This window comes from Gloeothece verrucosa PCC 7822 (assembly GCF_000147335.1).
Taxonomy (GTDB): domain Bacteria; phylum Cyanobacteriota; class Cyanobacteriia; order Cyanobacteriales; family Microcystaceae; genus Gloeothece; species Gloeothece verrucosa.
The window spans coordinates 4,642,501-4,700,171 of the sequence record NC_014501.1 but is presented as its reverse complement, the minus strand read 5'-3'; the positions used below and the strand labels follow the sequence as shown (position 1 = coordinate 4,700,171).

The window sequence follows — 57,671 nt, the reverse complement described above, 5'->3', positions numbered from 1 at the left end:
CAGTTATCAGCAGCAAAATCTCTGGGGCAAAAACCAAAATATCGGTGGAGAAATTCAAGTCGGGGAAAGAGAATTACTGTTTGATGTCAATTTTACCGATCCCTGGATTGCGGGTGACCCTTTCCGCACTTCTTACACGGCTAACCTTTTTCGTCGTCAGTCGATTTCTTTGGTTTATGACGGGAATGATTCTACCATTAGAACGGCTGATGGAAATGATTCTCCTCGGGTAGTGCGAACGGGTAGCGGCGTGACTTTTGTCCGTCCTCTGGCTAAAGATGTGTTCTCCAAACCGGATTGGACCTTGTCGGCGGGGGTACTTTATCAGAACGTTAGAATTGAAAATGCCGATGGAGATTTGTCCCCAAGGTCGGCGGCTCGATTTGGTTCTCAAAAATTGGCTTACAATGCAAGTGGTGTAGATGACCTTTTTAGTTTAACGTTTTCGGCTTCTCAAGATTTTCGCAATAACCCCCTACAACCTACCAGTGGTTATGTGGCTCGTATCGCTGCTGAACAGACGATTCCCACCAGTAATGAAGGGATTACTTTTAATCGTTGGCGAGGCAGTTATAGCTATTATCTCCCGATTAAATTGCTGAGATTTGACTTTATGAATAATGGACCCCAAGCTTTAGCCTTTAACGTGCAGGCGGGAACGATTTTTGGAGATTTACCCCCTTATGAGGCTTTTGTTTTGGGAGGGAGTAACTCGGTTAGAGGTTATGCAGAAGGCGAAGTGGGGAGTGGACGTAGCTATTTTCAGGCAACCGCCGAGTATCGTTTCCCGATTTTTGCTGTGGTGGGTGGGGCTTTATTTCTTGATTATGGGACAACCTTGGGTTCTCAAGGGGCTGTTCCGGGCAAACCGGGTGAGGTTCGAGATTTACCCGGTAGCGGCTTCGCCTATGGCGTGGGTGTACGTATTCAGTCTCCTGTGGGCCCGATTCGGGTAGACTACGGTTTTAATGATCAAGGAGATTCTCGCCTCAATTTTGGTATTGGGGAAAGATTTTAAAAGTTATATGAACACGATTAAAGAACCTTTTGAACGCTCAGGCGTTGGGCTACATTCTGGAGTGACGACGACAGTTAAGGTCTTACCGGCTTCATGGGGTGAAGGGCGCTATTTTGTTAGAGTGGATTTACCAGAAAAACCCGTCATTCCGGCTAGAATCGATTTTGTTCATCAAACCACGCTATCGACAGAATTGGCTAATAATAGTCATGCTGTGCGTACTGTTGAGCATCTCTTAGCCGCTTTAGGCGGGAGTGGTATTGATGATGTTCGTATCGAAATTGATGGACCTGAAGTGCCTTTATTAGATGGTTCGGCCAAAGAATGGGTAAGCGCGATCGCTTCTGTGGGAATTACTGGGTCAAAAAATGAAGCGAACCTACCAAGTAGCCTTACCGCGATAGTAACTTCTGTCATCTCGGTACAGGAAGGAGAGGCTTTTGTGGCGGCTTTTCCCTCCTCGGAAACGCGCTTTACTTATGGGATAGATTTTGCTTATAGTGCCATCGGAAACCAATGGTTTAGTTGGAGTCCGTTAACAGAAACTTTTGCTGAGGCGATCGCCCCTGCGCGGACATTTGGCTTGGCTGATCAGATTGAATTTCTACAGAAGGCTGGTTTAATTAAAGGAGGTAATTTAGAAAATGCCTTAGTTTGTGATCATCAAGGCTGGCTTAATCCTCCTTTGAGGTTTTCAAATGAGCCAGTTCGTCATAAACTGTTAGATTTAGTGGGAGATTTAAGTTTACTGGGAAAAATTCCTCAAGCTCATTTTCTTGCTTATAAGGCGAGTCATAAACTTCATCTTCAATTAGCTAAGGCGATCGATGGCATTTTCTCAAAGACCCCTACCCACTGACCTTTAAAATTATTTCTAGAGAACGTATATGTTAACTATGACTGATGCCCAGATTAACCAGGAACCAGAACAAACAGAACAATCAGAACAACCAGAACTTGACCTATCTACTCTAACGACTTTTAAGGTGGAAGAGATTCGAGAATTATTGCCTCATCGCTATCCTTTTGCTTTAGTTGATCGCATTATTGATTATGTTCCTGGTCAAAAGGTGGTGGGGATCAAAAATGTTACGATTAATGAACCTTTTTTTGCTGGGCATATTCCTGTACGTCCCATTATGCCTGGGGTACTGATTGTAGAATCTATGGCTCAAGTGGGCGGTGTTCTGTTATGTTTGCTGCCGGGTATGAGAGGAAAGTTTTTTGCTTTTGCTGGAATTGATAAGGTGCGTTTTCGTCGTCCTGTTATTCCTGGGGATCAATTGATTATGACAGTGGAATTGTTATCGTTTAAGCAAAAGCGCATTGCTAAAATGCAAGGCCAAGGAACGGTAGATGGCCAATTGGTTGTACAGGGAGAAATGCTTTTTTCTCGCCTCGATTAAATAGCTAATCGACCATAAAATAGGGAACAGAAATTCATTTTATTGACCTCTGTTCCCTGTGTAGGACTGTTCTCTATGGTTTGATTCAAGTTAGCGCACGGTTCCTCGTAGTGCTTCGGCATCAATGGGTTTGATAAGATATAGTCTCAGCAAATTCCCAAAAATACTGATGTGATAAGGCAGTTTACGCAAGAATTTGAGCCATTTCGGCTGATTAGTGTTTTCGATTTCTGAGATCTTGAGATTATAGTCGGAGCAACGCTCTAGACGAGTGAAAAATTCCGGATGATCGGTATTTAATATTTCTGGAAAAGCTCTTGCTGAGGTTTCGTTGGTATTACGAATAACGATGCGATCAAATTCCTTGGCATCTAGTCCAATGGTGTCATAAAAATCGCTTCGTTCATGGACGGTTAAGGTATGAGTGGCAAATACGGTTAATAGGAAGAAACGCCCCCACAGTCTGCCTTTCCAAGTATTCCACATCGACTTCTGAGAGCGTAATAAGGCGTTAAAAATATCCCCATGTCGATTTTCATCCTGACACCAACTCTCGAACATCCGAAATAGCGGGTAATATTGATACTCGGGATGTTTTTCTAAGTGACGATAAATAGTGATGTAACGCCAATAGCCGATTTTTTCAGACAAATATACGGCATAAATGATCCATTCGGGTTTAAAAAAGGTGTATGTTCTATTCTTGGTTAGATACCCTAGGTCTAGAGAGATCTGAAAATCACTCATGGCTTTGTTGAGAAATCCGGCATGACGGGCTTCATCCCGAGCCATTAGTTCAAAGATCTCCGCTAAAATGGGATTACGGTTTTTAATGCGGCGAGATAATTCTTTAAACAGGAGAAAACCCGAAAATTCTGACGTGCAAGAACGTTCTAAAAAATCAATAAAGACTCGACGCTTGTTTTCTTCAATATGGTCCCATGACTGTTTAAATTCGTCATCGCGCACGAAATGGCGGCGGTTATAGTCGTTACGCATCTCCGTTAACATCGCCTGCAATTCTTCGTCTTGGAGGCTGATGTCCATATTCGCCACTGCATCGAAGTCTGTAATATAAAACCTAGGCGTAAGTAAGGTTTCTTTGGCTGGGGCTTTAATTCCTGGCTTGAGTTCTTCGATCTCTACTTTAGGCAAGGTCTTAACCATTGAATCTCTTTTAATCACTTTATCGCTTTATAGTTATATTAACGGATAAGCAAGCTGTTGGCTAGTCCTAGGGACGAGAAAAAATGTAAAGATTTGCAAAATATGTTCGAGATGATCATTTCATCGCTATATAGTTATGAAAGCACTAAAAAAAGAGGATTCCACCATGAGTAGCAACTTAGCCACACAGTTACGGGAAGGAACAGCCCACTCTCACACAACCGCAGAAAACACAGCCTTTATGAAATGCTTTCTCAAAGGGATAGTTGAAAGAGAACCTTTCCGTAAACTAATTGCTAACTTGTACTTAGTTTATAGTGCCTTAGAAGAAGAACTACAACGTTATCAGGGTGATGCTGTAGTGAGATTGATGTATTTTCCTGAACTCAACCGCAAGGAAAACCTAGAAGAAGACCTCAAATTTTATTACGGGGACAACTGGCGCGAACAAATCACCGCTTTAGAGGCCGGAAAAACTTATGTAGCGCGTATTCGTGAAATAGCCCACACTGAACCCGCTCTTTTAATCGCCCATGCTTATGTTCGTTACATGGGGGACTTATCCGGAGGTCAAGGATTAAAAAATATTGTTCGTTCTGCTTTAAAATTACCCGACGACCAAGGAACTCGTTTTTATGAATTTGACGCTTTACCCGGTGGAGAAGCCAAACGAGACTTTAAATTTAAATATCGGGATAGTCTCAATAGTTTACCGGTTGATGAAGCGTTAGCACAAAAAATAGTAGAGGAAGCTAACTTAGCTTTTGGACTAAACCGGGATGTTGTTCACGAATTAGAAGACGATGTAAAAGCCGCCGTCGGAGAGCATGTTTTTGATTTGCTGACTCGTCAAGACCGACCCGGTAGCACAGAACGTCATCATCACGAACATCAGTTAACAGTTAACACTTAATCGTTATCAGGTTCTTTCGGACTCGTGGGGAAAAATGTTCATAGAGATACAAAATTGTCTCTGGTGGGTTACGGCGCGGCTCAAAAGTTATCCTTTTTTCATCAAAATCATTACCGCACCTAACCCACCCTACGAATTATAAATTTTTCTTATCCCCACAAGTGCGCGAGATCCCTACTGACTAATGACTAATGACTATTGACTACTGAGTAATGACTACTGACTAATGACTACTGACTACAATATGAAATTTCAACCGCAAACAGCACAATTCAACTCCACATTATTGCAAAAATACGATTGTCCTACGCCTCGCTATACCAGTTATCCACCCGCCACTGAATTAACCACTGAGTTTAATCATAATGAATTTCTTGAGGCGATCAACCGGGGAAATAAGGCTAAGTCTCCCTTATCTCTTTATTTTCACATTCCTTTTTGTCAGAGTGCTTGTTATTTTTGTGGTTGCAATGTAATTGTCACACAACAGCAAGCACGAGCAGTAGATCCTTATTTGAATTATCTGTCTAAAAATATTGAGAGTGTTTCATCATTTATTGATTCAGACCGTCCGGTAGTTCAGTTACACTGGGGTGGCGGCACACCGAATTATTTAAACCTCGAGCATATTGAAATTTTATGGAATAAAATCAATCAACATTATCGCTTTGATGAAGATGCTGAGATTTCCATTGAAATTAACCCGCGTTATGTAGATAGAAATTATATTTTATTCTTGCGGCATATAGGATTTAATCGGATTAGTTTTGGAATTCAAGACTTTAATCCCCGAGTACAAGAAGCGATTAATCGAGTCCAGCCGGAAGAAATGTTATTTAATGTGATGAGTTGGATGAGGGAGGCGGGTTTTGAAAGTGTTAATGTGGACTTAATTTATGGATTGCCCTATCAAAATCGGGACACTTTTAAGGAAACCATTCAGAAAACGATAAAACTCAATCCAGATCGAATAGCGGTTTTTAACTTTGCTTATGTTCCTTGGATGAAGCCTGTACAAAAGAATTTACCGCTAGAAGAACTGCCTGACGCGACAGAAAAACTAGCGATGTTGCAGATGACGATAGAGGAATTACAAGCCGCCAATTATGTCTTTATTGGCATGGATCATTTTGCCAAGCCGAATGATGAATTAACCTTGGCTCAACAAGCGGGTAAATTACATCGAAATTTCCAGGGATATACCACTAAACCCGAATCAGAATTGTTTGGCTTTGGCTTAACATCTATTAGTATGCTGCATGATGTTTATGTGCAGAATCATAAACGCTTGAAGGATTATTACCGAGCGATTGAAGCGGGACAATTACCCATTGAAAGAGGGGTATATTTAGCGCAATCTGATAATATTCTACGCCGACAAGTGATTATGGAATTAATGTGTCATTTTCGCTTGGATAAAAGAGCAATTGAGACTAAATATAATATTCATTTCGATGAGTATTTTTCTTGGGAAGAACAGGCACTGAAAGCTTTAGAAAATGATGGACTAATTGACCTATTTTCTGATAGAATAGAAGTGACTCCTATCGGACGCTTGTTAATTAGAAATATTGCCTATACTTTTGATGCTTATAGTCGTGTGAGACAACATCATGGCTTTTCTAAGGCAATTTAAAGGTTGATGAAATGGTTAGATAAGCACTGCCTATTTTCTCTGTTTTCGGTCAGAGCAAAAGTTAAATACTCACCTTGATTCAGTGTTACTAGGGTAGCCTAGTAACTTTTTTTTCGGCTAAATGAAATTGTTAAAATTTAACTAAAAAACCGTTTCTTCCATTTATTAAGATGAAATTCTGCAATTTTAGATAAACGTTCTTGTTCTGTAATTTGTTGTTGTAGACGAGTAATAATTTCAAGTTGTTGTTCGGCTAACTGTTGCCACTTTTTTTCGCGTTGAAGAGTTTGCATTAATGATAAATTTGGCGCAAAAGTAGAGGCATTTTCTGGCTCACTGGTGGTCGAATGGTTAAAATTTCCCTTATTGAGTAAATTAGAGCCAATAGAAGCGGTAGCGAGTAACCAAGCTAACTGCTGTTGTAATTGTTGAATCATTTTCGCTTGTTGTTGACACTGGTGCAACCAAGGATCAAAATTGCCTTGGGCTGCCTCTTGCTCAAGGGGAGGTAAATCAAAGGTTTCAGCCGTCGGAGGAGCGGCTAATTCCTCAGTAGGTTGTAAAGGGGGTTGAGCGGCTAATTCCTCAGTGGGTTGTAAAGGGGGTTGAGCGGCTTGCTCAGTAGGTTGTAAAGGGGGTTGAGCGGCTTGCTCAGTGGGTTGTAAAGGGGGTTGAGCGGCTTGCTCAGTGGGTTGTAAAGGGGGTTGAGCGGCTTGCTCAGTGGGTTGTAAAGGGGGTTGAGAGGGAGTGGTGGGTTGGACGTTTACTGCTTTTGAAAGTGTAGGAGGTGGAGATGCAATAGATATTTGTTGTTCAATTGCTTGAGCGAGTTGATTCTCTAGTTGGGCAGAGGATATTTGATTTTGATTAAAATTAACAATAATTGACTCTGCCATCGGGTTGAGGCGAACTTGGGTAACCCCTTTAACAGACTCAATAAATTTTTTCAGGTTCTCTCTTAAAGCCAAATTAGCAGACAAACTAGGAATACGTAGGCGTATACGTCCAGGAATGGAACTCATCACTTGATAAACGATGGTTTTGGCCTTATGGTCGGAAGAATGGGTTGACATAATTGTTAGGTTTTTTAAACGTTTTATTGCTCTCAGAAATTTTTCTCCACTTTTATTAATTTTTGATGCCTCGGTTTTTTCTATTATTTGAATATATTGCCTTTTTAAATGACTTGTTATCTCTAAGCGTCAAGCCATTTGTGTTGCTGACTCAAGGGCAAAAAAGGTTCTTTTGTATTTGTTCTGGCACAAATCTATTATAGCTGTTATAGCAACCGCCAAGACCGTAATTTACAGTCTTAAAAGCTAAAATCGAGTGACAGCAATGATTTTCTTCTTGCCAGAGCGCATGAGTATCTTTTACTATAACTCCCTTGGAGGTTGCTATAGTAGCCACCCAGGACAGGTATTTTGGCACTCGCCGCCGCCCAGAGACTCGCCGTAAATGCTAAAGTGATGGGAGTTCTGGAATGCTTAGTCAAGCCTGGCATAAAATAGAAGTAGCAGGAATAGATAACCTTATTTCTCGTAACCGATCATAAATAAAAAGGAAAAACACATCCATGAGTCAAGTCACCCAAATTTCAGGACGAGGTATCCCTTTAGTGGGCGATGATATCGATACTGATCGTATTATTCCTGCGCGGTTTCTACGTTGCGTCACCTTTGAAGGCTTAGGAGAACAAGTTTTTATTGATGATCGCCAACAGATGCAAGGAAAACATCCCTTTGATCTGCCGCAATATCAGGGAGCTAATCTCTTGGTAGTTAACGCTAATTTTGGCTGTGGATCTTCAAGAGAACACGCCCCACAAGCCATTATTCGTTGGGGAATTAAAGCAATTATCGGTGAAAGTTTTGCTGAAATTTTCTTTGGCAATTGTATTGCTAACGGGGTTCCCTGTGTGACAGCTTCTCCTGAAACCGTAGAAAAAATACAATCTCTCCTGCAAGAAAATCCTGCCTTGTCCCTCAGTTTAGATTTAGCCGCTATGAAAGTGCAATGTGGCGAATTTGTTGCTGATGTTAGCATGGGAGAAGGGTCTAGACAAATGTTAATTGAAGGCTCTTGGGATAGCTGCGGACAACTCATTCAAAACCTTTCTGAAATTCAAGAAACTGCTAAAAAATTACCTTATTTAAATTGGAAAAATGCCGTAGAGGTATAAAAATTAGGAGCGTTAGATTCAATTTTTAAAGTGAACTAATCTAACGTTCTTTTCCATGCAAAAATTGCTAAGACGGTAATAATTAGGAACAAAAAAATGAGGTCATGAACAGCAATTTTAATCTCCAATCTGATGCAAGAGAAGACATGGATGTTGAGGAACTAATATGGCGATATGCCCAAGGGCATAGAGATTTTAGCCGCTTAGACTTACAGAGAGTAGATATTATCCAAGCGGAACTGATGGAAGCAAATTTAAGCCGGACTGCTTTAGATTGGTCTAATTTAAGTGGTACCAACTTAACGAGAGCAAATTTAAACCGGGCTGACCTAATTTCGGCCAAATTAATCAGTGCTACATTAATACAAACCGATTTAACCGGTGCAGATCTTAGTAATGCCGATCTCAGTTGGGTCAATCTCGAAGGCGCGAAATTAACCTATGCTAATCTCAGCAATGCTAACTTAAAACAGGCGATTTTAATCAACGCAGACCTGAAAAGTGCCAATCTTAGCGGGGCCAATTTGATGGGGGTTAATCTGACAGGAGCCAATTTAAGCCGCGCGGATTTGAGTAAAGCGAATTTAAGCAATATTGATTTAAGCGGGGCAAATTTAAACCGGGTTGATCTGAGTCGGGCTAACTTAAATGGGGCAGATTTAAGCGGAGCAAATTTATATAAAGCCGACTTAAGTAGAAGTAACCTTCGCAATGGAGATTTAGAGGGAGCAATCCTGCAAGGAGCCAATTTACATAAAGCGAATTTAAAAGGAGCCAATCTAAGCGGGGCACAATTAAAAGAGAGTAACTTAAACCTAGTTAATCTATCAGAGTTTAGCCTGCACGCCGGCAGACTTTCCAGTCGGATAGATTTAAGTTCAGCGAATTTAGCCGGTGCTAATCTGAGTGCATCAACGCTTAAAAATGCTAATTTAGGCTATGCTTTATTGCATCAAACTTATTTAATAGAAGTCTGTTTAAAAGCCGCCAATCTCACTGATATTTCTTTGATTGCAGCCGATCTCAGAGGGGCTAAGTTCCGCAATAGTAGTCTTTATAGAATTAACTTTACAGAAGCCATTATGCCTGATGGTAGTGTTCATCCTTAGTCAGTCCCCGGATTTTTCCTAAAACGCTTTGGGCGCACTGATACAATATTAGCCTCTGAGTTAAGTCAACTTAGAGGTTATGCAAACTGAGTTTAACAATAAGCGTGGATGAACAACTGCTTTCATTAATTGCTGAGGTGTGTAACACTCAACCCGGAAGTCATGGGCGGCAAAAACAGCTTCATCGACTTCTCATTTTAATACAGCAACTCCCAGGCATTTATAAATGCTCCCATCAAGACTATCCCGAAGCGTACAACCGTACTCTAGAATGGGTTTGTAAAAATATTGATCGTTTTGAAGCGCGGCCGCCGGGCGTTCAAAATAGCTTGGTCACCTGGATCAACGGTTATCTCAAGTGGCGTATTCGAGATTTATATACCTCAGATAATGCTTATGAACAGAGGCGTGTCTATGCGGCTATTACTGAAGAAGGAGAAATACTCGATCCTCTAGAGCTAAAAGCCGATTCTACTCTAAGTTTACTCGATCGTCAGATTGCTCAACTACAACAACAAAGTCGACAACGCCAAGCAGAAGCCATTCAGCAATATATTGAACAAGATCCGGAGGGAATTTTAGCCGCCACTTATCCGAGAAAAAATGCTCAATGTCACTGTCAACTTTTGGCTATTCGCTTATTGTTACAGCAACCTCCCGAAAAAATTGCTGATGTGGCGCGCGAATTTAACCTCAATAACCAAACTCTTTACTCTCACTGGAAACAGAAATGTCTTCCTTTACTCAAACAGATAGGCCAAGGTTTTGCACATCCATGATCACAGGTTCTCGCCCTCAACCCATTACCGTTTTGTTAGACAAACAGGCTCATCATTATGCCCAACTGTTTGCCAGTGAACAACTTAACCCCGAAAAAGGGAAACAAGTTTATCTCAATACTCTTGCTGTTTATGCGGTTCACTGTTATTGTCAATGGTTATCTATTCCTCATAGTCTTCAACAAGGGGATTGTTGGCAGCCGCAATTAAGAGCCATTTTTAACGTGGCCGACCTGGTATTACCCCAAATTGGTAAATTAGAATGTCGTCCCCTATTCCCCGATGACCAAGGGTTTTTCATTCCTCCAGAAGCGAGTAGTGATCGCCTTGGCTACATTGCGGTACAGTTTAGAGAAACCTTAGATCAAGTAGAATTGTTAGGATTTATTAACAGTACAGACATTGGGGACGTTCTTCAAGCCATTCCCCTGACTCAACTGCAACCGCTTGATCATCTAATGGATACCCTTGATCGTCATCAAATTTCCGTGAATTTGCGTCAATGGTTTCAAGACAATTTTTCCCCAGAATGGCAGCCGCCCAGTTTAATTTTAGCCCTGGCCGGACCAACGCTCAGATCGGCCCCTGTTGCTCAAAGCGAATTTGAGCCTAGTATTTCCCGAGCCAAAGTTATACACTGGGAAAAGACAGAATTAAACCTGATTTTAGGGGTAAAAATTCGGGAGCAATCAGCCCAAGAAGTTGATATTTGCTTACAAATTTATCCTAACCAACAACTTTTGCACCTTCCCTCCCAATTACAGGTTACTGTCTTTGATCAAGCCGGCACGGCGGCCTTACAAGCTAAAACCGGAGACGCTGATAATTGGATTCAACTCGAGTTTACCTGTCATCCCCCAGAAAAATTTAGCCTAACCCTAACCCTAGGAGAAAATACCATGACTGAATTATTTAATATCTAATGCCAAGAATTCCCCGTAGAGACGTGACCGGTAACGCCTCTCGAGTAATTTTTACTGATAACGGTTATGCAGATTATTAAACTTAAATTTAGGCAAACTTCAGAAAAAGGTTTTTTAGTTACTCTTAATCATCAGAGTCTGCCTGTAGAAATTGAGGGTTTTCTGCCTCGATTTCCTAGTGCTTTGCTATCTTCTTTTGAGCAATGGCAAACGGCTTATCGTCAATTAGAAGAATTGCGGCTCGATCCCTCAAGATCTGCGTTCCGTCTTACGCCCAAATCGGTTACGGTTGTTTCTCATTCCAGCTATAGCCAAGCGGTTAAAACTCACCTCAATCAATGGCTTAATAATAATCATAAAGACTGGCAACCGATCCGGGAAGGATTAATTTCTCTTGCTCATCAATTCCCGTCGCGAGAAACTGAAGAAATTCAGCTAATTATTGATGCTCAAAACCTTAAATTATGTCATCTTCCCTGGCAAGAATGGGATTTATTAGAACAGTATTATCCTCATACAGAAGCGGCTTTTTGTACGGCTAAAGGAAAACAGTCTTGCTGGCCAAAAATTTCTCCTCATCAAGCTGCGCCGGTTCCGAGAATTTTGGTCGTTATCGGCAGAAGTCAGGGAATTAATACCTATGCCGATTTAGCAAATATTAGAGAACTTGCTCCGGATTCAGAAATCGTTTGTTTACAGCAACCCTCTTTAAAAGAATTATGTGAGGCGCTTTGGGATGAGTCAGGACATCATATTTTTATTTTTACAGGACATAGCCGCTCTGAAAAAGAGGGAAAAATTGGCTGGCTGGAAGTCAATGACCAGGAAAGTTTAAGCATAGAAGCTTTTCGAGATGCTTTAAAAACGGCCATTAATAAGGGCTTACAATTAGCAATTTTTAATTCTTGTGATGGCTTAGGGTTAGCCTATCAATTGGCAGATTTAAATTTGCCTCATAGTATTGTCATGCGCGAACCGGTACCCGATGAAGTGGCGATGGAATTTTTACAATATTTTTTTAAAGAATTTACCGCGAATAAATCTTTATTTGCTTCTGTACAAATTGCTAAAAAGAAGTTAGAACCTTTTAGAGAAAAGTATCCGGGTGCTTGTTGGTTGCCGACTTTATGTCTTTCGGCGGCGGTTACTCCCCTTACTTGGAAAGACCTTAATCACACAGAGAATAATCGGCTGGTGTCGGCTGAAAAAAAATTAAGTTTAATTCAGAAAATTGGCTTAATTATCCTCGTGAGTCTTTTAAGTTTTTGGCTCGGACTTTCTTTTAATAGTTTATATTATCGGGTGGCGAAAAGTTATCCTAATTGGCATTATTCTACGCTGAAATCCATTAAAGATTATCCTCGCGGAACTTGGCAATATAGCGGCAGTACAACTTGGGCACCGATTCGAGAAATTGTCGATCAACATATTAAACAACAACATCCAGATTTTAATCTTGTCTATACCCCTCATCCCACTTTGCCGCCCGGTTCAGGCACCGGCATTAAAATGTTGTTAGATGGTGAAATCGCTTTTGCTCAATCTTCCCGCCCCCTGAATAATGATGAATATCAATTGGCTAATCAAAGAGGCATTAAAATTCAACAAATTCCTATTGCGATTGATAGTATTGCTGTGGTGGTCAATCAAAAATTAAATATTAATAATATAACCCTCAAACAACTTGAAGCTATTTATAGCGGCAAAATTCGCAATTGGAATCAACTCGGAGGAGAAACCCTAGAGATAATACCTTATTTGCGTCCGGTTCAAAGCGGAACTACAGAATTTTTTCAAGAAAATATTTTAGGAAAACAAAATTTAACTGAAAAGGTTAATATCATTGATGAGCCTGATTTGGCTTTGCATCTATTAAGTCAAGAAAATAATCGAGGCGGCATATACTTGTCTTCTACGGCTGAACTGATCAATCAATGCAGACTTAAACCCTTATCGATTAGTCGTCAAGGAGGCGAAAATTTTATTCTTCCCTATAAACCCCAAAAAATAGACCCAAAAAAATGTAATAATCAACTAAATATAGAGGCGTTAAAGAAGGGTGATTATCCTTTAACTCGTCGATTGTTTTTAATCAAAGAAAATAATGTTCAAATAGACGGAAAAGTGGGAGATACCTATCAAAAATTTTTAGGAACCGATGAAGCCCAAAAATTAATTAAAAAAGCTGGCTTCATTCCTGTACCTATATTTTAACGCAAACTTTATATTGAATTTCCGTGAATTTCCCGATTCCGAAAAAGATTTAAAAGGTTACATTTTAACTATAGTGTGTGCGAAAAATTACCTTTATTGTGTTCCTTAAACATATGATGAGCACCCATACTTTAATCAACTTAGAACAACCTAAAGTCGGACAACTGATCCGTGCTTTGCGTCAAGAAATGCAATTGACTCAAGAACAATTTGCTGGGATGGTGGGCGTAGTCTTTACAACGGTTAACCGTTGGGAAAAAGGTCATGCGAATCCCTCTCCGATGGCCCTCAAAATAATAGCCATGAAATTAGACGAATTAGGCGAGAAAGGTCGAGATTTGAGGGAAAAATACGACTCTTAAAACTTTTACCTAATTTAAGTAAATACCCTGTAAAAGGCTAGAGAAAAACCTAGACCGGTCCCCTACTATAATATTTATGGCCTTTAAGGGGATAATCAATGGCAAACTCTAACTGGACTCAAGTCAAAACCGACAGCGTTTTGAACCGACTATCCTTATATGGTTGGACAACGGCCGTCGGGGTGATCGCCCTCCTCATCTGTACTCCGATTATTATTGTTGCTAGTAGTCTATTTACTGACACTCGCCAACTTTGGCAAGATTTAGCCGCGACGGTTCTTAAAGATTATATTCTTAATTCTTTAGCGTTAATGATTGGGGTTGGGTTTGGGGTGCTTCTCATTGGCGTGGGAACAGCTTGGTTAGTCACCGGCTGTCAGTTTCCCGGTTCGAGTCTGTTTGAATGGTCTTTGTTATTGCCTTTATCTGCCCCTGCTTATCTTTTGGCCTACACTTATACGAATATGCTGGACTTTTTTGGGCCAGTACAAACGTTGCTCAGACAGATTTTTGGCTGGAGTAGTGTAGAGGATTATTGGTTTCCCAATATTCGCTCACTCTGGGGGGCGATTATCATGTTAATTCTGGTTCTCTATCCCTACGTTTATTTACTGGCCCGAGTTGCCTTTCTCGAACAGTCTGTCTGTACCCTAGAAGCTAGTCGTTCTCTCGGTTGTGGGCCTTGGCGGAGTTTTTTTACGGTGGCTTTACCTTTGGCCCGTCCGGCCATTATGGCAGGGTTGGCCCTGGCCTTAATGGAAACGCTCAATGATTTTGGGACCGTTCAGTATTTTGGCGTAAATGCTTTTACCACAGGTATTTATAATACTTGGTTTGGAATGGGTGCAAGAGTAGCAGCCGCACAGTTAGCCGCTTTTTTGATGTTATTTATTTTTGCCCTGATTATATTAGAACGCTGGTCCCGCCGCCAAGCCAAATATTATCAAGTCAGCAGTCGTCAGCATCTATTTAAGAAATATCAGTTAAAAGGGTTTCGGGGAATAAGTGCGGCTGTGGCCTGTTTTATTCCTTTGGCTTTGGGGTTTCTCGCTCCTGCCGCTTATTTGCTAGATATGACGCTTCGCAATGCGGAAACGACCCTTGATGAAAATTTTGTTATTTTGGCGAAGAATAGTTTGATCTTGGCGGCTATCAGTGCGGCATTAGGGTTGCTCTTGTCGTTGGTGATGGCTTATGGGCAACGTCTTAATGCCAATTTGCTGATGGTTTCGGCGGTTCGCGTCACGGCCTTGGGTTATGCGATTCCGGGCATTGTTATTGCTGTAGGGGTGTTAATTCCCATTGGACAGTTTGATAATACTATTGATGCTTGGATGAAGTCCACCTTGGGTGTGTCTACTCAATTGCTTTTGAGTGGGACGATTTTCGGTTTGATTTTTGCCTATCTGGTGCGTTTTTTAGCGGTGGCTTTGGGGGCGGTAGAATCGAGTTTAAGTAAGATTAAGCCGAGTCTAGATGATGCTTCCCGTAGTTTGGGTTATGGGGCCACCAGCACATTAATTAATATTCATCTTCCCTTGATGTCTGGGGGGATGTTAACTGCCGTGATGTTGGTGTTTGTCGATGTGATGAAGGAGTTACCGGCAACGCTGGTTTTACGTCCGTTTAATTTTGATACGCTGGCAGTACGAGTGTATCAATACGCCTCTGATGAGCGGCTCACTGAAGCGGCGGCTCCGGCTTTGGCGATTGTTTTGGTGGGGATGATTCCTGTCATATTTTTAAGCTTGAGAATTGCTCGTTCTCGTGCTTATTCGGAGCATGAAGGGAGTCCCTAACTCCTATTTATAACCGAGTTTAGGGAGTATACCATAGATGGAAATATTTTTTTTCTTATAGTGTTCTGCATCACTACGAAAGCGAATAACTTTAAAGTATATATAAGTTTAGAAACACTGTAAAGCTTATCTAAGTAAGTGGTCAAAATTCAATAAACAAGCAACTTTATTTGTAGGAGTTACTTGAATAAATAGGGAGTGCGCCTAAGCGTAACTACCAACTATTTATCTATTGGAACTAACTTTTTGTCCTTTAGTTATCAGATTTTTATTGCTCAATTATGGGAAAAAATGGCTTTTACCTCAACCCGGGTGATCATATTTATTATCCATGCGGATTTCACTTTCATCATGGGATATATTGTGGCGACATCTATTATCAAAATAGACATTACAAAAATATTGTTATCCATTTTGAAAGTAAATCAAAAAGGGGACAAATAGCCAAAGTACCTTATGAGAAATTTTCTCGCCATCAAAAAATCTATGTTGTTCAATATAAGGAAGGCACTTGTTATAAGCCTGACCAAGTTATTGAAAGAGCCATCAATAAATTAGGCGAACCTAATTATAATCTTTTTGGCAATAATTGTGAACACTTTGCCCATTGGTGTAAAACGGGTAAAAAAATCTCGGCTCAAGTTAATCAGGCGGTTGATGTTGCAGCCCGTTTAGGAGTGGGTTTACTAGGAGGATTGGCCACCAGTATCTTATTACCTATTGCTATTCCTGAAACGCTTGAAATTAGTTTAGTGATGGCCACAGGCTATGCAGGTGTACATTTAGGAAAATCTTTAACTCAAATCTTTATGGATTTACCGGATTATCAAAAAATTTAATTCCGGTTCGTTTTTAAGGATTACTCACCCAGCGAAACCCAAGGGCCAAGCCGCCAAGGATAACAACTATTAAAGTAATTAAAAGCCCTCGATTGATCCATTCTTGAGTTTCTAAGCGTTTACTTAATCCCTGTATTTTCTCATCTAAGGCTTTAATGTCTCCCTTAATTTCGGCTTGCCCAATTTCTAAATTGTTTAGACGCTGATCAAATCTTTCGATTTTTTCGTTCAGCCGCTCATCTAATTTATCGATTTTTTCATTAATATTCTGATCAAATCTATCGATTTTTTCGTTCAGGCGATCATCAATCCTGTCTATTTTTTCGTGGATTCGCTCCTCAAATTTGTCTATTTTCCGATTGACATCCTCAAATTGCCGCTCTATTTTTTCTTCGACTCTAGTTAAGATATTCTCTAATGAATAAGTAACAGTAACGGGGGATTCGCTCATGGGATTTTTTGGGTGATGATCTATCTTGTTGGGTTTGGGAGCGGCTGTGAACGCAATTTAATTTTATGATAATAGACTTGCGGCAAAAATTAAAGGTGTTGCTCTTTTGTTTTCGCGCTCATGAGTAAAGGGCGCAAAGGGTTTTAGTGGGTTCTAATTAAATGAGTACCCCAAAGGGCACTGATAACAATTAAGAGAAAGATAAAATGAGTTGCCCCACTACGAAGGGTTTTTCCTCTGATGGGTTTTAAGGTTTCAATTTCTATGACGGGAATGCTACCGCGACGAAACCAACCTTGTACGGTGACGGGTTTTTTGATTAAGGGTTTGGGATATAAGTACCAAGGGATAATATTACCAATTAAGCCCATAAATTTAAGCTTGATTAAGCCTGTAGTGGTTTGTAAGATTAATTCTTGCCCTAACCACTGATTAATTTTTGGATATCCTAAGAGGATACCGGATATTCTAACCAATTTTGCTTGAGCGGGTACGGCTTCACTATCACTTAAGAGATCGGCTACACTGGGATCTGTTAATAGGGGTGTCTTTTTGGGGTCAGGAAAGTAGCGATTGAGCCAGATAATGAGGCTAAAACTTAAAATGATTAAACAACAAGCATTAAATAATGGATCGATACTATCGAACCAGATTAACCTTCCTCGACTCCAATATTGTATGAGTGACATGAAGATTTTCAGAAAGATTACCCCGGCAAAAATATGAGGATGGTGATCGCTAAATAAGAATATCCCTATTATTATACCGATAATCCATAGCCAAACCCCCCAAGCATTTAGCACAGGATAAGCGGTATCTAACCAACTCAGGGATTTAAGATCAAGCTGATGACTGTATTTTCCTATTAGCCAAAATAGAATCCTCAATATTACGCCAAAACCTAAAGCATAGAGAAAGGCAGCCGCTAAAATGGGTAAGGCTTGATAACTTTTGGCGAGTTTTCCCCACAATTCACTTTTAGTCTGCCATGAGGGGCGATACTCGTTTAATTCTAATTCTGTGTCTAAATTCCAGAATTTGGCATAGCGTCCTAGTAAGTATAAACGTTCTCCGAGGAGTGGATGGGAATCTAATAATGATAACCAATGACGATAAGGGTTAGTACAGTCCCAATGGAGAACAGATTCATAGGGAATATTCGCCGCTAAACTTCCCAGACTCATGACTTGCCGGGGTTCTAGCGGCAGCAGAAAGCTAAAACTGTCTAGAAGGGGTGGTATGTAACCTTGCTGTTCAATGTTTTGACTAATACCGATACTGATTTTTAATAAGGCACGACAGAGGGCATTAGGATTCTGTGTTAATTGGATTGACCCGTGATCACTATCGATCATTCTCTGTCGAGATAACCATAAGGCGGGTAAACGCCAAAACTGATAAATTCCGTAGCAAACTGTGCTTAAAAACCCTAATATTTGCGGCAAAATCGGCAATTTAACTTGATTAGCGGCTCTAGCACTACAAGAATACAGGCAATAAGGAAGCTGTAGTAGGGCGGCTAGGGCAGACATTAAAATTACATCTTTGTTGATGAGATGTCCTAACTGAGTGCCGTAAATTGTGGCGATTTCTTCATTAGTCAATTGGTTTAACAATCCTTCACTGATGACGATACAAGTATTACGAGGATGATTGCCATAGGTGAGGACCACTGGATAAGAGGTGGATAATAGCTTTAAAGAGGGTAGAGGAATACTCCGCTTTTGGGCATATTGTTGCAATAATTTCCCCGATAACGGGGATTTTTCGGCTAATTTACTGAGGGAGAAAGGAGAGGGATGATAAGTATATTTTAGGATTGCCTCCAGTAAAAAGGGAGCAATAATTCCCAAAATGATCAAGAAAATTCCGGCGCTTATCGGTGAGATCTCGTAGATATTAATTAACTCTCTATTTCCTAAATTCTGTATTTTTACTGAGATAAAATTAACCAGGTTCATCAACCATTTTAGCGTCCAATAGAAGACCCAAAAAACAGCAATTGGCGTGGCTAACATTATGCCCCATAATCTTATTTTTGAGGGGGGTTTCATCTTTCGTTTTGATGCTGCCCCTTCTGCGTTACGCCACTGACGTTTAGAGGGGTTTTCCTCGGGATTGGTGGTGGAATTATCAGCCTTTTCTGAGTTTATTTGAGTATTTTCAGGAATTAAATGGGAATCACTCGGTTTTTTTAAGCTATTTTCTTCATTTTCCATAAAATTAAGCTTTTATACAACATCATAAAAGAAAAAATTGCAGATGAAAACTAGCTTCATCGTTCCTTAACATTATCGCCTATGCTGTGATTCTTATCACTGATAAGAAGTGAGAAAAGTCACTTTACAACCTAAAAAAATCTGTCTATAATAAAGATAAAGGAATTTTTAAAATCTGGATTAAAAAATATAAATAAAAATTTAGTTGTCTCGATAAAAATACTGAGAAAACCAGCCAATTAAATTTCCAAATTACGTAATCAATTCCTGAAAAATAGGTCCGGGTCAGGAGATTATTTATGAAAGTAAAACCCAAAATTGTTCGTCAACTAAAAAATTCTTTTATTCAGCTTCTCTTGGCCATAGGAAAGCTGATTTTCAAGCTTTTTAGCAAAATTCCCGTCGCGCTCTTTTCCACGATGTCGCTAGGGGAGAAATGGTTGAGCAAAAAAAACTCACCCTATAGACTCCAAGAGGGCAGTAATTTCTTTAAAAGGAGGGAAAATGCCCCCTATCGCTCCCAAAGGGCGAAAAAGTTGCCGAAATATTTGAGATTGAGAAAACCATTTCCCTTGGCTTTATCTCCCAAAGGCTTTGTCTTACCCACGATGACGATGGTGTTATTGGTATTCTCTTTAGTAGTTGGGGCTATCCTCTGGCGAACCTCTCAATATACTCAGGAAGTGATCAATGACCGCCAAGCACAAGTAATCTACAACAGTGCCACCCCAGCCATTGAAAGGGCTAAAACCAAACTAGAATTTCTCTTTAAACGAGATTATCGCTTTCCTAACACGGTTCCTGGGGCTAGTATATTAGACCAGTATCTCCTCAATCGTAACGATGATAACTTAACCACCAAAGATCAAGTCCCTCGTTATGAAGAAAGTAGCGCGTATGTAGATATTTATACTTTACCTGGCGAAACTCGCATTGATATTAACGGAGATAACCAAGTAGATAATGCTTGGTCTTATCAAACGGATTTAGATGGAAATGGTACTAATGAACAGGTCGTTTATGCAATCATCGCCAAGAATTCGGCCACTGAAAGCACTACAAGCACAATAACCCTTGATAGTAGCGACGCGAAAAAAGCCAAATATTTAGTCACCCGCACAGGGCCTTTAAGTATCCTCAATGGACAAACTTCGGGAGTCTGTGCCAATACCAATACAGCACTTGCCCCCCAAGAAGGATGGTATACCATCAATAACTCCTCGGTCCGTAAAAATTTTCAAATTGATGCCATAGTAATCAATAAGAATCCCCAGAACAAAGAGATCTCCGCTTTAGAGTTTCAACAAGACAGACAACTCGACAAAGGGAATAAATGGGGCGTTTGGTTTCGATATGATTTAGAAGCTTATCCAGGTAAAGATTTTCACTGGAACGGAGCTATGTATACCGGTGGCAATTACATCTGGGGGGAAAATACTGATAAAAAATACTTTTATATCAATTTAATCAGTTCTCCGAATTCGTGTTTTTATACCGAAGATGCCTCAGAAATCGCCATGACTCAAGTGGAAGATGATAAAGGAAACATCCTCTTTCAGGGCCAGGCCATTAACGGCACTCCCTTTAAGGATAACTGGCAAGGAGCCTCAAATCTGGATATCTATCCAGGAGCGAAACAAGCGCCTCGTGATACTCCTCCTCCAGATACCAACAACATAGAATTTAACAAAACCACTGACTCCATTAGCGACAATCTACAAACCTCCTCTTCTTCGCCCTATAATTTTAGTCTCGATCCGATCGTGTTGTTTACCGAAGATATCTCTAAATCAAGATATACCACTGATCCCACTAATGTGGCGGCGCGAGCAACAGACTGGACAACGAATTCTCTATCCAAACGGATCATTAATAAGCTAGTCAGTAAACCCTATGTTGATGATACCTATCGGGCAGATAATCGCTGGGGACCGAAACCCAATTATACGACAGAGATCCCAATTCCTAGTGCCGCCAAATTTGGCACAACCATTGATAATTATATCGATACGCTGACCAAAAACGACCCCCCGACAGAATTACCCGCAGATGTGGGTTTAGATGGTTACTGGGAGCGTCGTGCTAGAGCGCAAGGACTCCGAATTCTCGTCGGACAACGGCTAGAACTGGGAAACACCAACGGTTGGCAAGGGAAAAACCTTAGCACCTTTGGCACCACCTCCTCTAAACCCACAGAAATCGGCGATCCTCTCTATCCTCCTCCTCTGGTGAATCCTACAAAGTCTTCAGAGGCTAATCCTTTAACAAACTTAGCGCGGCAGCGACGCACCTTAAGGGATAATGTGGCGGCAGTTCAGTCAACCTTGGTTTATCATAATGCCAGCCAAAGCGGCTTATTTCCGGTGGCCACTATTGCTAGTACCGTTCATAATGGCAGCGTTGCCCTACGAAACAAGAGTAGAACCTTTGACACACTGAGCGCGATCTCTTCATGGCCAAACCTTGAGACTGACTTTCTCACAGGGAAGGGAACCAATGGCTGGGAATTTAATGCTCCTGGAAATGTGACCACAGCAGCAGATTTTAAAGCCCTAATTGACGACACCACTGATCCTCTGCGAATTGCCCTCACCAATTTAGCCTATTTTGCCGGTGATCCAGATGGGGCATTTCCGCCTAAACAAGAAGCCGCCACGACTCCAGCTAGTAAAATTACTCATCCTTATCCTTATCTCACCATGTGGGGAGACTTTTCTAATCTACGACGGGTGATTAGTTTATTGGATGGTAGCACCAGCTACAATAATCTCAGCCCTGCGGATCAGACCACATTGCACACAGCCGCCGCTACCTTGGGACTGTTAGCTTACAACCTCGATAACTATGTTGAAGTATCGGGTATGGATGGTGGATCAGCTAGTCAAGTCAAGGCCCTTGGTGAGCATATGTGGCAGTTGATCGATGGAAATACCTCTAATGGAGAAGTGACGACTCTCCTAAACCTCACTCCTCCCTCTAATGCTAGTTTAATTGATTTAGCTAACTTTTATCTGAGTCTTACTCCAGACCAGTATATTAGTGCCCTGATGGCAGATAATGGCTTAGGAAGTGATGCACAAAAACAAGATACACTAGCACGGGCTAGTGCTTTAATAACAGAACTACAAATCGATCGGGACCGCACCCTGGGTTTTATTGGTACCTCTACTACAGGTGAGTGGAGTCCTTGGTACGCCGGAGTTTATGGTAACGGTGTTAATGATATCGTCTTCTCTCAAACAATCCCTCCTTCGACAAACTCTAACGGTAAGGACCTCACACAATTAGTCGCACTCTCTTGTGACCCTAACATTTTCTCAGACGCTCTAGGTAACGGTAGCGGATTAGAAAGCAAAAAACTGGGATTGGCTCTAGCTTTGTGCCCGAGACAAGCAGTGCCTAAATATCCTTCTTTGTTCTACTTATTCCCGAAAAATAATCACGATCATACCGGCATCAATCCAGGCACTGACTCGCTCGAGGATAACCAACCAGCTACCGAAGAATACATTGCTGATACTTATATCTCAAGCATTAATTCTGGCAAAACCTACAAGCAAGTAAAAGATGGTACAGCTAATGATTTTTCGGCGATTGCTCTCCAACCCAGACAACTAGCCAATTGGGTACTTCCAAAAACCACAACTGACACAGGCACAGACAATACAATCACAGGTACTGCCCTAAGCACAAGCCCTGTTTACACTGCCTTCTTAGACAAAGCCTTCTATGATGGTCGGCAGTTAATGCAGATTCGCGCTCTTGATGTGGATTTGAATTTACTCAAAACCAACCAAATTAACTCAGAAAGTTGGCTAACCAAGAGTGGAATTATTTATGCCTTCCGAGAAGATGCCTTGCGCGAAGATGGAATCGCCAGACCGGCCAGTGCTGCCTGGAGCAACTGTGATACTGAGAGCGAGTTACAAAGTTCTACCTGTCGGATGGATGTCAACGGGCTTAAAGACCCCCCAGTAAATAGCAAAAATGGCATTAGTACCAAACCTGTAGATTTTTATGCTGATCCTGATCGTCGTCCTTATGGTTTTCGCCTTAAAAATGGCTCTGACTTAAGTCGAACAGAAACCAAAGCCGGCATTTCTTTTATTAGCGATAATACGATTTACATACAGGGGAATTTTAATCTACACCAAAATAGTAGTGGTACAAAACTCCAAGAATTTACCCAAGCTCTTACTAGCGATTGGAGCAACTTTTACACTCGAGGCAATACCGGTCAAGGGACTTTAGATAGTAACTTTGCTACACAAAGTGGTGATCGCTGGCGAGTCGCAGAAATCCTCGGAGATGCAGTCAGCATTCTCACTAATAACTTTTGTGATGGAACCTTTGAGGACGGAATGCTAAACACCAATGGGAGTGATTGTAGTAGCACTAATTCCCGAAATTCCTCTTATCTCAATAGCGTTTTAGCTTTAGCGACTAGTGGCAAGACGGCGGCTGACTGGAAACGAGAAAAACCCACTGATATTTCTCCTTATCAGTCTTCTATTTATATCAATCGCAATGCAGATATCGTTCTCAGTGATGGTAGTATCTTTACGAGCTATCGAGGTGTTAATGCGGCTCGTACTGACAATAACGCTAATAGCGGACAAATTGTTAACGTCATTTTAATTAATGCCCTAGTGCCTTCTCGTCAATATCAATCTTACGGGGGATTACATAATTTTCCCCGCCTTCTCCAAAATTGGACGGGTCAAAATCTAGAGATTGCCGGGGCCTTTTTCCAACTCAACTTTAGCACCTCGGCCACGGCCTCTTGGGACCAAGAAGCCTGGGAACCTGGTAGTACCCCTAGCACAGGTGAATCTAAACAATTTTACGAACCTCCTAATCGCCTTTGGGGTTATGATATTGCCCTTCAATATTCTAATCCTTCTCCGATTGCTAGTCGTTTCATCAATGTGGGTACTCCTCGTAACGAGTTTTACGACCAACCTCAAGCTGATGATCCCTATATCATGCTTTTACGCTGTGCCAAGGTTAATAGTAAGCGCGTCGATTCCAATTTAACTGATAGTCAATGTACTCTCTAATTTACGATTACTAGCCATGAAAAAATCCATCAATCCCATTAGAAACCCAACCTCTCCTTCCCATCAAGGTTTTACCATTGTAGAAGCTTTAGTCGGTATTACCGTAGCGGGTCTGGTTTTTGCTTCTACTGCTCCCTTAATCTTGCTGGCTATGGCTACCCGCCTTCAATCTTATCGCGCTCTACAAGCCATGCAAATTGCTCAAGGCGAGATTAATCGCGTTCAAGTTTTAATGTCTGAAGGAATCAAACAAGACCAAGAAACAGGACAGTTACCGCCGCCAGTGGCCAGTAATGTCGCCATTACTCAGGTAGCCGCTCCTACCACCAGCGTTAAAGATGCCACCATTTCCGCAGTTGATCAGTCCAGTAAAGCCTTAGAAATCGACTTAGATAATAATCCTAATACTACTGATGATGTGTTTTTAGTCCAAACTTTTCGAGATGCTGGAATTCGTTTTGACCAAGGGACAGCCGTTAACCAACTGGCTATTTTTCGCATGGGAGTTCGGGTTTATTCAGGATTAGCTAAAAGCAATTTAGGAAGTTTACAAACTACTCCCATTAGTCTTAATGTAACCCAAAGTTTGGCACAGCAAAGAACTCGTCCTTTGGCTGTTCTGTATGCAGAAGTCAGTCGCAGCGATTTACAGTTTTCTTTGCAAAAATATAAACAATATCTCAATAATAATTAGGATAATTATGAAAAATTTTCTCTTCATATTAATTAAAATAAAAAAAATACATACCCCTCAAAATAGTCAGCCCTTGGGATTTAGTATTCTAGAACTTTTAGCAACTATAGTTATTGCCGGTAGTGCGGTATCCCTTTTACTCTATTTAATGGTGGAAGGCATGACCTATAATCAGCAAGAGCAAGGGATGTCTCAAATTAATAAAGACCTCAAACAGGCTTTAAATTATATTTCAGAAGATGCCAGAAAAGCTGTTTATATTTATAATGGCAATGAATTAAAAGATAGAACTAATTCAAATATTCAAGTCGGAACTCAGTCAGGTCTTCAAGATTTTTTACCGAATTTTGGGACTAATGTCCGTCCGATTCTCGCTTTTTGGAAACTGGAAGCTCTTTCTAATGATGTTCTTAATAGTCTTAATTGTGATACATCTTTTGCGACCAATACTACTAAGCTCAATGAATGTAAAGCGGTAAAAGTAGAACGTCGTGCTTACACATTAGTCGTTTATTTACAATCAACAGATAACTCTAGTGGACAGTGGAAAGGAGAATCTCGTATATTACGTTATCAACTTCCTAAATACAGTGATTTGAGTACCCTAACACGAACTGGCGGCTATGTTGATCCTGTGGCTGAAAGTAGCTTTCAAGGTTGGCCTGTTAAAGCCGATGGGAGCAATCTTCAAAGCGGCACTCTCCCAACGACGACAGACCCTCTAGTAGATTTTGTTGCTAATCCGACAACGGTGCTAGATGCAACGAAAGTCCCAACTTGTCCTAGCAATGAATATGTCCGCACACCTTTTGATGATTCTACTAAAACCAGTGATGATACTTTCAGTTTTTTTGCCTGTGTTAAAACGGCAGAGAATACTCAAGGAAACGTTTTTAACCAAGATCTGATTATCTATCTTAAAGGGAGTCCAAAAGGTAAATATGATACAACCAAATTCAAGAATTCCAGCATGGCTTATATTAAATCACAGGTGCTTAGTCGTGGGGTTGTTAACAAGCTTATTTCTGATTAAAATTTCTGGAAAATGCTATGATTAAAAAATTTTTGATCCTCAAAAACGCCCAAGCGGGAATGTCTTTAGTAGAAATTTTAGTCGTCGTTATGATTATGGGGATTTTAGCGGCGATTTCTGCACCCAATTTTTTTAATTTTTTCAGCCAACAAAAACTAACTAAACTGAATGAAAATGTTGAACTCTTAATGCGGCAGGTACAAAATCAATCTCAACGAGAAAAAGTTAATTATACGCTGGAGTTTCAGGTAGCTACTAACAAGGACTTCCAATACAAAATTTATCAAGGTGTGCCTTCTGCTACTAATACTACTACCTGGAAATCTCTGTCAGATCAACCAGAGAATCTAACAGTATCCCTAACCCAAGGCAAAAATATTACTTTTAATTCTAATGGAACAATTAATTCGAGTGGAGAGTTACAAGTCAATGAGAAAATTGTTGTTTCTCTGGCTAACTTAAATCCGCCTTCTAAACGATGTGTGATCGTGCAAAGTTTACTGGGTTCATTAAGCAATGGAAAAAATACCGAGTGTAATTAAGATTCGACAAATTACCTATTAAAAAATCCTAGAGTGAGCCTGACTCACCCTACTGTTAAAGTCTAAATATTCAGGCTTTAGCTTACTCAGATAGAATTTTGTGCTTAGAAGCTGGATCGCTGGTATAATGCAACTTGAGAAAGCTATCAAAAGCATACCAAGCAAACACATACCAAGGAATAATCTCTAAACTTAATCCCTTAATCAACAGTTGCCGCACCGCCAGAAAACTAAAACCTAAAGGAACCAGAAATCTAATATCAACTGTTCCCTCAGTGGCTTCTCTGACTTGTTTATTTAAATCTGTAAAAAAGCCCGTCACGTTAGCGGCTGCAACTGATTGATGAGGATGAGGATTAATCTTGTTTTCAGCCGTTAAAACAGCTATATTTAAACTTTGTAAAAATTCTCTAATTTTTTCAAAATTCCAATGGTTAGTAGCATAAAATATAGTGAGACTTCCTGTCTGAGGATTGCCGCGTACCCGATAAATTTCTAACTGTTCTTTTAGAACATTAACCAGTTGCTCGATGTTTTGGGGTTGACGAGATTCTTTATCTAATCTTAGCCGAATTCTTCCAGGAGAAGAACTAACAAGATGAGCAACCGTTACTGTCCTGTCAGTTTTTGGGCTTTCGTCCCTCGCTAATTCTTTGGGAATATAACTAGCGATTGCCATTTTTTCATCACCTCGATAAACTATATCTTTACTGATAGAAAAGCCCTTCCCTTCGCCCTAAGCAACAGGACGAGGAAAAGGTATACTCAAAAACTCAAGCCGGCCTTAACCGGCTTCGGAAGGGGTGTCAACAGTAACCGAATTGGGGGTTTGTTCTTCTGCCAATTCAACTTTGGCTTCTGCCACTAAATCTTCGAACACTTCCCCGGCTTCTGCGAGTACGCCTCGACTCTTTTCATACAGCACAATAGAACCTTTAATTGCCGCTTTAGCAACGGGTTTACCGACTTTAGCAACCGCAGGAATCACTAAAGGAGTCAGTACAATTGCTCCAAGTCCGGCCGCAATCCCGGGAATACCAAATTCTTCGGCTGCATTTGCCCATAAGTCTGTGATCTTAAAAGCCATTTTTCACCTCCTAGTTTGGCTTACCTAATTACAGTTTATCTAGTTCTTAATTTAGGGGATCTTTGTATGTCTAAAATCATACACAAGCTTTTAAATTCATCCCCTAAAATAAGGTTTTCCAGTATACAAAGCAGAGGAAGAAAAATTGTCTCCCTATGCCGGATGCGATGGTAGAGAGGCAGTCTATCTATCCTTCGGGTTGAACCGAGGAGCCGCTAGAACCTTCTAAAAGTTTACGCTCTTGTGCTTCGGCCAATTCGGCGCGGCTTTCTGCTACTAAATCTTCGAGAGCTTCTCTAGCTTCGGCTAAAGTGCCTCGACTCTTTTCGTAGAACAAAATGCTGCCTTTAACAAGCGCTTTAGCGGCTGGTTTACCCACTTTAACTAAAGTAGGTCCTAAAACTGGGGCTAAAACGATAGCACCAACCCCAACCACTAGACCCGGAACGCCGAAATCTTCCACTAAAGCACCAATTCCTTCAAAAGTATCACTGATTAAAGCCATAATACACCTTCCTTATTTTATAGTTGTGGTTGTTCTTCGTCTTCGATTTTGGCTGTCAGGACAGGGCGAAGTCCATTCATTCCTGCCAGCACGCTTGAACCATTGTTAATCATGGTTGCTGTCATGGGATTAATCCCTATGGTGGAGGCAAGGGCTAATCCACAAAGGTTAGGCACGCCCACAATTGCCGCGTTTTGATAGATAATTTGTTTGGCGTTGCGGGCAATAGCGATCGCTTCTACTAATCCCTGGAGATTATTCTTCATTAATACTACATCTGCGGTTTCTCGCGCCACATCTGAACCTTCGGCGAAGGAAATCGACACATCTGCATAAGCTAAGGCGGCTGAATCATTTAAGCCATCTCCCACAAAGGCGACGGTATAACCTTCATTGTGTAAGCTTTGAACGATTTGCGCTTTAGTTTCTGGGAAGGCTTCAGCGTGGGTATTACTGGGGGGAATGTTTAAAATTTGAGCGACGGCGGCAGCGCGTTGTTGAATATCGCCGGTGAGGATGTGAATTTCTGCGCCCATTTCCTCGCGTAAAGCTTTAATTACGCTTGGGGTTTCTTTCCGCAGAGGGTCAGTATACTCTAGCACACCCAACACTTCCCCATCACTGGCGACGTAAATTAAGGGATAGCTGTTTTCTTTGAGTTCTGGGTTATGCTCATACAGAGGCTCGACATTAACTCCTTCTTTAATTAAGAAGCGCTCGCTACCCACTAAAACATCGTGCCCTTCGATCTCGGCGCGAATGCCTAAACCCACTTGAAAATCCCATTCTCCTCGAGAAGGAACCTCTATTTTGTTATCTTTGGCGTAACGAATTACGGCTTCTGCCACTGGGTGAGTGATGCGTTTTTCGGCGGCGGCGGCCAGTTGTACCACTCGTTCGGGGACTATTTGCTCGGAAGCGGTTTTGATGCCAATGACTTGAATGTTGCCTTGGGTTAAGGTGCCGGTTTTATCAAAGACGATGGCATCTACTTGCGCCAGTTGTTCTAATGCCCGTCCACTGCGGATCACAACGCCTCGGCGAGCGGCTCCATATAAGGCAGCCATCACGGTGGTGGGCACTGAGACGCGAATACCGGTGGCAAAGTCGATAGTGAGAACCGAGGCGGCGCGAGCCGGATTACGAGTGACCGCAAAAACTAAGGCCCCTAATAATATCGTAGGCATTACGGTATTATCAGCCAGCTTGGCGGCATAGTTTTCCATGCGGGTATCGTGTATAGGTACCTCTTTGAGCATTTTTAGGGTTTGTCCTGCGCGGGTTTCTTCGCCTAAGCGTTCGGCTAAGACATAAATTTGCCCTTCTCTGACGAGGGTAGAAGCATACACCATCTCCCCTTGATTTTTCACCACTGGCATAGATTCGCCGGTGAGTCTTTGTTCATCAATGAGGGCTTTTCCTTGCAGAATATGACCATCCACCGGAATTTGTTCGCCGGGATAGACGATCACGGTATCTTCAGGGAGCAGTTTTTCTAGGGGGATTTGCAGTTTTTCCCCGTTTCTTTCTACCCATGCGCTTTGAGCTAAAGAACTCAGTAAATCTAAGGCTTGATTTTTTGAGGAACGGGCGGTTAGTTCTCGAATAGTTTCCCCGAGTTGAATCAGTAACAACATACTGCAAGAGGTCAAGAAATGACTTTGAGCCGTAATAATGGTGATCGCCGTCAAGTCGAGAAAATCTACGTTGAGCTTGCGTTCTTCTAAAATGCCTTCCCAAGCACGTTTGACTACAGGGAGAGCCGCCGCAGCGATAACGCCTCTAACCACCAAGGCGGGAAGGGTGAATCCTAATGGACCGTTGAGCAGTGCCAAAACCGTTGCGGCTAGGGGGAGTCTTAGGGCAGACCAAGAAATTTTCTGCTCGGATTTTTCACATTCATCGATAATTTCATCGCGCTGTTGGTAGATGGCGGGATGATTGGCCAGTTCTATCAGTTCGCTACAGTAAGCGCGGCTTTCTTTGACAGAAAGCTTTTCGGGTTGATAGTAAAAGGTAACTGAGCCGGCACTACGTTTGACCTTAAGCTCTGTAATCTGTTCATCTAGCGAGGCTAAGGCTTGTAACGCTTGACAATAGTCGAGATCGTTAATGATTTTTGGAATGCGAACTCGAATTCGTCCTGCTACTTCATGAACGATCCGATAGGAGACCGGCGGACAAGATAAGACTAATTTGTCTTGTGTTGTCGTGGTTGCAATTGCTGCCGATCTCTTAAAAGTTTCTCCCCTGTTGATAGTTTTAACAGGAGACAGTGCCAAATTTACCATTTACACCCTCCCGGTGGTGAGAATTATTGTTTATAGATGAATTAATTAAGCTTGTTGAAGCGGAAAGTTAACCATTAATCTGAGCATGGTATTGAGCATACAAGCTTTGAACCGCCGCCAAGGACTGTCTAAAGGATACTCGGAAAGCTCGAACCTTTCAGCGTCTGGTGCTGATTCTATAGAATTAATGGTTTTCTCATCTGATGAGTCTGCGGGCGGCTCTTTCGTTGAGGAAACGAGTGGCTCAGATTCATCGAGTACGGAACTCGCATTCTCCCCCAGTTGATTTTTGGGTTCAGAAGGCGCTTGAGGATTATTCTCGTCTTCTTCTGACACGAGTTCAGAGCCTAACACATTTGTTGAGTCGGTTTCTGTCTGTTCGATTACATTTTCGCTTTTTTCTTGACCCTTCTGTTTCACAGATTCAGGGTGATCAATGGCCCGATTTTCAGTCTCTTGAGGGATAACTTTTTCAGGGTTCAAGATTTCGGCGATGGATGGATTTTTTAAGTCTGCCTCATGCTCGGTAATCAATTCTATTAAAGCGATTAATTCAGCCGCATTTAAAGGTATTTGTCCGGTATTTAAGGGGGTTGCTGTTCGATAGTTGATCACTACCGTTTCCGCTTCAGGATTAACTCGTACACTGGTAATACGGTTATCCCACTGGGTTAAGTTTTCCAATTTCTTTACCAAGTCAAGGTCTTGCTTAACTTTTTTGAAGGAAAGACGAATCCTTCCAGGTATTTCGTGAATCACTTGATAGTTTGAGTGAGCCGGTTTTGACGAGTTTGTTGTCTCAAGCGGCAATTTTTTTTCGGCTAATTTTGACGATGGACTCTCAAATTGATTCATCAGGCCACGAGTCACTTGAGTGGCCACCATATAGGCCGCAAACCCTTGCCATCCGACGATTCCTAATCCTCGCACCGCCGCAAGTCCCACCACTGGGGGAATCAATGAGGTTAGTCGTTTGAGGGTTTGGTTATAGGTATCCGCACCCGTTAATTCTGGTGAGGGCGTTTCTTGAGTGACACCATAAGGCTCAAAAAGTTGCTGCACTTGTGCGCGAGATAGTTGATTTTGATCATAGGTAATCACGAGACTACCAGTATCTTGGTTGATGCGGACTGATTCAATTCCCGCTATTGTTCGCAAGTGTTGCGCTATGGCCGTTAGTTTGTCCTTCGTCTTTGTGTCTAATGCACGCAGTCGAACCCGGTTAGCAACACTATGTAGAATCTCAAACCCCTGCTGTGAACAGGTGCTTTCTACATTGTTCATTTTTTACGTGACCTTGAGTTCGCCTTGGGTTAACCTATTCTTAACCTTACTTTCATCATAAGTATAACGTATGTTCATGGGAAACAGTTCAAAAATATTTTTATCTTTTTTAACATTCTGAAAATTAATCCTTATCAATCGTTAATTTTGGCTTAACCGTATTTTAATGTTTATGGCGAATTTTTGCCCCTGTTCTAGCTTTTGCCGCGTTGAGCCGGGGCGATAAATGAGATATTTTCTCATCTTAGATCAATTAATTGTGTATGTCAGTATATCTTGAGGGGAGTTTAGCCTTGAAATGTATCTGAGCTTACTATTGCCAAATCAAAATCTTATTGTCCTTATCGCCACTGACTAGGGTGTGTCCGTCACGACTTAGAGCAATAGAACTAATCGCACAAGTGTGACCGTTTAAGGTTTGGACACATTCTAAGGTCTGAAAATTCCAGATTTTTAGGGTGGTATCTTCGCTTCCACTGACAAAATACTGACCATCAGGGCTAAAAGTAATGGTATTAACTGCGTCTGTATGGTCTTTTAAGGTTTGGACGAGTTTTCCGTTTCTAATATCCCATAAATTAATAGTTTCGTCGCTACTTCCACTGAGGGCGAATTTTCCATCAGGACTGATAGCGACTGTTTTAACGGCGGCTTGATGTCCGCTTAAGGTGCAAAATAAATCTCCGGTTTGCAACTTCCAAACTCTGAGGGTGTTATCTTCACTACCACTGACGAGAATTTGACCATTGGGAGAAACCGCTAAACTGGTTACCCATTCTCGATGACCAAAGAGAGTTTGGAAAGGTTCGCCGCTTTTGAGGTTCCACAGTTTAATTTTATGAGAAGCACTGATCAGGGTTTGACCATCAGGGGTGATGAGTAAAGCATAAATTTCTTTTTTGTGTCCAAATAAGGTTTTTTCTAGGGTTTCGCTCGGTAAATGCCAGAGTTTAATATAACTTCTATTGTTGGTATGATCGCTGGTGGCTAAAAATTGCTGATCCGGACTGAGGGAACAAGCGAGAACTTGACCACAATGATGGGTTAAGGTCTGGCTTAAAATGGGGGTTGAAGCACTCAGGGTCCATACTTCTAGAATAGAGCGATCCCCGAGATTGATTAATTCTTTGCCATCAGCACTTAAAATTAAAGAAACTACCCCCCCGGATGTGGTATTGATGGTTCCTGCCAGCGCAAACTGTATGGGTTGATTAGAAGTATTTTGCGGAGAGGGTGTATTGAGATAACTCAGCAGTCCTTGCACTTGAATGACTTTTTGATGTTCTCCTAAAATGGCAAAACATTCTTGTAGGGTTTTTAAATATTCTTGGTCTTGACTGGTTAAGCTAGACTGGACGACTTCTAGGTCTTCTATTCCTTTTACGGGTGAGAGTTGTCGTTGTTGTAGCCAAATTTTCAAAGAACTATTGACTTGTTCGGCGGCTAAGGACTGATCCGACAGTTGAATGAGGCTTTTAGCGAGTTTTAAGGTTAACTCAGGTATCCAATAAGGACGCTCTTTTGCTAAATTCTGTATCACTTCTTCATAAATGGTCACTGTTGCCCTCAGTAAACCCCAATAAGATTTTTCTTCGATTTTTTCGTCGATTAGCTGAGGCAATAAGTCCGGCAAAATCGGAGAAAGATCATTTTGAATCAGATAGTGGATATCAGCAATAGAACCAGCGACAAAGCAATGGCATAAAGACAAGAAATTTAAAAGGTTTTCCCAATCTTGGCTATGGATTTTTAAATTGAGAGGAAATTGGCTAATATCAAGTCCGGCTTGTTGTAATTCTTCTAATTCTTCTAAAATAGCCAAATTGAAGAGGTTGTCTCCTCCTAATCGATTAATATCTTCTCGAGATTTTCCTAATTTTAAAAGTTTTTCGGCGGTTTCTTTCCATTTTAAAGCTCTTTTTTTCGCCGATTCTAAAAGAAACTCTTGATAGGGAATTTGAAAAATTGTGCCATAAAAATATTGTTGCTGTCCTAATCCCCAATAAGCCAGCCGCAAAGTTAATAGATTGCCATCTATTTCCGATTCTAAAATCAAAGTGGGTTCCGATTTTAACATCCAAAATAGGGCCTTAATACTGGATTCTCCATAAAAATTTTGGGGTTTCCAAGCCCCCCCTAAAAATTCGGTTTTTCTCTGAGAACTATGTAAAGAATAATGTTGATTGAGAAATTTTCTTAATTTTTGTGATAATCTTTTTTCGGTTTCTACTGAACCCATTTCTGAAAACTGTTCCCCTGCCTGAGCGGGAATTTGGGGCGGCGCTAACAACACCCGCAGAGGGATCAATTGATCTTTCGGATGACTGTGGAGCAATTGACAAGGAAACAGACGTAACGGCCAATGTTCAAAGGTTTTTTGGACTTCGGGTAAGAGTAAGGTCGTTTCTCGTTGATAAGCCGCCAGTTTAACAATGGCTTCTCGCTTGTCGGCGGCTAATTTTTGTTGTAAGATTTTTTCCTGTTGAAATCGCTGCTGATGAAAATCTAGGCGAGTTTCATTCACCGTTGTGGTGACATCTTTGACTAATTCCTGAAGTTCTATGGCTTTTTGATAGCCTAATTCGGCGATTTGTTCGCCAAGGGTAATGGATTCTGTTTCTAGTGCTTGCTGCTTACCTATTCCTACTGTTCTAAGCATCTGTTTAACTTGATGCTTCTGCTGACTCTCTAACTCGTCAGAGAAATTGGATAGTAAGTGATTCGTGCCGGCATAGACTAGGGTTTTAAATACCGGTAGTGCTACTCGAAAAAATAGAGTTAACCATTGCTCCATAACAGCCTGGTTTGTTGTGGTTCTTGCTGAGTATTATTTAAGCTTAAATCAGGAGATTAGTCAAAGTTTTAATTGATAAACTTGATTTAACCTTATTTTAACTTGGTTAATTTATTTAAACCGCCCTCTACACCCTTACACTTGATATTACACTGACAGCCCACACCCTACCCCCTACACCCTGTCTCAACCGTTCACAAAACTTGTAGAAAGAGGTAACGGGTGCATTAACATTATGCTAACACACCCCACAGTAGCCTGAAGATTGACTTGATTAAGAGCCGATTTATTGGGCGTATTTTTGGAACATAATTTGATAACTTTCCTGAAATTTACCATCTTCAAGCAGGAGTTTAACTTGTACCGACTGACAACCATGAGGAGGTTGACGAGCGATGATGGCTAAAATTTCTATAGCTTGCTCGAGAGAAGAAAAGGTTCCTTCTACCGTAGTCGCCGCCGTTGTGGGTGTTGTTTTGAATAAGTCATCGCCTGTAATCGTTTCCCGACTTAAATCAACTTCTGCTAAACGTTGAGTTTCTGTGCCGACTTGTTCAATAATTAATTTTTCTAAACGAACAGGGATTTCAACTGTTTTAATTTCTATCTCTTTACGAATAACAACTTCTCCAACTTTGCGTCTATGGCGATCAATCTTCAGCCTTTCTTCCAATAATTCAATCTGGTACTCTTCTACTTCTCGAGCTTCTGCGTCAGGATTCAGAGCGTTGTTAGTCATCATTGTCCTAGAGGATTATTAATTGTAAAATTTATTAAAATAGGTGAGCGATTCTAGACCCCATTAGTGAAAATTGGCCTAAAATTTATTTGACCAAACCTAAACCGAGGTTTGCTAGAATGAGTCAATGGAATAATAAGCAATTCTCTATGAGTGTGGAGAGGGAAACCCATCAATGATGGGCCCGGGTGCGGAACTCGTTCCGCACTAACCTCCCTTTCCCTTATTCGGAGCTACCTCAGCTTAACTGAAGTGAGGGTTTTTAGCGGTTAAGAGTGGAATCGTTAATAATGGGTTTGCCATCTACATCCACATCTAACTCTTCACGACGTAGGGTTTCTTTAGCGGTGACTTGATCTTGTTCGATCTCTTTTCTGACGGTGACTTCTTCACGAACAAAGGCTTGTTTATGGATATCTGCTGTTTCCTCATAGACAGCCACGCGAGCCACTTCACCCTCTCGGAAAGCGACTTCACCGGGGGTTACAGGCTGATCTGGGTTGGTAGGATTATTGCGTTCCACAATAACCCGCTCTTTTTGAACAGGAACAGAGGCTGTAGCTTGTTCAGTTTCTACTCGTTTACCAATAGTGACTTCGCCGGTTTTCTCACGAGTTTTATTAGCAATTAAGCGTTCTTCATAAAGCTTAATCGTATCATGATCCTTTTGTCTCACGCCATAGAGTTCTGGCTCATGCTCATAATTGTAACTGTTGGAAGTGTAGGCAGCCGCTTGAACGCCAGGACGACGATAAGCATTTCTCACGCGCTCCTCGTAGTTATAATCTACTGTGAGATCATCATTGTATTCGGGCAAACTTTCTACTTGTTCTCGGGTTAAATCGGTCGCATAAACACGACGATTAGCGTAATCTATGCGGCAACGGCCAATAGGGAGTAAAACTTTTTTGCCAAAAATCCACAGTCCAGTATCAATAACTAGATAACGCAAAAATCCAGATTCATCTACTAAAATATCATAAACCGAACCGACTTTATCTTGATCTAGATTTCCATAAATACTGTATCCTTTGATATCGGAACCGCGAAAAATATCGTCTTTGTAATTAGGATTGTAATCGTGAATTTTAATTAAGGACATTTATCATAATCTCCTACTTAATTTATTTTTCATCTTACTCGAGCAAAAGGAAAAATCCTTCTAACTCAAGAATGAGTGTTAATTAGGAAAATTTTGATTAATGTATCTTTCAATAGGAATAGGAATAAAACTTGTTTTTGGGGAAAGGGGAAGGCTCAGATCTTGCACCAATTTATTTAAAACCTTGTCAAATCGGGGAAGGTTTAAAGGGGAAGGCTTAAAGGGGAAGGGTGAAAGGGGAAAGGACAAAGGCTATTTTATCCTTTATTTCACCGGGCCCCATTGCCCATTGCCCATTGCCCAACTCAGATCTTGCACCAATTTATTTAAAATCTTGTCAAATCGGGGACTTGTTAATGAACCGCCAAAACCCGTCTCGTTCGACTGCCACCCGTTAAAACGGATGGCTAACCCTCGCTCGTAATTATTTTTGTTTGTTGTCACCGGGCCCTCGCTTTTGCCTGGCGGCGCGATTTATGACTCTGAAGTTCGCACCACTCTAGGTTGAGGCTTTCCAGAGGGTTTAGGCAAGGTAGATTTACTTTCACCGGGGCTTATCACTCGTTCCCGACGGTCCGGTCTGCTGTCTGATGGGGGTCGATCACCGAATGAAGGTTTGCCGCCTGATGCCGAGCGATCGCCGAATGGCGGTTTGCCTCTCATCGGAGGTTCAGGTTTTCTTCTAGGACAAGCAAAGGGGTTATTGCGAACAATGAGTAATTCATCCCCTTCCCGCTTGGCAATAATTTGATAGGCATAGCGGTCCCAGAGATACTTTCTATACTCATCTTGATTTTTAAAGCGATATTTATAGTAGTGAGGACGTTCTTCATCAGGAAACATCTGTCCTTGACGCTGAACAAAAAGGGCTTTCTGAGGCCCACACCACATCCCAATAAATTCCCATTGTTCTCTTTGAAAAGTTTGCTGTTGATCGATGGCCACGATTTGAATTTTAACCAGTTTGCCCTCGCCGGTTAACTTAGGATAGCCAATATAGTTTTTAACCCCCTCGAACAGATGAGGATTTTGGCGATAGTACCACAAGGTTTTAGAAAAAGCAAAATGGGCTTCTACCTCCAACCCAGGAAGCAGTAATTTAAACCCTTTTTCCCCTTCAGGTTTAGGCATCAAAACGCCTTGAAACCGACAGATCGCCTGATGAGTCCCGTTAGCGGTGTAGAGTTTTCGTCTGATTCTCGGAGGTCGATCGGACTGTTGTCGAAAAGACTTTTTCTCCTCGGCTGAGTCGTCCTGTTTAGGAGCAAGCTGATCTTTTTGAGTGATTTCGGTAGCCGCAGTCGGGAACTCGTTCGGTCCCCCAGGCTGTTCGGGAGTTTCTTGGGTTTCGGAGGGTTGTTGGGGGTCTTGCGCCTCGGATTCTTGAGTAAAAGAGGAAGAATCGTCTTCTGGGGAGTCTTTTGACTTTTGTTGAAGAGGACTGTTATCTTTTTGAGTTGTTTCTGGTGAAGTCGTGGATGGGGGAGGTTCTTCAAGCAATGTTTTTTCCTCGTTTAGCGGCAACGAGGGAGGTTGAGTCTCGACGGTGATTGAATTATGATCGTCATTGCTGTGGACGGCGGCGGTCGCTTCGCTGTCTACCTCGACAAAAACGCCTTTCTCTATACGTTTGATCCCACAGACCACTGCTTGAGGGTTTCTCGTAAACTGTCCCCCAAAAGCCGAAATAGATTTATTGTATCCTCTAGCTTTTGCCAACTCGTAAGCTTGTGCCCTATTCATGATTATTATTTGCTGTTTGCCCTGATAAAACAAAAACGCATCTCAGTTAAAAACTACATCTTAGCAATTTTAGTTACCTTCGTGATAGCCTTCGGTGGCTGATAACCATAATAAAGAGTCCCTTAGCTAACACCAAGGGACGAGCCATCAAAAATTGTTAATTTTTCCTAGTTAATTGGAGCATAGCACCAAGTGTCATCCGCAAGACAAATTGCGACAGATTTAAACACAATTTGAGCCAGCCTCGAAAAAACCGATAATTTAGGCATAAATCAGCACAGGAACTCGCTTAAAACCCGGAATACCACAGCGAGGATCAGTTTTAGCTTTAAAAATCACATTAGCTTCCGGATAAAACATGACAGCCGCTCCAGTCCGCACCGAACCGAAGATAATCTCAACGTTTTCGAGTTTGCCGGCATCTCCTTGTACCGTGACGCGCTGATGTTCTTGCCATCCGCCACTGTGAGCATCTTTTTGATTCATTAAAATACAATGGCGATGCGGCATTCCTCGATAGTAATCATGCTCCTTATAGACTACCGTATTATGTTGAGAGTAACTGCGTAGAGTAATCAGAGTTAAGACTATACCTTTGACTGATTCAGGTAGGCCAAAATCTTTGAGAGTAGGTAAGCTTAATTCGGGGATCGGGGTAACATACATACTCGCTTTGCCGGAAGCAGTGGCAAATAAGGGTTCTGTAAAAATTCTGTCGCCAATGGTGAATTCTTCGCCGGTTTCATCGATGGTAGCCATTTTTTCAAAACCGGGGATCGTTTGGGCGATTAATTGTCTGATATATTTAGTATCTTGAAGTCCCCGCCAGTTAACCGGATAATCCCCCAAAAGTCGTGCGGCTAATTCGCTTAAAAATTCTACTTCTGAAATCAGGTACCCTTCTGTTATATGGGTTTTTCCCTCATCATTAAGGCGAACGAAATTGTTACCGGATTCTGTGGTGGTTTTATGGGGATTTTCAAAGCGATTTAACACCGGAATAATAATCGTATTTTTCCGAGCTAAACCGTGAAAATGGCCTAAATTGGGTTTAGTTGCCAAATAAAAGATGGTTTCAATTTGGCCTAAAGCGGCTTTAGCTTGATTCAAATCTGGATTAGCGGCATATAAATTTCCCCCGACACAGATGAGGGTGTCAACTTTGCCCCCATAGGCGGCTTCAATCAAATCTCGGGCGTGATATCCCGGAACACGACTTAAAGAGCGTCCTAGGAGTTTTTCGAGGGCTTCTTGAATTTCTTTTTTCAGGCGTATGGTTACCCCCATAGAGCCATATCCTTGAACATTAGAATGTCCGCGAATAGGCATAGTACCGGCACCCTCTTTACCAGCATTGCCGCTTAATAGGGCTGTATTAGCGATAGCAAAAACGTTATCTACGCCGTTTGTATGTTGAGTGACTCCCATGGCCCAAGCAAAGATTACTCCTTTAGAACTAGCAATCATTTGAGCCGCCACTTCTATTTCTGGTTGAGAAAGGCCGCAAGTTTGAGTAATCTTTTCCCAAGGCGTTAATTGAGCATAGTCGATCACCGCTTCCCATCCTTGTGTATGGTCTTTTAGATAATCGATTTTCAGCAAATTTTGTTCAATTAACGCTTTTTGAATGCCCACAAACAGAGCGACATCACTACCGGGGATCAGTTGAAGATATAATGAGGCAATTTCCGAGCCATTGATCAAGGATGTAAGGGGGAAAGCCGGAGAAGCAAACTTAAGTAAGCCCACTTCCTGCACAGGATTTACCACAATAACCTTTCCGCCGCGATCCCGCAGTTTAATCAATTCGTTCATCAAACGAGGATGGTTAGCAGGGGCATTAGAGCCAACTAAAACCACACAATCAGCTTTTTGTAGGCTTTCTAGGCTGACCATTGAAGTGCCCGACCCAAACATCTCTTTTAACCCAACGGTAGAAGCGACGTGGCAGAGATCCGAACAGTCGGCTAAATTATTTGACCCTAATGTCCGCATCATCAGTTGTAGCAGATAAGCGGCTTCATTGGAGGAACGCCCGGAACTATAAGAGGCTACTCTCTCAGGGGCTTTACGGAAAGCACTTTCAGCAATTTGGTAAATTTCCTGCCAAGAAATTCGCTCATAGTGAGTTTTCCCCTCACGCAGAATGACCGGAAAACTGAGACGACCAAGGCGATCAGCTTCTCTGGAGGTTAACTGCTGAAGTTGGCTAATACTATGCTCATCAAAGAAATGATGTTTAACGGGGGGTTGAATTTCGGCGCTGATGGCTTCTACACTCTTCATACAGCGTTGTAAGCTTTCGCCTACCTCATTGGTAAATCCTCCTTTTTGCCCACCGGTTCCCCAAGCGCAGGACAAACAAGCGCTTTTATGAAGTAATGTTTGCCATAGTTTGGGCCCTTCAGGAGACAAGGTATGTTCTGCCCAATATTGTATTAAGGGTAAGCCGCCTCCCTTGTCGGGGTTATGATGCTCATCCGTGCTAGGGGTTTGAGGGTGTTGATCTGCTGGTTTTGTATCTGCATCCATAAGAGTTACTCCGAGCAAAAAAAGCCTGTGGATTTTCGGGCTACTTTTTTCACGCTACCTTAAATTTTTCTAGGATCACAGAATTTTTTCTCGTCAATTTTTTTCGGTGGAGTTTGGCAACACAAAGGTTGTTAAAGTCGTTATCCTAAGATAAAGAAGGCCCCTGTATCTAATGATCTATGAATCAAGTCGACTATCTTCGTATCAGTCTGATTGACCGTTGTAACTTTCGCTGTCATTACTGTATGCCTGAAGGAGCAGAACTGGATTATATTCTTTTACCTGAACTGCTGACTAACGAGGAACTGTTAACGCTTCTCAAAGAGGTTTTTATGCCGCTTGGGTTTAAAAAATTTCGCTTGACAGGGGGAGAACCTTTACTGCGTCCGAGAGTAGTGAACTTGGTACGGGAGATTGCAGGTTTACCCGGCACGGAAGATTTAGCCATGACCACTAATGCTTTTTTATTGGCAGATTTTGCCAGCGATCTTTATCAAGCGGGCTTAAGACGGATTAATATTAGTTTAGATTCTCTAAATCCAGAAACATTTGATAAAATCATTGGTAATCGCGGGAGAAGTCGCTGGCAAAAAACTTGGGCAGGCATTCAGGCAGCGCATGAGGTAGGTTTTGATCCTCTCAAGCTTAATGTGGTGGTTATTCCTGGGGTGAATGAGGAGGAAATCTTGGATTTAGCGGCTTTAAGTATTGATCGTCATTGGCACGTTAGATTTATAGAATTTATGCCCATTGGCAATGCAAATCTATTTGAGCAAAGAGCTTGGATACCCTCAGAAGAGTTACGCCAACGCATTCGAGACAGATGGGGGTTAAGGGAGTCTCAAGTGAGGGGAAATGGACCGGCGGATGTGTTTCAAATACCGGGGGCAAAAGGTACGTTAGGATTTATTAGTCAGATGTCGGAGTGTTTTTGTGATCGCTGTAACCGCGTACGTTTATCGGCCGATGGTTGGTTACGTCCTTGTTTATTAAATGAAACCGGTCAAATTGATTTAAAAACTGCTTTACGTCGAGGAGTATCGGTTAGTGAATTAAGAGAGCAGGTAAAGGAATTATTACAGATTAAAGCCGAAATTAATTTTAAACAGCGAAATTCGGGAACTACAAGCGGCATTTATACTCGTACTATGTCTCAAATTGGAGGTTGAAATTATTGATCTGATTGACTTAAACGGTTCAAAATCTCTAAAGTAATAGTTTAATTTGGCCGATAGTTTCTCTATATTTTTAATTTGAAAAAAAGCAACAGTTATCAGCACGAAGAACCATAACTGATAACTGATAACTGAATTAAGCTTGACGAGAATAGAACTCAACTACCAGCAGTTCATTAATATTCAAAGCAATCCATTCGCGCTCAATTACCCCGTTAACTTTACCAATGAAGGTATTCTTATCAAATTCCAGATGAGAAGGTAAATTAGCTAAACCCGGATATTCCATGTTCGCTTCTACTAACTTGCGAGAGCGTTCTTGGTTTTTAACTTTAATGACATCTCCGGGGCGGCACTGATAACTGGCAATATCAACAACCTGATCATTAACCAAAATATGGCCATGATTGACTAACTGACGTGCTGCCGGAATGGTGCCCGCCATGCCTAAACGAAAGATGGTATTATCCAAGCGCATTTCTAGCAGTTGCAGTAAAACTTGACCGGTTGAACCGGTGGCACGCCGCGCTTTACGGACGTAGCGAATCAACTGTTTTTCACTCACTCCATAGTTGAAGCGCAATTTTTGCTTTTCTTCTAGACGAATGGCGTATTCTGAGCGTTTTCTACGGGCTTGTCCGTGTTGTCCGGGTGGATAGGAACGACGCGCATTTTTGCGGGTTAACCCGGGTAATTCCCCTAAACGGCGGACAACTCTAAGCCGAGGACCTCTATAGCGAGACATATAACTCTGCTTCTCCTAATATAATTTATCCCAAAACTATTATCTTATCATGAAATACACAGTTTGTCAGATTAGATTTTTTGTCTAACCGCAAAATTTAAGTAAAAATGCTATAGCAATTCCCGTTTGAGTGAGATACAGAGTGGCTAGTTTTAGGGAACAGGGAATAGGGAACAGGGAATAGGGAACAGGGAACAGGGAACAGGGAACAGGGAACAGGGAATAGGGAATAGGGAATAGGGAACAGGGAAGAAATTTTCTCTATACCTTATGAGCTTGGGATCTAATTTTTTATTAAAAATAAAATCGGTTAAAACTCTCTTTCTAAAATTAATTTTTCTCCAGATTTTAAAGGTTTAATTTTATCAGTTAAGTCTAACCATTGTCTGAGTTGTCCTCTTTGATAAGTGCGGCTCATGACGACATAAATTGAAGTTTGATCGCATCCAATGGCGGCTGATAGGACTTGTTCCCAAGAGTCGGCATGAAGTTCATCAATAACTTTCCAATGGTCATCTTCCCAACGGAGTTGACGGTAAAAGGCAAAAGGAGCATTTTTTTTGCCGGTGATCAACATTTTTTGCAAAAGTTTACGAATTAAATTCGGGAAAAAGCGCCCAACAGTCAACATAACGATTCGCAAAATCATTAAATTTAGGGGAGTCATCTGCTTTTGTTTTGCCCATCCTAATGCCCCCTCAATAGTAATGATATCTTCATCTACTCCAATTTTATAATGCTGACTAACCAGATGAGCAACGGCATTTTTAAGTTTTTTTCCTTCTTGAACCGAGAGAGAAAATTGGGTATCTGAAGCCATCAATTGACCCTCTCGAAAAAGTTTAAATACTCCTCCTTTATTTAAGGCTAAATAAAGCTCTGTTCCTTGACGACGATCAATTAAAATACCCGCTTCACGAAGCCATAAACGACCATGAGGGCGAGGTTTTAAAGGAGGTCTTGCTGGCACAAAATCCCGCCAAGCGAGTAAATAATTCCAGGTATGATGACCGATAATGTGATCATCAGCATAACAGGGGGCTAATCCTTTAGCCATTCCTTTTAAAAACTGATCATTAATACTTAACGCTTCGGGTAGCCATTTTCCCACTAATTCAAAGCCATGAGGAAAGAAATTATAAGTATTGCGGCTGGTATATTCCCCACCATAAGACCCATCAGGGTGAATAAAATGAGCGGCTAAAATAACGGCTTTAGCGATAGCATCCTTTAAGCGGTTATGGGGAATCAGTTGATAAATTCGGGCTAAACAAGAAATGGTTAAAGTATGATAGCCCGGATCACAGCCTTCATATTCTTGAAACCATCCCTCGGGGTTTTGCCAGGATAAAACCTGTTCTAAACGCTGTTCTTTTTGCTCATTCCAGCGATCCGTATTGAGAAGTCTTGAGAGTAATTCTAAACATAAAACAATTAAAGCTTGATGATTAGTCAGTCGTCCACTTTCTTGATGATGTGCTAACCAGTCAGCGCGTTTGATAAAAAAATCTATAGCCGCTTGATTATTTAATTGTAATAACTGATAACTTTCGATACAAGCTAAAAGAGAAAAAGCCGCCGCGCCGCCTGCGCGTTCAAAGGGAAAATAATCATCACAAGAACCGTCAGCATGGGCACTTTTTGCGGCATAGAGAATAGCGGCTTCTACCCAATCTCGAATTACAGGTTCATGGTAATAAGGATTATTTTCAAGATCTGTGTGATAGGCTAGGGCGAGAGGATAGACAAATTCTTGAGACATTCCACTGGGGAAGTCAATGATTTTGTATTGCCAGAAATTGCGGTCAAAACAGCCATAGGTAGGGCTATGAAAGTTCCGGTCTAAAAGCGTTAATATTTTAGGAATTTGGGCGAGGGCTTCAGTGGCAAATAAGTTTTTAGTCATTGGTCATTGGTCAGGATTTGTCAATCTTAACTGATCACTCATAACTGATTATTTATGATGGGAATCAATATCTGCTTTGCGAAGTCTTAATTGTATATCTTCTAGGAGTTGACGATTAACTGCCATCAGGTCTGCAATTAATCCGAACATCCATAATTGAAAGCCAATGATGATCAAAATTGCGGCTAAAATTAAGCTAGGAACCCGAGGTTTTTCGGGTGTATGCCCTAAAATTCCTAAAAATAGAATCAGCCAACGTAAACAAAGTAAAAAACCTACAGTAAAAGGAACACTCCCCACGATGCTGAAAAATCGGAGAGGTTTATAGGTGATAAAGATGCGAATAATGGTAAAAATCGAACGTTGAACATAAGCCGGAATACTTTTAACGAGACGGGATGGACGGAGATAGCGGTTAGTTCTAATGGGAACAGAAGTAATGATGATTCCTTTTTGTCCCGCCTGAATAATGGTTTCTAAGGTATAAGTATATTCGCTAAAAACGTTGAGACGAAGGGCGGCGTTACGACTAATGGCACGAAAACCACTAGGTGCATCGGGAATATTAGTATTACTGGCTAGGCGAACCACTAAACTGCCTAGGTTTTGTAATAGTTTCTTGACAGGAGAGAAATGTTCAATGTCTTGAATAGGTCTAGCGCCGACCACTATTTCGGCCTCACCATCTAATATGGGTTGAACAAGTTTAGGAATATCAGCCGCATTATATTGATTATCTGCATCAGTATTAACAATAATATCTGCTCCGGCTTTTAAACAGGCTTCTATACCGGCCATAAAAGCTTTAGCCAGGCCTTGATTATGTTCAAAGTTAACAATATGATCGACTCCCGAAGCCTTTGCTACTTCTACAGTTTGATCAATACTTCCATCATTAATAATTAACCATTCTACTTTGTCAACTCCGGGTATTTGGCGAGGTAATTTAGATAAGGTAAGTCCTAATGTGCCTTCTTCGTTATAACAAGGAATTTGGATAATCAGTTTTTTCATTGATTTTTAATTCTCGGTGTTGTCCTCTTTTCTGGTGGGAGTATCAACTCTAGTTTACCTGAAGATGCGGCTTTCGGGAGACATATTTTGTTTCAGGGTAGGCAATGTTGACTGATCGTCTATAAATATTGTTATAACCTAATTAAGGGAATTAAATTTTAAATTATGCTGAAGAAAATCCGCTTTAAAAATTTTAAGAATTTCCAAGATGCTGAACTGAGTTTAGGTAACTTTACTCTATTAGTAGGAGAAAATGCTACCGGTAAGAGTAATATTCGGGATGCTCTACGTTTTTTACATGGTATTGCGCGGGGTTATAATATTGCTGAAATTATAGGGGAAAAATGGATAGAAGGAGGGGCTTTACAATGGAGCGGCATTCGTGGAGGAACTAGAGAAATTGCTTTTAAGGGGGCTTCTAGTTTTTCTTTAGAAGCGGCTTTTAGTTTTTTAGATTATCAAAAGCAGGAACAGGAACTTATTTATCAAATTGAAGTCAAGCCCGGAGAAAATACTACGCCTTCTCAAGTTGTTTCTGAAAGTCTTTTTTCAGTATATGACGAATCAAATTTATTTTATTCTCAACCATCCCAGCCAAATTCTGAACAAGAGTTAACTTTTATTTTAGTTAACAAAGATAAAATAGATGGCAAGGAAATGAAAGGTAAAAAATATCAACCCTTTATTTCAGAAATTTGTAATGCTATAACTAGCTGGCGTTTTCAAAAAAGTGTCGATTACACTTATGATAATTTGGCATCTTCTTTTAGCAGAATACCATCATTTATATTAATTCAAAATTTAATGCGAAATCTAAGCTCAATTCGCTTTTTTGACTTAGAGCCAGCCGCCATGAAAAATCCTTCTTATCCGGGTCAAAATATATTAGGTGAGAGAGGTGAAAACTTATCATCTGTATTACTAGACCTTTATCAAATACCTGATCGTAAAATAGCCTTATTAGAATGGATTAAAGCCTTAACTCCTATGGATGTGGTTGACTTTGAATTTCCCACAGACTTTACAGGAAAAACCTTAGTGACTTTAGTAGAATCAAATGGAGAAAAAATATCAGCTTATAGCGCTTCAGATGGAACTTTAAGATTTCTGGCAATTTGTGCGGCTTTATTAACTCCCAATCCCGCTAAATTTTACTTTTTTGAAGAGATAGAAAATGGCATTCATCCCACTCGCCTGCATTTACTTATACAATTAATCGAACAAGCAACCAAGCAAGAAAATATTCAAGTCCTAGCAACCTCTCATTCTCCTCAGTTACTTCGACTCCTGAGTTCTCAATCTTTAGAATATGCTTCTTTAACTTACCGCCTACCAGAAAAACCCGGAGCAAAAATACAAAGAATTCTTGATATTCCCGAAGCCAAAGAAGTATTAGAACAAGAGGACTTAGGGCGGCTTCATGAGTCGGGATGGTTAGAAGATATTATGTATTTTTCCGATGATGAGGAGTAAAAAAATTGAACGTTCTCATCATTCCTGAAGATTTTAGCAAAGACCAATATATTCTTAAACCTATTATTGAAGCCCTGTTTAAGTACCTAGGTCTAGAATCAACAAAGGTTAAAGTAAGAGTCTGTCAAGACCCCCGTTTAGCAGGCTATGTGGAAGCCCTAAAATGGGAACGAATTGAAAAGATAATCAATCGCTATAAATCAAAAATAGATATATTTATATTATGTGTAGATAGAGATGGCAATGAACCCAGAAAAAAAATTTTAGATAATCTTGAAGAACAAGCCGCAAACATTTTAGGTACTGATCAACTATTCGTTGCTGAAAATGCTTGGCAAGAAGTAGAAGTATGGCTTTTAGCTGGTCATTAATTACCGACTGAATGGAGTTGGTCAGATATTCGTCAAGAAATTAATCCTAAAGAAAATTACTTTTTACCTTTTGCTACACAAAGAAATGTTTTAAAATCTACCGATCAAGGTCGGACAATCCTCGCTGAAGAAGCCGCCAAAAAATATAAACGTATTCGTCAATTATGTCCAGAAGACATCCGTAATTTAGAAACAAGAATTAGTCAATGGCTGAAGCAATAAATTAAGTGATGGTAGGCCATCGAGATGGCCTACCCTACGGGGCAAAAATATAGCCTAATACCAATTTTTCATGAAGCTGCGTCTAATAGATCCTATGAGTCACGCACTCCCAATTAAAAACAACGATTTTATGTCATCCACCAGCGTTAGCGAAGGATCGCGGATAATCTCAAACCGTAATGATTTCGTGGAGAGTGCGTAAGTCCTAGATCCCACCCAACCCCCCTTAACAAGGGGGGAGTATAAGAGAAAATAAACCCAAAACCCGAAGACTTAAAAAAGCCACTTCTATATTAATAATTACTGGGGAGTATTGTCATTAGAGTTTGTATCAGTCTGAGACTTAGAATTAGATTCTGAGGGATTATTGTCTGATTTAGAAGCTTCTGGCGTTACAGGATTAATATTAATTTCGGTTTGCGGCCCCGAAGGTTGTTGTTGTGGGGTTGTGGGTTGAGAGGAAGATTGAGTTTGAGAACTTGGAGGTTGTGCCGCTTCTGGTTGAGGAACTGGAACAGGAACGGGAACTTCTCTAACTTTTTCGATGATAGTGGTTTCTTTTTTAGATTCTTGTTGTGTTTGAGATTGAGGTGTGGGAGATGGAGAGGGAGATGGACTTTCTTGGGGTTTATTGGCGTTAGGAACGATTATAGGGGTAACAGGAGTCACGTCATTATCTCGTTGATTAATATACCAAAGAAAACCACCAGCAAGAATGGCAATGGTTGCTAAGAGACTTCCTAGTAATAAACCACGACTTGTATTGTCTTCATCTCGTTGGACTATTCTTCTACGCTGACTACGTTCTGCCGCTTGACCATGAATATATCCATGTCGGTAAGCGTCAGGATTGCTATTTGAATTAATTGTTTCAGTGGTTTGTTTTGTTTGATAAATATTGCCATTCCCGTCTGTATAAGACTCTTGATGGACTTCTTTGTCGTAGTTATTGGAACTATTTGGATGAGTCATAAATTTAAATAACCTCTCTTACGAAAAGTCAATAATATTTTTTTATAATTCAATAATAACTCTTACAATTTATCCAGAGTTTCTCTCCTAAGAAATAATTATAGACTCTATCAATTGAAAGAGAACTCGGTAAGATTTGATTAATACGCCTTTAATTTTAAAGATTGGGTCAAGATTTTTTGAGTTTTAAAGATTCTGTAAAGTCAGGAGCTACCTGAACATCAATAGTAGCGGCTCTGTATTAAGAAATGTAAAATACCGGTAACTCTTTCCTATGGACTATTACAAAAGGTCTAGTAAAAAAATTAATTTTGAGTTTTGGCCCATTGAATTAACGCCGCCGTCAACCCTTCCAAAGTATATTCTTGCGCCTCCACATCTACTCGGCCAAAAGCCTCATAACAAGTTTTTGAAGTTTGAGGCCCAATAGAAGCAAGACAAACGTTTTCTAACAAAGATTGAGGGGTATATTTTGATTTTGATGTTAATGCCACTTTAACTAAATGATAGAAATTTTGGACGGTTTTAGAACTAGCAAAGGTAACAATGTCTGCCATTCCCTCTTGCAAAACTTGCCACGCTTGAGGGTTAATCTGTTTAGGACATCCTGACTGATAAGCCGCCACTTCTACCACCTCAGCGCCAACCACAGATAAATCTTTCACTAATACTTCTCTCCCTCCAGTTTCTACCCGGGGAAAAAGGATTTTTTGGCCGGACAAATTTTCTGGAAAATGTTCAATTAACGAGTCTGCCACAAAATCCGGGGGAATATAATCTGCTAGTAACCCATACTGTTTGAGACTCTCTGCTGTTTTTTTGCCTACCACAGCAATTTTAACGCCTGCTAAGGCACGGGTATCTTTGCCGGCATTGGCTAACCGTTCAAAAAAATAATGTACCCCGTTAGCGGAGGTAAGAATTAACCAGTGAAAATCTTTTAAGGTGGCGATCGCCTGATCTAATCCTTCCCAACTCGAAGGGGGGGTAATTTCTAAAGCCGGCATTTCAATTACTGTCGCCCCTTGTTCTTGTAAGAGGTCGCTAAATTTACTAGATTGTTCCGCCGCGCGAGTAACAATAACGGTTTTTCCGGATAGGGGAAGAGAGGGAGAGGTAGTCATATTCCGAAGCTTAACAACATCACCAATAACCATCACGGTAGGAGAGAGAGACTCTTCTGTTATCTGATCCACTATATCTCCTAATGTACCTATCCAAACCTGTTGCTCAGGACGGGCGCAGTGGCGGATAATAGCAATGGGAGTGCTAGGTGATCGTCCTTTTTCTTGCAAGTTTTGAATAATGTCTTCTAGGAAACGTCCCCCCATTAAAATGACGATGGTATCTATTTTGGCGATGGCATCCCAATCTAGGATATCAGGGTCATGGGCGCTGAGAACGACAAAACAGCGACTCAAGTCTTTATCGGTGAGGGGTATTCCGGCCAGCAAAGGGGCGGCTAAAGCCGAAGAAATGCCGGGGATCACCTCATAATGACAGTTGGCCGCTATCAGAGCCCCTATTTCTGGGTTGGCCCGTCCAAAAATAAAGGGATCGCCACCTTTTAGCCGCACCACTTGTTTACCCTGTGAGCAAAAGTCCACTAAGAGTAGATTAATAATATCCTGTGGAGTGCTAGGTGATCCGCCGCGTTTTCCGACGTGAAGTTGCACACAGTTAGAGGGGACAAGTTGCAACAGTTGGGGATCTACAAGGTCATCATAAATTAAAACTTCTGCTTGGGATAAGAGGTGTTGTCCTTTGAGGGTGAGGTAGGCAATGCTTCCGGGCCCTGCGCCAATGAGAGATACTTTTCCAGAGGTCATAAATTACATAATGGCTTTTAACCCATAATAAATACAGGCTCCTGCACCCAATAAATAAACAAACCAAGTCCCAAAAAACCCGATCGCTCGTCCTGGAGAAGGCCCATAAACCCTAATTAAACCATATCCATGAGCAATGCGGCTGATAGTTAGGCTACTACCGAGAAGCCATACTAACCAACTCGGCGAAGACATCAACTCTAAAGCAACGATAAACAATAAGGCCAGAGGAACATATTCGGTAAAGTTAGCATGAGCGCGGATTTTTCGCTGTAAGGCTCCTTGATCAATTAATGGATCGCCAAGAATGATGAGAGTGAATTTTTCTACGGTTGCAGCAACAATATTGGGGTTAGCTAAAGGATCTCGTTGAGAGGCGACATCTTCAATTGACTCACCATGCCACAGTCGGGTTTTTGAACGTTCCATAACCACAATATAGGATAGGACAAAGGCAATTAATCCGTTAATTCCGATAAAAAGGGTTGAGATGGGAATTAGATTTTCATTCATATTTAATTGTGTTTTACGCTTTTGGTTGTTGAATAAATGCGGCGAGATCTGTTCTAGCAGAAGTTGGCGTGCCTTACAAGCGGCAGGATGGATAAGCTGTTGTGCATTTAAACTGGATATTATGATCTTAGGAAACAAACCCTAAAACTCTTCCCCCACACCCTACGATGCTCCGCGCTCCTTCGTCGCTTGTGCGCGTCGGTCACCCTACCCCCTACACCCTGTTGTTGACAGTGATGAGACGATAATCTCTTAAAAGTAGTGATGAGTATCACTGCAAGGGTTTCTGGGTCAGAGTTATCCTAATGATATGCAGCACCAAGACCAATAATCCTCCACTCTATTAAGTCTCATCATAAAGGAGAAAAGATATGACTCTTCATGAGCAAACCATCTCGAAAATTCGTCAACTTCCTGAAAATCTTCTCAAGCAGGTCAATGATTTTGTCGATTTTATCGTCATGGATGAGGATGATGACGATACCTGGAGTTTATGGGAACAGTTTTGTTCGGTTTCAGGCCCTTCAGGTCTAAAATTTTCTGATTATTGTATTAATGATGAAGAGATGGATGAATATCTCGCTTTAACAATTAGCCAAGAGGCCGAATGAAATTATCATTCATCGTTTTAACCGAGCAAAATCTATCAGTCTTTCCCTCAATCATTGTCCTCATTAACTTTTTTAAATCAGTTTTTATCAAATTCCAGGTACTATTCTCTTGACGATAAAAGAAAAATTAGAAGCGATTTTTACTGAGTAAATCACATCAAATCCTTCCTGATAAACCGGAGCAATTAGTTTTTTATAAGTGGACAGGAGTCCAACTAAAGGCACAATCTGTTTAGCAGGTCGTTGTAGATTGCGTTGCTGACAATTTTCTAAATCTGGCGGAAAATAGTAGCCGATTACCCGAAATTTATTGTTTTTTGCCGGCAGAATATAACGCTGTCTATCTTCTAAAGTGGGATTGGTATTATCCACGACAAAAGGCTGTTTGGCTTCTAAACAAGCTTGAACTAAAATTTTTTCCCGATGTCGGGTTTTGAGCATATCTAAATTTAGGCGAATGTGGCTATTAAGAAAATACTCTCGGTAAAAAGTTGATTTACCAGACGCTTGAATACCAATGAAAATTACTGCTTCCATTCAGTCATGAGTCATTAGGGATTTTTTTGGCTCCTTTTGTGTTATAATTGCTATTATGACAAATAATCTACCTCCTTGGCGTACCTCTTTATCTAGGGCTTTACATCTCAATCGTAGTCAACCCTATTCTCGTTACTTTCAATTGGCTACTGTTACTCCAGAAGGACTCCCGAAAAATCGGACAGTCGTATTTAGAGGTTATTTAAATAATAGTAATCAAATCAAAATTGTTACCGATCTCCGCAGTGAAAAAGTGAGCCAAATTGAGCATCAAGCTTGGGGAGAAATTTGTTGGTATTTTACGAAAACCCGAGAACAGTTTCGTCTAGCCGGAATTCTGAATCTTATTACGGCTAATGGTTCCCCTGCTAACTTACAACAAGAACGTCATTTAGTTTGGCAACAATTATCTGATGCGGCTAGATTACAGTTTGCTTGGCCAGAACCAGCACAAGCGAGAATCAAGGATGATTCAGCTTTTTGTTCTCCTTTTCCCTCTCCTGATCAACCTTTAACTAATTTTTGTCTGTTGTTACTCGATCCTCAACGAGTGGACCATCTAGAATTACGAGGAAATCCTCAAAATCGCTATCAATACTTTTTGGATGAGTCTAAAACTTGGATTAGACAAGAAGTTAATCCCTAAAACAAGTGTTAAAATTTAAAAAAATTATTGAGTAAGTTATACAGGTAATGCCACAATATTTTATTGCCTTTATGTTTCTAAAGCCAAAATGCACAAAATCCCCGTTACTGTTATCACTGGTTTTTTAGGTGCTGGTAAAACTACCTTAGTACGTCACTTACTGCAAAACAACCAAGGCCGACGCATCGCTATTTTAGTTAATGAATTTGGTGAGGTGGGAATTGATGGGGAATTGTTACGAGGATGTCAAATTTGTGATGAAGATGAAAACCCCCAAGATAATATTGTCGAACTGACGAACGGATGCTTATGCTGTACGGTTCAAGAAGAATTTTTTCCCACTATGCAGCAATTATTAGAGAGACGAGAACAAATTGATTGTATGTTGATAGAAACCTCGGGGTTAGCATTACCTAAACCTTTGGTGCAAGCTTTCCGTTGGCCAGAAATTCGCAATGGTGCTACAGTAGATGGCGTGGTGACGGTGGTAGACTGCCAAGCTTTAGCCGCAGGGACTTTAGTGGGAGATCTTGCCGCATTGGAAGCACAGCGACAGGCCGATCCTAACCTGGAACATGAAACCCCCATCGAAGAATTATTTGAGGATCAGTTAGCTTGTGCTGATCTGGTGTTACTGACAAAAACTGATTTGGTGGATGATGCGACTTTAACTCAGATTCAAAACTTCTTAAAACAGGAGTTACGCCCGGGTGTGAAAGTGGTTCCTTGTCATCATGGGGAAATTAGTCCCGAGATTCTTTTAGGGTTTAATGCGGCCGTAGAAGATAATTTAGATAGCCGCCCTTCTCATCATGACCAAGAGGAAGATCACGACCACGATGAAGAGATTAACTCTGTTCAGGTGATTTTTGATCAGGCAGTTGACCCTAAAGCTTTTCTGACAAAATTAAAGGAATTAGTCGCTACTGAAGAAATTTACCGTATTAAGGGTTTTGTGGATGTTGCTAATAAACCAATGCGGATGGTATTGCAAGGAGTCGGGGATCGTTTTGATTCTTATTATGACCGTCTTTGGAACGCTTCCGAGTTAAGACAAACTAAATTAGTGGTTATTGGTCGTTCTCTGGATCTGGACTTAATTTCAGCCAAGCTGAGAAACTAAGTTAAGGATGGGCAAATATATATTTAGACTCAGACGAATCAATTTCACCTGAGTCTAAGATTTACTATATACCAGCGATTTTATCAGTAACATTTGCTGGCGGTTTTAAACTTATATCTATATCTACACCCCCCTCCAGTCTGATTCCGGATTTTTGGGCAAAAAAATTTTTTCTGTTAATTCATTAAACTACCCGCTTTTTCTTGTAGTAATTCTGTCTCAGCAGCAGGACGAATCATTATTTCTAATCGGTCAGATTTGCCCCAAAAACCCCATTTTTGATAAAATGGTATCACTTCAGGCTGACAAAATAGGATCAATCCTTCAATCTCTTGTAAATCTGGATGATTAATGATGGCTTCCATCAGAATTTTGCCGAGTCCTTGTTGCCGATAATTATCTCGAATGACTACATCAAATAAAATAGCTCGGTAAACATAATCTGTCAAAATTCGGGAAAATCCTAGGAGTTGACGAGAGGAGTGATGGCAAAGTGCCACAATTAAGTCTGAATGGTTGAGCATTCGTTGCACATCGGGGAGTTTTCGGCCTTTTGCCCACCAGGTTGATTGAAAAAGTTGACATAATTCCTGTATTTGCTTTTCGCTGAGATGATCAATAATTTCTGGCTTCATAAGATTTATTTATTCAAATTAACTCTAATCTAAAAATTCAGCTTCTCTGAGAGAGTATTTAAGCGCTTTACGGTCTGCTTCTTGAAAGCAAGGAAATTGAGCTTCGGTAAATTGAAACTCTTTTTCTAATTTTAATCCGACTTTTTCCATTACCCGAGTTGAGGCTTTATTGTTGGCTAGAGCAAATGCACAAACTTTTTTAACGTTTAATTCTTTAAATCCCTTATGGATTAAAGCTTTAGAGCCTTCTGTTGCATATCCTTTTCCCCAACTGGTTCTACACAAGCGATAACCTAGTTCTATTTCCTCTTTGCTGGCTAAGTTTAATTCTTTGGCCCATTTAAATTCCGATGCCGGTCTAAAGATGAACCAACCGATGAAGTTTTGACTAATTTTTTCCTCTACTGCCCAAGCGGCTAATTGTCCATATTTTTGATAATATCCGATAAAAAGGGGCAAAAGTTTATTTTTTATGGCTTCATAATCAGTTGTTTTTCCTCCGCTAATAAAGCGCATAACTTCAGGATCACTGTCTAATTGGAAAAGATTGTCGGCATCGGCTTCAGTTATATAACGTAGTATTAACCGTTCTGTTTCTAAAAAACGTGGCATATTTAGCTTTCCTGCATTTTAATCATGATTTTTTCAGGACTGTTTTATTCTTGGGAAGCGCTGGCAGAGAATAAAATAGCCCCGGATAACTAATAACTTTCAATGATTAACAATTAACTTTTTTTACCCCCACTGGTTAATTTTTGCAAGAAAGCACTATTATCAAAATAATGCTCAACCAATTCAATTTTTAAATCATCGGTCACTTTAGCAATACTTAAACCAACAATTTCGATAGTTTCTCCTGTGGGTTGAGAATCTTTGTAGGGACCGTTAAAGGTTCCCCAGTGCCGCCACTTAAACACCACATTAGGAGGCCCTGAAACCACTTCTATCAGTTCCCAGTGAAACCCTTTCGGGAAAGCTGTATGAAACAAATTATAGGATGAGTCGAAAGTTTCCTCTGAGGCACGATAATGTTCTGTATCAGTCAGAAATAGATTATAGGTTCCTTTCTCGTAAACTTCTTCGGCGGTGTATTGTTGCCCTCCATTGCTACTCATGCGAAACTTATCGGTAACAATAGATAACCATTGTTGGGGGTTAGCTTTGTGAGATGCTTCCATCTCGAAGGTTTTGACTAAATTGTGAGCGATGGCGTTGAGAGAACCCTCAGCATGATTATACTTTCTCTCTTTGTCCCCATTTTGGTCAAGTTGGGTATAGTCCGGACGTTGACCACCTCGCCACTCAACATCTGTATCGTTACTGAGGACTTGTTCCCGGCCTTGTACCCACAGGGGTAATTCTTGTGTATTAGTCATGTTTAGAATAGCATTTGCGAAATTTGACTATAGTTTTAATGTACTCGATTTGGTGATCCAAACAATAGAGGTTTTTACTGATATAAGTCACGAAACAGTGATATGAGGTAGACTGGTTTGAAGATATCTCAGCAATAAGCTGAAAAACTGAGTAAATTGGCTATTGCTTGTGAAGAAAACGCTGATTAACTAATAAGGGTTAATATGAATATGAATCGGTGGCAATCTTTAATTTTTTCTCGTTTAAAAGTGGGTTTATTCATCGTTTTAGTAGGAGCAATGGTTTTCTTCAATCCGATGATTGCACCTGCAACGGCGCTTGATTATGCACAACAAAATTTAGTTAATCATGATTTTTCGGGCCAAGACCTGCGGGATTCTAAATTTGATCATGCTAATTTAAGGAGTAGCAATTTTAGTAATGCGAATTTAGAAGGTGTGCGCTTTTTTGCCTCGAATTTGGAATCGGCTAATTTTGAAGGCGCGAATTTAAGATATGCTGATTTAGAGTCTGCTCGTTTGATTAGAGTGAATTTTACTAATGCGGTTTTAGAGGGGGCTTTTGCGACTAATACTTTGTTTAAAGGGGCAATTATTGATGGGGCAGATTTTACGGATGTTTTGTTACGTCCTGATGTGGAGAAATATCTCTGTACTATTGCGAAGGGAACTAACCCGGTAACCGGACGGGATACTAAGGATACTTTGTATTGTCCGGATTAATGGATGTTTATCAGTTGGTCGGGGCGTTGTTTAAGAGCGCCCTTTTAAAAAACCTGTATCCATTCTTTAACTTCGTATTCTGTCCAAATGCCATTTTTCCAATAAGGATCTCCTTCGATCAATTCTCTGACCGCGTCTTCACTTTCGGCTTCATAAATGCCAAATACAATAGTATTATCCTTGGTGGGTCCCAAAGTAATCAAAATGCCTTGCTCTTTTTGGGCGGCTAAACCGTCTAAATGCGCTTGACGATAAGGAGTCCGTTTCTCAATGGCATTTTCACAGTAACTCCCCCACATAACATACTTTGCCATAATTAAACCTTAAATTTTCTTAAATAAAAACGCCGAAATTATTTTAACAGAATGTCGGGAGAAGTCCCCACCTAAAAATTCTAAAAAAATATCCACATTGAACGGTGGGGACGACAGCGAGAATCATTTGGAGGAAACCTCCAAATGCGCGACCTCATGAATCCCGACCAATAAATGAAACAGCGAAGCCTTGCTCTGACGTAAGGCTTGTCCTGAGCGACAGCGAAGGGAAGGGACGATATTTACTATAACATTGTTATGTGGTAAGATATTGGTGGTCGATATTTAGAGGTGTTTATGCTCACTTTCAACTACACCTATAGAATTTACCCAGACGCACTCCAAGAAGGTATGCTATTGGAGTGGCTAGAAACTTCTCGTGCTTGTTATAACTACGCTCTTAGAGAAATAAAAGACTGGATAGCTTCTAGGAAGTCGCCCGTTGACAGATGTAGTCTTGAATTTGAGTATATAATGCCTGCTGACTATCCTTTTCCTAGTTATTCTAAACAACAAAACGCATTACCAAAAGCCAAGAAAATATTTCCTAGGTTAGCAAATGCTCCATCTCAAGTGCTTCAATGCACTATTAGAAGACTGCATGATGCTTGGGATTTTTTCAAAGAGAGAGGTTTTGGTTTTCCTCGTTTCAAAAAGTATGGACAGATGAAGTCTTTACTTTTTCCTCAATTCAAAACCAATCCCGTTACGGGTTGGCAAATAGCATTACCAAAACTAGGAAAAGTTCAGATAAATCTACATCGCCCTATTCCAGAAAGCTTTGCTGTCAAACAAGTTAGAGTGGTTCGTAAAGCCAAGGGATGGTTTGCTGTCATCACTATTTCGAGTCCCGAATCACTACCATCAACAGAAAGTCCTTCAGGGCATTTTATTGGGGTAGATTTGAATCTTGGGGCTTATGTTGCTACTTCTGATGGCTATAGCTCAAAACGCCCAAAATTCTATGGCAAAGAGCAAAGCAAGTTGAAATTACTGCAACGTCGTTTGTCGAGAAAAAATAAGCGTTCTAATAATTATGAGAAAGCAAGACTGAAGGTAGAAA

At 40.9% G+C, this 57,671-nt stretch carries 51 protein-coding genes (2 of these 51 only partly in view); 25 read left to right on the top strand and 26 right to left on the bottom strand.

The features are described from left to right. The 3 genes in view from CYAN7822_RS20930 to fabZ are tightly spaced (at most 28 nt apart) and all read left to right on the top strand, a layout consistent with a single transcriptional unit that may run on beyond the window. A protein-coding gene (locus CYAN7822_RS20930; RefSeq protein WP_013324247.1) for a BamA/TamA family outer membrane protein crosses the window boundary here: on the top strand, positions 1–1,018 show its 3' end. 1,349 nt of this gene lie to the left of the window's left edge; only the last 1,018 of its 2,367 coding nucleotides appear in the window; its start codon lies beyond the left edge, outside the window; its stop codon occupies positions 1,016–1,018. A gap of 7 nt (positions 1,019–1,025) precedes the next feature. Beyond that, positions 1,026–1,877: a UDP-3-O-acyl-N-acetylglucosamine deacetylase gene (gene lpxC, locus CYAN7822_RS20925; protein ID WP_013324246.1), complete on the top strand. Its 852-nt coding sequence runs from the start codon at positions 1,026–1,028 to the stop codon at positions 1,875–1,877. A gap of 28 nt (positions 1,878–1,905) precedes the next feature. Beyond that, positions 1,906–2,424 (top strand): 3-hydroxyacyl-ACP dehydratase FabZ, encoded by a 519-nt coding sequence (fabZ, locus tag CYAN7822_RS20920; protein WP_013324245.1) that lies wholly within the window; start codon positions 1,906–1,908, stop codon positions 2,422–2,424. A gap of 90 nt (positions 2,425–2,514) precedes the next feature. On the opposite strand, the gene acsF is transcribed toward fabZ, so the two are convergent. Next, the gene (acsF, locus tag CYAN7822_RS20915) at positions 2,515–3,591 is read right to left on the bottom strand and encodes a magnesium-protoporphyrin IX monomethyl ester (oxidative) cyclase (RefSeq protein ID WP_013324244.1); all 1,077 of its coding nucleotides are present in this window, start codon (positions 3,589–3,591) and stop codon (positions 2,515–2,517) included. 166 nt (positions 3,592–3,757) lie between these two features. Between acsF and CYAN7822_RS20910 the strand changes: the two genes are divergently transcribed. Further along, on the top strand, positions 3,758–4,504 hold the full coding sequence (locus tag CYAN7822_RS20910; RefSeq protein ID WP_013324243.1) for a biliverdin-producing heme oxygenase: 747 nt from the start codon (positions 3,758–3,760) through the stop codon (positions 4,502–4,504). Between the two features lie 244 nt (positions 4,505–4,748). Next, positions 4,749–6,140, top strand: a complete 1,392-nt coding sequence (gene hemN, locus CYAN7822_RS20905) for an oxygen-independent coproporphyrinogen III oxidase (RefSeq protein WP_041933334.1) — start codon at positions 4,749–4,751, stop codon at positions 6,138–6,140. Between the two features lie 137 nt (positions 6,141–6,277). On the opposite strand, the gene CYAN7822_RS34760 is transcribed toward hemN, so the two are convergent. Next, a complete protein-coding gene (locus CYAN7822_RS34760) occupies positions 6,278–7,213 on the bottom strand; it encodes an HMA2 domain-containing protein (RefSeq protein WP_013324241.1) in 936 nt (311 codons plus the stop codon). A 503-nt stretch (positions 7,214–7,716) separates the two neighbouring features. Between CYAN7822_RS34760 and leuD the strand changes: the two genes are divergently transcribed. The 8 genes from leuD to CYAN7822_RS34755 all read left to right on the top strand — a co-directional run bounded on the left by leuD (position 7,717) and on the right by CYAN7822_RS34755 (position 16,347). Further along, complete coding sequence (gene leuD, locus CYAN7822_RS20895) at positions 7,717–8,322, top strand: 3-isopropylmalate dehydratase small subunit (protein ID WP_013324240.1); 606 nt, start codon at positions 7,717–7,719, stop codon at positions 8,320–8,322. A 104-nt stretch (positions 8,323–8,426) separates the two neighbouring features. After that, positions 8,427–9,431, top strand: coding sequence for a pentapeptide repeat-containing protein (locus CYAN7822_RS20890; RefSeq protein WP_013324239.1), 1,005 nt, complete (start codon positions 8,427–8,429; stop codon positions 9,429–9,431). Positions 9,432–9,535: 104 nt separating this feature from the next. Then, a complete protein-coding gene (locus tag CYAN7822_RS20885) occupies positions 9,536–10,210 on the top strand; it encodes a hypothetical protein (RefSeq protein ID WP_013324238.1) in 675 nt (224 codons plus the stop codon). Then, positions 10,207–11,133 carry a DUF1822 family protein gene (locus CYAN7822_RS20880; RefSeq protein ID WP_013324237.1) on the top strand — a complete coding sequence of 309 codons (927 nt, stop codon included), beginning with the start codon at positions 10,207–10,209 and terminating at the stop codon, positions 11,131–11,133. Before CYAN7822_RS20885 ends, CYAN7822_RS20880 begins: the two co-directional genes overlap by 4 nt. 66 nt (positions 11,134–11,199) lie before the next feature. Continuing rightward, positions 11,200–13,347 (top strand): substrate-binding domain-containing protein, encoded by a 2,148-nt coding sequence (locus CYAN7822_RS20875; protein ID WP_013324236.1) that lies wholly within the window; start codon positions 11,200–11,202, stop codon positions 13,345–13,347. A gap of 113 nt (positions 13,348–13,460) precedes the next feature. Then, positions 13,461–13,709, top strand: coding sequence for a helix-turn-helix domain-containing protein (locus tag CYAN7822_RS20870; RefSeq protein ID WP_013324235.1), 249 nt, complete (start codon positions 13,461–13,463; stop codon positions 13,707–13,709). A 98-nt stretch (positions 13,710–13,807) separates the two neighbouring features. Next, entirely contained in the window at positions 13,808–15,508 is a 1,701-nt protein-coding gene (locus CYAN7822_RS20865) for an ABC transporter permease (RefSeq protein WP_013324234.1), read from the top strand. A gap of 281 nt (positions 15,509–15,789) precedes the next feature. Beyond that, positions 15,790–16,347, top strand: coding sequence for a lecithin retinol acyltransferase family protein (locus CYAN7822_RS34755; RefSeq protein WP_013324233.1), 558 nt, complete (start codon positions 15,790–15,792; stop codon positions 16,345–16,347). A 13-nt stretch (positions 16,348–16,360) separates the two neighbouring features. Here the strand turns inward: CYAN7822_RS34755 and CYAN7822_RS20855 are convergent, their stop codons facing one another. Together CYAN7822_RS20855 and CYAN7822_RS20850 are read right to left on the bottom strand one after the other, a co-directional pair. Next, the gene (locus CYAN7822_RS20855) at positions 16,361–16,798 is read right to left on the bottom strand and encodes a DUF4164 family protein (protein ID WP_013324232.1); all 438 of its coding nucleotides are present in this window, start codon (positions 16,796–16,798) and stop codon (positions 16,361–16,363) included. A gap of 143 nt (positions 16,799–16,941) precedes the next feature. Then, positions 16,942–19,017 carry a M48 family metallopeptidase gene (locus CYAN7822_RS20850; protein WP_013324231.1) on the bottom strand — a complete coding sequence of 692 codons (2,076 nt, stop codon included), beginning with the start codon at positions 19,015–19,017 and terminating at the stop codon, positions 16,942–16,944. A 299-nt stretch (positions 19,018–19,316) separates the two neighbouring features. Between CYAN7822_RS20850 and hpsA the strand changes: the two genes are divergently transcribed. Genes hpsA through CYAN7822_RS20830 form a run of 4 tightly spaced genes read left to right on the top strand, consistent with a single transcriptional unit; the run spans position 19,317 to position 26,346 of the window. Then, the gene (gene hpsA, locus CYAN7822_RS20845) at positions 19,317–24,077 is read left to right on the top strand and encodes a hormogonium polysaccharide biosynthesis protein HpsA (RefSeq protein WP_013324230.1); all 4,761 of its coding nucleotides are present in this window, start codon (positions 19,317–19,319) and stop codon (positions 24,075–24,077) included. Between the two features lie 16 nt (positions 24,078–24,093). Next, positions 24,094–24,771 carry a hypothetical protein gene (locus CYAN7822_RS34750; protein ID WP_013324229.1) on the top strand — a complete coding sequence of 226 codons (678 nt, stop codon included), beginning with the start codon at positions 24,094–24,096 and terminating at the stop codon, positions 24,769–24,771. 7 nt (positions 24,772–24,778) lie between these two features. Continuing rightward, positions 24,779–25,804, top strand: coding sequence for a PilW family protein (locus CYAN7822_RS20835; protein WP_013324228.1), 1,026 nt, complete (start codon positions 24,779–24,781; stop codon positions 25,802–25,804). Between the two features lie 17 nt (positions 25,805–25,821). Then, on the top strand, positions 25,822–26,346 hold the full coding sequence (locus CYAN7822_RS20830) for a prepilin-type N-terminal cleavage/methylation domain-containing protein (protein WP_013324227.1): 525 nt from the start codon (positions 25,822–25,824) through the stop codon (positions 26,344–26,346). A gap of 82 nt (positions 26,347–26,428) precedes the next feature. Here CYAN7822_RS20830 and CYAN7822_RS20825 read toward each other — a convergent pair whose 3' ends face one another. The 11 genes from CYAN7822_RS20825 to CYAN7822_RS20775 all read right to left on the bottom strand — a co-directional run bounded on the left by CYAN7822_RS20825 (position 26,429) and on the right by CYAN7822_RS20775 (position 40,423). Continuing rightward, positions 26,429–27,025: an HMA2 domain-containing protein gene (locus CYAN7822_RS20825; protein ID WP_013324226.1), complete on the bottom strand. Its 597-nt coding sequence runs from the start codon at positions 27,023–27,025 to the stop codon at positions 26,429–26,431. A 105-nt stretch (positions 27,026–27,130) separates the two neighbouring features. Beyond that, positions 27,131–27,433: a DUF5132 domain-containing protein gene (locus tag CYAN7822_RS20820; protein ID WP_013324225.1), complete on the bottom strand. Its 303-nt coding sequence runs from the start codon at positions 27,431–27,433 to the stop codon at positions 27,131–27,133. 187 nt (positions 27,434–27,620) lie between these two features. Beyond that, a complete protein-coding gene (locus CYAN7822_RS20815; protein WP_013324224.1) occupies positions 27,621–27,938 on the bottom strand; it encodes a DUF5132 domain-containing protein in 318 nt (105 codons plus the stop codon). Between the two features lie 17 nt (positions 27,939–27,955). Continuing rightward, complete coding sequence (locus CYAN7822_RS20810; RefSeq protein WP_013324223.1) at positions 27,956–30,229, bottom strand: heavy metal translocating P-type ATPase; 2,274 nt, start codon at positions 30,227–30,229, stop codon at positions 27,956–27,958. Between the two features lie 45 nt (positions 30,230–30,274). Further along, entirely contained in the window at positions 30,275–31,513 is a 1,239-nt protein-coding gene (locus CYAN7822_RS20805) for an HMA2 domain-containing protein (protein ID WP_013324222.1), read from the bottom strand. A gap of 313 nt (positions 31,514–31,826) precedes the next feature. After that, positions 31,827–34,307 (bottom strand): WD40 repeat domain-containing protein, encoded by a 2,481-nt coding sequence (locus CYAN7822_RS20800; protein WP_013324221.1) that lies wholly within the window; start codon positions 34,305–34,307, stop codon positions 31,827–31,829. A 286-nt stretch (positions 34,308–34,593) separates the two neighbouring features. Beyond that, positions 34,594–35,049, bottom strand: a complete 456-nt coding sequence (locus CYAN7822_RS20795; protein WP_157871831.1) for a DUF2382 domain-containing protein — start codon at positions 35,047–35,049, stop codon at positions 34,594–34,596. 259 nt (positions 35,050–35,308) lie between these two features. Next, positions 35,309–36,148, bottom strand: coding sequence for a DUF2382 domain-containing protein (locus tag CYAN7822_RS20790; protein WP_013324219.1), 840 nt, complete (start codon positions 36,146–36,148; stop codon positions 35,309–35,311). A gap of 264 nt (positions 36,149–36,412) precedes the next feature. Further along, positions 36,413–36,592, bottom strand: a complete 180-nt coding sequence (locus CYAN7822_RS20785) for a hypothetical protein (protein ID WP_041933332.1) — start codon at positions 36,590–36,592, stop codon at positions 36,413–36,415. Between the two features lie 30 nt (positions 36,593–36,622). Continuing rightward, the gene (locus tag CYAN7822_RS20780; protein ID WP_041933331.1) at positions 36,623–37,891 is read right to left on the bottom strand and encodes a hypothetical protein; all 1,269 of its coding nucleotides are present in this window, start codon (positions 37,889–37,891) and stop codon (positions 36,623–36,625) included. Between the two features lie 261 nt (positions 37,892–38,152). Next, on the bottom strand, positions 38,153–40,423 hold the full coding sequence (locus CYAN7822_RS20775) for an FdhF/YdeP family oxidoreductase (RefSeq protein WP_013324217.1): 2,271 nt from the start codon (positions 40,421–40,423) through the stop codon (positions 38,153–38,155). Positions 40,424–40,602: 179 nt separating this feature from the next. Here CYAN7822_RS20775 and moaA point away from each other — a divergent pair, with 179 nt between their 5' ends. Then, positions 40,603–41,592, top strand: coding sequence for a GTP 3',8-cyclase MoaA (moaA, locus tag CYAN7822_RS20770; RefSeq protein ID WP_013324216.1), 990 nt, complete (start codon positions 40,603–40,605; stop codon positions 41,590–41,592). A 142-nt stretch (positions 41,593–41,734) separates the two neighbouring features. Here moaA and rpsD read toward each other — a convergent pair whose 3' ends face one another. The 3 genes from rpsD to CYAN7822_RS20755 form a co-directional block, all read right to left on the bottom strand. Further along, the gene (gene rpsD / locus CYAN7822_RS20765) at positions 41,735–42,343 is read right to left on the bottom strand and encodes a 30S ribosomal protein S4 (RefSeq protein WP_013324215.1); all 609 of its coding nucleotides are present in this window, start codon (positions 42,341–42,343) and stop codon (positions 41,735–41,737) included. A 310-nt stretch (positions 42,344–42,653) separates the two neighbouring features. Next, positions 42,654–44,249, bottom strand: coding sequence for a hypothetical protein (locus CYAN7822_RS20760; RefSeq protein ID WP_013324214.1), 1,596 nt, complete (start codon positions 44,247–44,249; stop codon positions 42,654–42,656). A gap of 48 nt (positions 44,250–44,297) precedes the next feature. After that, positions 44,298–45,263 (bottom strand): glycosyltransferase family 2 protein, encoded by a 966-nt coding sequence (locus tag CYAN7822_RS20755; RefSeq protein WP_013324213.1) that lies wholly within the window; start codon positions 45,261–45,263, stop codon positions 44,298–44,300. A 165-nt stretch (positions 45,264–45,428) separates the two neighbouring features. On the opposite strand from CYAN7822_RS20755, the gene CYAN7822_RS20750 reads away from it, so the two are divergent. Beyond that, the gene (locus tag CYAN7822_RS20750; RefSeq protein WP_013324212.1) at positions 45,429–46,736 is read left to right on the top strand and encodes an AAA family ATPase; all 1,308 of its coding nucleotides are present in this window, start codon (positions 45,429–45,431) and stop codon (positions 46,734–46,736) included. Positions 46,737–46,741: 5 nt separating this feature from the next. Beyond that, complete coding sequence (locus CYAN7822_RS39115) at positions 46,742–47,107, top strand: hypothetical protein (RefSeq protein ID WP_013324211.1); 366 nt, start codon at positions 46,742–46,744, stop codon at positions 47,105–47,107. Positions 47,108–47,629: 522 nt separating this feature from the next. On the opposite strand, the gene CYAN7822_RS20740 is transcribed toward CYAN7822_RS39115, so the two are convergent. The 3 genes from CYAN7822_RS20740 to CYAN7822_RS20730 form a co-directional block, all read right to left on the bottom strand. Beyond that, positions 47,630–48,301, bottom strand: coding sequence for a hypothetical protein (locus CYAN7822_RS20740; protein ID WP_013324210.1), 672 nt, complete (start codon positions 48,299–48,301; stop codon positions 47,630–47,632). Between the two features lie 305 nt (positions 48,302–48,606). Then, positions 48,607–50,130: a uroporphyrinogen-III C-methyltransferase gene (gene cobA, locus CYAN7822_RS20735; RefSeq protein ID WP_013324209.1), complete on the bottom strand. Its 1,524-nt coding sequence runs from the start codon at positions 50,128–50,130 to the stop codon at positions 48,607–48,609. A gap of 3 nt (positions 50,131–50,133) precedes the next feature. Then, the gene (locus CYAN7822_RS20730; protein ID WP_013324208.1) at positions 50,134–50,643 is read right to left on the bottom strand and encodes an MAPEG family protein; all 510 of its coding nucleotides are present in this window, start codon (positions 50,641–50,643) and stop codon (positions 50,134–50,136) included. Between the two features lie 371 nt (positions 50,644–51,014). Between CYAN7822_RS20730 and CYAN7822_RS20725 the strand changes: the two genes are divergently transcribed. Next, positions 51,015–51,254, top strand: coding sequence for a hypothetical protein (locus CYAN7822_RS20725; protein WP_013324207.1), 240 nt, complete (start codon positions 51,015–51,017; stop codon positions 51,252–51,254). Positions 51,255–51,341: 87 nt separating this feature from the next. Here the strand turns inward: CYAN7822_RS20725 and CYAN7822_RS20720 are convergent, their stop codons facing one another. Next, positions 51,342–51,791 (bottom strand): ATP-binding protein, encoded by a 450-nt coding sequence (locus tag CYAN7822_RS20720; protein ID WP_013324206.1) that lies wholly within the window; start codon positions 51,789–51,791, stop codon positions 51,342–51,344. Positions 51,792–51,846: 55 nt separating this feature from the next. Between CYAN7822_RS20720 and CYAN7822_RS20715 the strand changes: the two genes are divergently transcribed. After that, positions 51,847–52,437, top strand: a complete 591-nt coding sequence (locus tag CYAN7822_RS20715; protein ID WP_013324205.1) for an Npun_F5749 family FMN-dependent PPOX-type flavoprotein — start codon at positions 51,847–51,849, stop codon at positions 52,435–52,437. 88 nt (positions 52,438–52,525) lie between these two features. Continuing rightward, positions 52,526–53,560 carry a cobalamin biosynthesis protein CobW gene (cobW, locus tag CYAN7822_RS20710; protein ID WP_013324204.1) on the top strand — a complete coding sequence of 345 codons (1,035 nt, stop codon included), beginning with the start codon at positions 52,526–52,528 and terminating at the stop codon, positions 53,558–53,560. Between the two features lie 176 nt (positions 53,561–53,736). On the opposite strand, the gene CYAN7822_RS20705 is transcribed toward cobW, so the two are convergent. From CYAN7822_RS20705 to CYAN7822_RS20695, 3 genes are all read right to left on the bottom strand, one after another. Beyond that, entirely contained in the window at positions 53,737–54,195 is a 459-nt protein-coding gene (locus tag CYAN7822_RS20705; RefSeq protein ID WP_013324203.1) for a GNAT family N-acetyltransferase, read from the bottom strand. A gap of 24 nt (positions 54,196–54,219) precedes the next feature. Then, the gene (locus tag CYAN7822_RS20700; RefSeq protein WP_013324202.1) at positions 54,220–54,807 is read right to left on the bottom strand and encodes a GNAT family N-acetyltransferase; all 588 of its coding nucleotides are present in this window, start codon (positions 54,805–54,807) and stop codon (positions 54,220–54,222) included. 113 nt (positions 54,808–54,920) lie between these two features. Continuing rightward, positions 54,921–55,571 carry an ester cyclase gene (locus CYAN7822_RS20695; protein WP_013324201.1) on the bottom strand — a complete coding sequence of 217 codons (651 nt, stop codon included), beginning with the start codon at positions 55,569–55,571 and terminating at the stop codon, positions 54,921–54,923. Positions 55,572–55,850: 279 nt separating this feature from the next. Between CYAN7822_RS20695 and CYAN7822_RS20690 the strand changes: the two genes are divergently transcribed. Continuing rightward, positions 55,851–56,294, top strand: a complete 444-nt coding sequence (locus CYAN7822_RS20690; protein WP_245602777.1) for a pentapeptide repeat-containing protein — start codon at positions 55,851–55,853, stop codon at positions 56,292–56,294. A 44-nt stretch (positions 56,295–56,338) separates the two neighbouring features. On the opposite strand, the gene CYAN7822_RS20685 is transcribed toward CYAN7822_RS20690, so the two are convergent. Beyond that, complete coding sequence (locus CYAN7822_RS20685) at positions 56,339–56,608, bottom strand: YciI family protein (RefSeq protein ID WP_013324199.1); 270 nt, start codon at positions 56,606–56,608, stop codon at positions 56,339–56,341. A 297-nt stretch (positions 56,609–56,905) separates the two neighbouring features. Between CYAN7822_RS20685 and CYAN7822_RS20680 the strand changes: the two genes are divergently transcribed. After that, positions 56,906–57,671, top strand: the 5' portion of a protein-coding gene (locus CYAN7822_RS20680) for an RNA-guided endonuclease InsQ/TnpB family protein (RefSeq protein WP_013324198.1). 515 nt of this gene lie beyond the right edge of the window; 766 of the gene's 1,281 nt are visible here — the first part of the coding sequence; its start codon is at positions 56,906–56,908; the stop codon falls past the right edge of the window.

What these genes read in the sequence shown, in the direction of transcription:
- lpxC (WP_013324246.1), top strand. Translation starts at nt 1,026, where the DNA reads ATGAACACGATTAAAGAACCTTTTGAACGCTCAGGCGTTGGGCTACAT.
- fabZ (WP_013324245.1), top strand. Translation starts at nt 1,906, where the DNA reads ATGTTAACTATGACTGATGCCCAGATTAACCAGGAACCAGAACAAACA.
- acsF (WP_013324244.1), bottom strand. Translation starts at nt 3,591, where the DNA reads ATGGTTAAGACCTTGCCTAAAGTAGAGATCGAAGAACTCAAGCCAGGA.
- CYAN7822_RS20910 (WP_013324243.1), top strand. Translation starts at nt 3,758, where the DNA reads ATGAGTAGCAACTTAGCCACACAGTTACGGGAAGGAACAGCCCACTCT.
- hemN (WP_041933334.1), top strand. Translation starts at nt 4,749, where the DNA reads ATGAAATTTCAACCGCAAACAGCACAATTCAACTCCACATTATTGCAA.
- CYAN7822_RS34760 (WP_013324241.1), bottom strand. Translation starts at nt 7,213, where the DNA reads ATGTCAACCCATTCTTCCGACCATAAGGCCAAAACCATCGTTTATCAA.
- leuD (WP_013324240.1), top strand. Translation starts at nt 7,717, where the DNA reads ATGAGTCAAGTCACCCAAATTTCAGGACGAGGTATCCCTTTAGTGGGC.
- CYAN7822_RS20890 (WP_013324239.1), top strand. Translation starts at nt 8,427, where the DNA reads ATGAACAGCAATTTTAATCTCCAATCTGATGCAAGAGAAGACATGGAT.
- CYAN7822_RS20880 (WP_013324237.1), top strand. Translation starts at nt 10,207, where the DNA reads ATGATCACAGGTTCTCGCCCTCAACCCATTACCGTTTTGTTAGACAAA.
- CYAN7822_RS20875 (WP_013324236.1), top strand. Translation starts at nt 11,200, where the DNA reads ATGCAGATTATTAAACTTAAATTTAGGCAAACTTCAGAAAAAGGTTTT.
- CYAN7822_RS20870 (WP_013324235.1), top strand. Translation starts at nt 13,461, where the DNA reads ATGATGAGCACCCATACTTTAATCAACTTAGAACAACCTAAAGTCGGA.
- CYAN7822_RS20865 (WP_013324234.1), top strand. Translation starts at nt 13,808, where the DNA reads ATGGCAAACTCTAACTGGACTCAAGTCAAAACCGACAGCGTTTTGAAC.
- CYAN7822_RS34755 (WP_013324233.1), top strand. Translation starts at nt 15,790, where the DNA reads ATGGGAAAAAATGGCTTTTACCTCAACCCGGGTGATCATATTTATTAT.
- CYAN7822_RS20855 (WP_013324232.1), bottom strand. Translation starts at nt 16,798, where the DNA reads ATGAGCGAATCCCCCGTTACTGTTACTTATTCATTAGAGAATATCTTA.
- CYAN7822_RS20850 (WP_013324231.1), bottom strand. Translation starts at nt 19,017, where the DNA reads ATGGAAAATGAAGAAAATAGCTTAAAAAAACCGAGTGATTCCCATTTA.
- hpsA (WP_013324230.1), top strand. Translation starts at nt 19,317, where the DNA reads ATGAAAGTAAAACCCAAAATTGTTCGTCAACTAAAAAATTCTTTTATT.
- CYAN7822_RS34750 (WP_013324229.1), top strand. Translation starts at nt 24,094, where the DNA reads ATGAAAAAATCCATCAATCCCATTAGAAACCCAACCTCTCCTTCCCAT.
- CYAN7822_RS20835 (WP_013324228.1), top strand. Translation starts at nt 24,779, where the DNA reads ATGAAAAATTTTCTCTTCATATTAATTAAAATAAAAAAAATACATACC.
- CYAN7822_RS20830 (WP_013324227.1), top strand. Translation starts at nt 25,822, where the DNA reads ATGATTAAAAAATTTTTGATCCTCAAAAACGCCCAAGCGGGAATGTCT.
- CYAN7822_RS20825 (WP_013324226.1), bottom strand. Translation starts at nt 27,025, where the DNA reads ATGGCAATCGCTAGTTATATTCCCAAAGAATTAGCGAGGGACGAAAGC.
- CYAN7822_RS20820 (WP_013324225.1), bottom strand. Translation starts at nt 27,433, where the DNA reads ATGGCTTTTAAGATCACAGACTTATGGGCAAATGCAGCCGAAGAATTT.
- CYAN7822_RS20815 (WP_013324224.1), bottom strand. Translation starts at nt 27,938, where the DNA reads ATGGCTTTAATCAGTGATACTTTTGAAGGAATTGGTGCTTTAGTGGAA.
- CYAN7822_RS20810 (WP_013324223.1), bottom strand. Translation starts at nt 30,229, where the DNA reads ATGGTAAATTTGGCACTGTCTCCTGTTAAAACTATCAACAGGGGAGAA.
- CYAN7822_RS20805 (WP_013324222.1), bottom strand. Translation starts at nt 31,513, where the DNA reads ATGAACAATGTAGAAAGCACCTGTTCACAGCAGGGGTTTGAGATTCTA.
- CYAN7822_RS20800 (WP_013324221.1), bottom strand. Translation starts at nt 34,307, where the DNA reads ATGGAGCAATGGTTAACTCTATTTTTTCGAGTAGCACTACCGGTATTT.
- CYAN7822_RS20795 (WP_157871831.1), bottom strand. Translation starts at nt 35,049, where the DNA reads ATGATGACTAACAACGCTCTGAATCCTGACGCAGAAGCTCGAGAAGTA.
- CYAN7822_RS20790 (WP_013324219.1), bottom strand. Translation starts at nt 36,148, where the DNA reads ATGTCCTTAATTAAAATTCACGATTACAATCCTAATTACAAAGACGAT.
- CYAN7822_RS20780 (WP_041933331.1), bottom strand. Translation starts at nt 37,891, where the DNA reads ATGAATAGGGCACAAGCTTACGAGTTGGCAAAAGCTAGAGGATACAAT.
- CYAN7822_RS20775 (WP_013324217.1), bottom strand. Translation starts at nt 40,423, where the DNA reads ATGGATGCAGATACAAAACCAGCAGATCAACACCCTCAAACCCCTAGC.
- moaA (WP_013324216.1), top strand. Translation starts at nt 40,603, where the DNA reads ATGAATCAAGTCGACTATCTTCGTATCAGTCTGATTGACCGTTGTAAC.
- rpsD (WP_013324215.1), bottom strand. Translation starts at nt 42,343, where the DNA reads ATGTCTCGCTATAGAGGTCCTCGGCTTAGAGTTGTCCGCCGTTTAGGG.
- CYAN7822_RS20760 (WP_013324214.1), bottom strand. Translation starts at nt 44,249, where the DNA reads ATGACTAAAAACTTATTTGCCACTGAAGCCCTCGCCCAAATTCCTAAA.
- CYAN7822_RS20755 (WP_013324213.1), bottom strand. Translation starts at nt 45,263, where the DNA reads ATGAAAAAACTGATTATCCAAATTCCTTGTTATAACGAAGAAGGCACA.
- CYAN7822_RS20750 (WP_013324212.1), top strand. Translation starts at nt 45,429, where the DNA reads ATGCTGAAGAAAATCCGCTTTAAAAATTTTAAGAATTTCCAAGATGCT.
- CYAN7822_RS20740 (WP_013324210.1), bottom strand. Translation starts at nt 48,301, where the DNA reads ATGACTCATCCAAATAGTTCCAATAACTACGACAAAGAAGTCCATCAA.
- cobA (WP_013324209.1), bottom strand. Translation starts at nt 50,130, where the DNA reads ATGACCTCTGGAAAAGTATCTCTCATTGGCGCAGGGCCCGGAAGCATT.
- CYAN7822_RS20730 (WP_013324208.1), bottom strand. Translation starts at nt 50,643, where the DNA reads ATGAATGAAAATCTAATTCCCATCTCAACCCTTTTTATCGGAATTAAC.
- CYAN7822_RS20725 (WP_013324207.1), top strand. Translation starts at nt 51,015, where the DNA reads ATGACTCTTCATGAGCAAACCATCTCGAAAATTCGTCAACTTCCTGAA.
- CYAN7822_RS20720 (WP_013324206.1), bottom strand. Translation starts at nt 51,791, where the DNA reads ATGGAAGCAGTAATTTTCATTGGTATTCAAGCGTCTGGTAAATCAACT.
- CYAN7822_RS20715 (WP_013324205.1), top strand. Translation starts at nt 51,847, where the DNA reads ATGACAAATAATCTACCTCCTTGGCGTACCTCTTTATCTAGGGCTTTA.
- cobW (WP_013324204.1), top strand. Translation starts at nt 52,526, where the DNA reads ATGCACAAAATCCCCGTTACTGTTATCACTGGTTTTTTAGGTGCTGGT.
- CYAN7822_RS20705 (WP_013324203.1), bottom strand. Translation starts at nt 54,195, where the DNA reads ATGAAGCCAGAAATTATTGATCATCTCAGCGAAAAGCAAATACAGGAA.
- CYAN7822_RS20700 (WP_013324202.1), bottom strand. Translation starts at nt 54,807, where the DNA reads ATGCCACGTTTTTTAGAAACAGAACGGTTAATACTACGTTATATAACT.
- CYAN7822_RS20695 (WP_013324201.1), bottom strand. Translation starts at nt 55,571, where the DNA reads ATGACTAATACACAAGAATTACCCCTGTGGGTACAAGGCCGGGAACAA.
- CYAN7822_RS20690 (WP_245602777.1), top strand. Translation starts at nt 55,851, where the DNA reads ATGGTTTTCTTCAATCCGATGATTGCACCTGCAACGGCGCTTGATTAT.
- CYAN7822_RS20685 (WP_013324199.1), bottom strand. Translation starts at nt 56,608, where the DNA reads ATGGCAAAGTATGTTATGTGGGGGAGTTACTGTGAAAATGCCATTGAG.